Source organism: Oryzobacter faecalis (assembly GCF_046764005.1).
In the GTDB taxonomy this organism is placed as follows: Bacteria; Actinomycetota; Actinomycetes; order Actinomycetales; family Dermatophilaceae; genus Oryzobacter; species Oryzobacter faecalis.
In genome coordinates this window covers 280,135-327,039 of the sequence record NZ_JBKOFW010000005.1, presented here as the reverse complement: position 1 = coordinate 327,039, position 46,905 = coordinate 280,135, and the positions used below count along the sequence as shown (strand labels likewise).

General features: G+C 73.9%; 42 protein-coding genes (1 of these 42 only partly in view). 17 read left to right on the top strand and 25 right to left on the bottom strand.

Annotated features, from left to right (window positions below; genetic code table 11):
* A partial coding sequence (locus ACK8HX_RS12275) for a hypothetical protein (RefSeq protein ID WP_411940982.1) occupies positions 1–301 on the bottom strand: 301 nt, incomplete at its 3' end.
* Positions 302–551: 250 nt separating this feature from the next.
* Between ACK8HX_RS12275 and ACK8HX_RS12270 the strand changes: the two genes are divergently transcribed.
* Genes ACK8HX_RS12270 through ACK8HX_RS12260 form a run of 3 tightly spaced genes read left to right on the top strand, consistent with a single transcriptional unit; the run spans position 552 to position 4,913 of the window.
* On the top strand, positions 552–1,940 hold the full coding sequence (locus ACK8HX_RS12270) for a magnesium chelatase (protein WP_411940981.1): 1,389 nt from the start codon (positions 552–554) through the stop codon (positions 1,938–1,940).
* Positions 1,937–3,931 carry a VWA domain-containing protein gene (locus tag ACK8HX_RS12265; RefSeq protein ID WP_411940980.1) on the top strand — a complete coding sequence of 665 codons (1,995 nt, stop codon included), beginning with the start codon at positions 1,937–1,939 and terminating at the stop codon, positions 3,929–3,931. The genes ACK8HX_RS12270 and ACK8HX_RS12265 overlap by 4 nt, the downstream gene beginning before the upstream one ends.
* Before the next feature lie 25 nt (positions 3,932–3,956).
* Entirely contained in the window at positions 3,957–4,913 is a 957-nt protein-coding gene (locus tag ACK8HX_RS12260) for an NAD(P)-dependent alcohol dehydrogenase (RefSeq protein WP_411940979.1), read from the top strand.
* Positions 4,914–4,933: 20 nt separating this feature from the next.
* Here ACK8HX_RS12260 and ACK8HX_RS12255 read toward each other — a convergent pair whose 3' ends face one another.
* Together ACK8HX_RS12255 and pepN are read right to left on the bottom strand one after the other, a co-directional pair.
* Complete coding sequence (locus ACK8HX_RS12255; protein WP_411940978.1) at positions 4,934–5,389, bottom strand: hypothetical protein; 456 nt, start codon at positions 5,387–5,389, stop codon at positions 4,934–4,936.
* 5 nt (positions 5,390–5,394) lie between these two features.
* Entirely contained in the window at positions 5,395–7,875 is a 2,481-nt protein-coding gene (pepN, locus tag ACK8HX_RS12250; RefSeq protein WP_411940977.1) for an aminopeptidase N, read from the bottom strand.
* A 145-nt stretch (positions 7,876–8,020) separates the two neighbouring features.
* Between pepN and ACK8HX_RS12245 the strand changes: the two genes are divergently transcribed.
* From ACK8HX_RS12245 to ACK8HX_RS12215, 7 genes are all read left to right on the top strand, one after another.
* Positions 8,021–9,154: an ROK family protein gene (locus ACK8HX_RS12245; RefSeq protein ID WP_411940976.1), complete on the top strand. Its 1,134-nt coding sequence runs from the start codon at positions 8,021–8,023 to the stop codon at positions 9,152–9,154.
* A gap of 77 nt (positions 9,155–9,231) precedes the next feature.
* Positions 9,232–10,584, top strand: coding sequence for an extracellular solute-binding protein (locus tag ACK8HX_RS12240; protein WP_411940975.1), 1,353 nt, complete (start codon positions 9,232–9,234; stop codon positions 10,582–10,584).
* Positions 10,585–10,666: 82 nt separating this feature from the next.
* Positions 10,667–11,590, top strand: a complete 924-nt coding sequence (locus ACK8HX_RS12235; protein ID WP_411940974.1) for a carbohydrate ABC transporter permease — start codon at positions 10,667–10,669, stop codon at positions 11,588–11,590.
* A complete protein-coding gene (locus ACK8HX_RS12230) occupies positions 11,590–12,429 on the top strand; it encodes a carbohydrate ABC transporter permease (RefSeq protein WP_411940973.1) in 840 nt (279 codons plus the stop codon). Before ACK8HX_RS12235 ends, ACK8HX_RS12230 begins: the two co-directional genes overlap by 1 nt.
* Positions 12,426–13,850, top strand: coding sequence for a glycoside hydrolase family 3 protein (locus ACK8HX_RS12225; protein WP_411940972.1), 1,425 nt, complete (start codon positions 12,426–12,428; stop codon positions 13,848–13,850). The genes ACK8HX_RS12230 and ACK8HX_RS12225 overlap by 4 nt, the downstream gene beginning before the upstream one ends.
* Complete coding sequence (locus ACK8HX_RS12220; protein ID WP_411940971.1) at positions 13,847–14,755, top strand: ROK family protein; 909 nt, start codon at positions 13,847–13,849, stop codon at positions 14,753–14,755. The genes ACK8HX_RS12225 and ACK8HX_RS12220 overlap by 4 nt, the downstream gene beginning before the upstream one ends.
* Positions 14,755–15,543: a glucosamine-6-phosphate deaminase gene (locus ACK8HX_RS12215; protein WP_411940970.1), complete on the top strand. Its 789-nt coding sequence runs from the start codon at positions 14,755–14,757 to the stop codon at positions 15,541–15,543. The genes ACK8HX_RS12220 and ACK8HX_RS12215 overlap by 1 nt, the downstream gene beginning before the upstream one ends.
* On the opposite strand, the gene ACK8HX_RS12210 is transcribed toward ACK8HX_RS12215, so the two are convergent.
* Positions 15,507–16,844: a glycosyltransferase gene (locus tag ACK8HX_RS12210; protein ID WP_411940969.1), complete on the bottom strand. Its 1,338-nt coding sequence runs from the start codon at positions 16,842–16,844 to the stop codon at positions 15,507–15,509. The genes ACK8HX_RS12215 and ACK8HX_RS12210 overlap by 37 nt on opposite strands.
* Before the next feature lie 41 nt (positions 16,845–16,885).
* Between ACK8HX_RS12210 and ACK8HX_RS12205 the strand changes: the two genes are divergently transcribed.
* A complete protein-coding gene (locus ACK8HX_RS12205) occupies positions 16,886–17,371 on the top strand; it encodes a MarR family winged helix-turn-helix transcriptional regulator (protein ID WP_411940968.1) in 486 nt (161 codons plus the stop codon).
* Here the strand turns inward: ACK8HX_RS12205 and ACK8HX_RS12200 are convergent.
* Both ACK8HX_RS12200 and ACK8HX_RS12195 read right to left on the bottom strand, forming a co-directional pair.
* On the bottom strand, positions 17,349–19,001 hold the full coding sequence (locus ACK8HX_RS12200) for an ABC-F family ATP-binding cassette domain-containing protein (RefSeq protein ID WP_411940967.1): 1,653 nt from the start codon (positions 18,999–19,001) through the stop codon (positions 17,349–17,351). The two genes, ACK8HX_RS12205 and ACK8HX_RS12200, sit on opposite strands and share 23 nt — an antisense overlap.
* Positions 19,002–19,023: 22 nt before the next feature.
* Positions 19,024–19,464: a VOC family protein gene (locus ACK8HX_RS12195; protein WP_411940966.1), complete on the bottom strand. Its 441-nt coding sequence runs from the start codon at positions 19,462–19,464 to the stop codon at positions 19,024–19,026.
* Positions 19,465–19,562: 98 nt separating this feature from the next.
* On the opposite strand from ACK8HX_RS12195, the gene ACK8HX_RS12190 reads away from it, so the two are divergent.
* A complete protein-coding gene (locus tag ACK8HX_RS12190; RefSeq protein WP_411940965.1) occupies positions 19,563–19,958 on the top strand; it encodes an OsmC family protein in 396 nt (131 codons plus the stop codon).
* Between the two features lie 94 nt (positions 19,959–20,052).
* On the opposite strand, the gene htpX is transcribed toward ACK8HX_RS12190, so the two are convergent.
* Positions 20,053–20,943, bottom strand: a complete 891-nt coding sequence (htpX, locus tag ACK8HX_RS12185) for a zinc metalloprotease HtpX (RefSeq protein WP_411940964.1) — start codon at positions 20,941–20,943, stop codon at positions 20,053–20,055.
* A 56-nt stretch (positions 20,944–20,999) separates the two neighbouring features.
* Entirely contained in the window at positions 21,000–21,695 is a 696-nt protein-coding gene (locus ACK8HX_RS12180; RefSeq protein ID WP_411940963.1) for a winged helix-turn-helix transcriptional regulator, read from the bottom strand.
* A gap of 123 nt (positions 21,696–21,818) precedes the next feature.
* Between ACK8HX_RS12180 and ACK8HX_RS12175 the strand changes: the two genes are divergently transcribed.
* Positions 21,819–22,685, top strand: coding sequence for a class I SAM-dependent methyltransferase (locus tag ACK8HX_RS12175; protein WP_411940962.1), 867 nt, complete (start codon positions 21,819–21,821; stop codon positions 22,683–22,685).
* Positions 22,686–22,707: 22 nt separating this feature from the next.
* Here ACK8HX_RS12175 and ACK8HX_RS12170 read toward each other — a convergent pair whose 3' ends face one another.
* The 11 genes from ACK8HX_RS12170 to ACK8HX_RS12120 form a co-directional block, all read right to left on the bottom strand.
* On the bottom strand, positions 22,708–24,186 hold the full coding sequence (locus ACK8HX_RS12170; protein ID WP_411940961.1) for a proton-conducting transporter transmembrane domain-containing protein: 1,479 nt from the start codon (positions 24,184–24,186) through the stop codon (positions 22,708–22,710).
* Entirely contained in the window at positions 24,183–25,667 is a 1,485-nt protein-coding gene (locus ACK8HX_RS12165; RefSeq protein ID WP_411940960.1) for a complex I subunit 4 family protein, read from the bottom strand. Before ACK8HX_RS12165 ends, ACK8HX_RS12170 begins: the two co-directional genes overlap by 4 nt.
* On the bottom strand, positions 25,658–27,535 hold the full coding sequence (locus ACK8HX_RS12160; RefSeq protein WP_411940959.1) for an NADH-quinone oxidoreductase subunit 5 family protein: 1,878 nt from the start codon (positions 27,533–27,535) through the stop codon (positions 25,658–25,660). The genes ACK8HX_RS12165 and ACK8HX_RS12160 overlap by 10 nt, the downstream gene beginning before the upstream one ends.
* Positions 27,532–27,840 carry an NADH-quinone oxidoreductase subunit NuoK gene (gene nuoK / locus ACK8HX_RS12155; protein ID WP_411940958.1) on the bottom strand — a complete coding sequence of 103 codons (309 nt, stop codon included), beginning with the start codon at positions 27,838–27,840 and terminating at the stop codon, positions 27,532–27,534. The genes ACK8HX_RS12160 and nuoK overlap by 4 nt, the downstream gene beginning before the upstream one ends.
* On the bottom strand, positions 27,837–28,367 hold the full coding sequence (locus ACK8HX_RS12150) for an NADH-quinone oxidoreductase subunit J family protein (RefSeq protein WP_411940957.1): 531 nt from the start codon (positions 28,365–28,367) through the stop codon (positions 27,837–27,839). The genes nuoK and ACK8HX_RS12150 overlap by 4 nt, the downstream gene beginning before the upstream one ends.
* Positions 28,364–29,083 carry a 4Fe-4S binding protein gene (locus ACK8HX_RS12145; RefSeq protein WP_411940993.1) on the bottom strand — a complete coding sequence of 240 codons (720 nt, stop codon included), beginning with the start codon at positions 29,081–29,083 and terminating at the stop codon, positions 28,364–28,366. Before ACK8HX_RS12145 ends, ACK8HX_RS12150 begins: the two co-directional genes overlap by 4 nt.
* A 2-nt stretch (positions 29,084–29,085) precedes the next feature.
* The gene (locus tag ACK8HX_RS12140) at positions 29,086–30,042 is read right to left on the bottom strand and encodes a complex I subunit 1/NuoH family protein (protein ID WP_411940956.1); all 957 of its coding nucleotides are present in this window, start codon (positions 30,040–30,042) and stop codon (positions 29,086–29,088) included.
* A complete protein-coding gene (locus ACK8HX_RS12135) occupies positions 30,039–30,560 on the bottom strand; it encodes an NADH-quinone oxidoreductase subunit C (RefSeq protein ID WP_411940955.1) in 522 nt (173 codons plus the stop codon). The genes ACK8HX_RS12140 and ACK8HX_RS12135 overlap by 4 nt, the downstream gene beginning before the upstream one ends.
* Positions 30,561–30,616: 56 nt before the next feature.
* A complete protein-coding gene (locus ACK8HX_RS12130; RefSeq protein WP_411940954.1) occupies positions 30,617–32,692 on the bottom strand; it encodes a PhoX family protein in 2,076 nt (691 codons plus the stop codon).
* A gap of 383 nt (positions 32,693–33,075) precedes the next feature.
* Positions 33,076–33,672 (bottom strand): NADH-quinone oxidoreductase subunit B, encoded by a 597-nt coding sequence (locus ACK8HX_RS12125; protein ID WP_411940953.1) that lies wholly within the window; start codon positions 33,670–33,672, stop codon positions 33,076–33,078.
* The gene (locus ACK8HX_RS12120) at positions 33,669–34,034 is read right to left on the bottom strand and encodes an NADH-quinone oxidoreductase subunit A (protein WP_411940952.1); all 366 of its coding nucleotides are present in this window, start codon (positions 34,032–34,034) and stop codon (positions 33,669–33,671) included. The genes ACK8HX_RS12125 and ACK8HX_RS12120 overlap by 4 nt, the downstream gene beginning before the upstream one ends.
* 419 nt (positions 34,035–34,453) lie before the next feature.
* Here ACK8HX_RS12120 and ACK8HX_RS12115 point away from each other — a divergent pair, with 419 nt between their 5' ends.
* From ACK8HX_RS12115 to ACK8HX_RS12100, 4 genes are all read left to right on the top strand, one after another.
* Positions 34,454–36,319 carry a 2-oxoacid:acceptor oxidoreductase subunit alpha gene (locus tag ACK8HX_RS12115; RefSeq protein WP_411940951.1) on the top strand — a complete coding sequence of 622 codons (1,866 nt, stop codon included), beginning with the start codon at positions 34,454–34,456 and terminating at the stop codon, positions 36,317–36,319.
* A gap of 17 nt (positions 36,320–36,336) precedes the next feature.
* On the top strand, positions 36,337–37,413 hold the full coding sequence (locus tag ACK8HX_RS12110) for a 2-oxoacid:ferredoxin oxidoreductase subunit beta (protein WP_411940992.1): 1,077 nt from the start codon (positions 36,337–36,339) through the stop codon (positions 37,411–37,413).
* Entirely contained in the window at positions 37,410–38,387 is a 978-nt protein-coding gene (gene rarD, locus ACK8HX_RS12105; RefSeq protein ID WP_411940950.1) for an EamA family transporter RarD, read from the top strand. Before ACK8HX_RS12110 ends, rarD begins: the two co-directional genes overlap by 4 nt.
* Positions 38,388–38,518: 131 nt before the next feature.
* Positions 38,519–39,169 carry a hypothetical protein gene (locus ACK8HX_RS12100; protein WP_411940949.1) on the top strand — a complete coding sequence of 217 codons (651 nt, stop codon included), beginning with the start codon at positions 38,519–38,521 and terminating at the stop codon, positions 39,167–39,169.
* 34 nt (positions 39,170–39,203) lie between these two features.
* On the opposite strand, the gene mraY is transcribed toward ACK8HX_RS12100, so the two are convergent.
* The 6 genes from mraY to nuoL all read right to left on the bottom strand — a co-directional run.
* Positions 39,204–40,316, bottom strand: a complete 1,113-nt coding sequence (gene mraY / locus ACK8HX_RS12095; RefSeq protein WP_411940948.1) for a phospho-N-acetylmuramoyl-pentapeptide-transferase — start codon at positions 40,314–40,316, stop codon at positions 39,204–39,206.
* 101 nt (positions 40,317–40,417) lie between these two features.
* Entirely contained in the window at positions 40,418–40,876 is a 459-nt protein-coding gene (locus tag ACK8HX_RS12090) for a nitroreductase/quinone reductase family protein (RefSeq protein ID WP_411940947.1), read from the bottom strand.
* A gap of 196 nt (positions 40,877–41,072) precedes the next feature.
* Positions 41,073–42,089: a polyprenyl synthetase family protein gene (locus ACK8HX_RS12085; RefSeq protein WP_411940946.1), complete on the bottom strand. Its 1,017-nt coding sequence runs from the start codon at positions 42,087–42,089 to the stop codon at positions 41,073–41,075.
* 5 nt (positions 42,090–42,094) lie between these two features.
* Positions 42,095–43,630 (bottom strand): NADH-quinone oxidoreductase subunit NuoN, encoded by a 1,536-nt coding sequence (gene nuoN / locus ACK8HX_RS12080; RefSeq protein ID WP_411940991.1) that lies wholly within the window; start codon positions 43,628–43,630, stop codon positions 42,095–42,097.
* Between the two features lie 11 nt (positions 43,631–43,641).
* Complete coding sequence (locus tag ACK8HX_RS12075) at positions 43,642–45,180, bottom strand: NADH-quinone oxidoreductase subunit M (RefSeq protein WP_411940945.1); 1,539 nt, start codon at positions 45,178–45,180, stop codon at positions 43,642–43,644.
* Positions 45,177–46,905 carry the 3' portion of an NADH-quinone oxidoreductase subunit L gene (gene nuoL / locus ACK8HX_RS12070; protein ID WP_411940944.1) on the bottom strand. 206 nt of this gene lie beyond the right edge of the window, so only the last 1,729 of its 1,935 coding nucleotides appear in the window; the start codon falls outside the window, past its right edge; its stop codon occupies positions 45,177–45,179. Before nuoL ends, ACK8HX_RS12075 begins: the two co-directional genes overlap by 4 nt.

Here is a 46,905-nt window from a genome sequence, read left to right as displayed (position 1 = left end):
GAGGAGGTCGGCGGCGTCGATCGCGACGTGACCCGGGGCGCGGACGACCTCGGTGATCGTGCCGTCCTCGGCCCACTGCGCCCTCGACCGCCGCCAACGCCGCGATCGCGCCGTCCTGCACCGCGGCCGCGGCGTTGGCCACCGCCTGCGCGGCCGCGACGACACCGGTGAGCTCCTCACGGCCGCTCGGGAGGGCGGCGACCGCAGCGAGTCGGCTGGACATCGAGGCGAGGAGCGCGACCACGTCATCGCCGCCGGCTGCGCCCATGACGTCGGCGCCCTGCCCGTGCTGGCTGTTCATGGCTCCCCCTTCCCCCGTGGGTCGAGCCTACCCGCTCAGGCGCGTTCGCACAAGTGTTCGAGGGCGTGAATGTGGAAGAACCGCAACCGTTTTCGGCGTACCACGGGTGCTGGCAGGCATCGCCTCGGAAGGTTGGGCATCGCACCGGAAAGGTTCCGGTGCGATGCCCAACGTTCCGGTAGCTGGCGGGAAAGTTGGGAGGGGGGACACGGAGCTTCCGAGCACCTGGACGCTGACGTAGCGTGAGGCGATGAGCGACCGTCCCCTGGCCACCACCGTCGCCGACCTGCGTGCCTCGGGCCACCGGCTTCGTCCGGTCCGGGCCGAGATCCGCGCCAACCTCCTCGCCGCCCTCGGGCACGGACGCGACCCCTGGCCGGGGCTGCACGGGTTCGGCAACACGGTGGTCCCGCAGCTCGAGCGGGCGCTGCTCGCGGGGCACGACGTCGTCCTCCTCGGCGAGCGCGGCCAGGGCAAGACCCGCCTGCTGCGCAGCCTCGTCGGCCTCCTCGACGAGTGGTCGCCCGTCATCGCCGGCTCCGAGCTCGGCGAGCACCCCTACGAGCCCATCACCGTCGAGTCCCGACGGCGCGCAGCGGAGCTGGGGGACGACCTCCCCGTCGAGTGGCGGCACCGCGAGGAGCGCTATGCCGAGAAGCTCGCCACCCCCGACACGAGCGTGGCCGACCTCATCGGCGACGTCGACCCGATGCGCGTGGCCGAGGGCCGGCGGCTCGGCGACCCCGAGACCATCCACTTCGGGCTGATCCCGCGCAGCCACCGCGGCATCGTCGCCATCAACGAGCTGCCCGACCTCGCCGAGCGCATCCAGGTCGCGATGCTCAACGTCATGGAGGAGCGCGACATCCAGATCCGCGGGTACGTCCTGCGCCTCCCCCTCGACGTCCTCGTCGTCGCGAGCGCGAACCCCGAGGACTACACGAACCGCGGCCGCATCATCACCCCGCTCAAGGACCGCTTCGGTGCCGAGATCCGCACCCACTACCCGCGCGAGCTCTCCGACGAGGTCGCCGTCGTGCGCCAGGAGGCCGGTCTCGTCGCGGAGGTGCCCGACGCCCTCCTCGAGGTCGTCGCCCGCTTCACCCGGGCCCTGCGCACCTCCCCCGCCGTCGACCAGCGCTCGGGGGTCTCGGCCCGGTTCGCCATCGCGGCGGCCGAGACGGTCGCCGCCGCGGCGCTGCACCGCGCCACCGTCGTCGGGGAGGACGAGGCGGTCGCCCGCGTCGTCGACCTCGAGGCGGCGCTCGACGTCCTGCGCGGCAAGGTCGAGTTCGAGTCGGGCGAGGAGGGGCGCGAGCGCGAGGTCCTCGGCCACCTCCTGCGCACCGCCACCGCCGAGACGTGCCGCAGCCGGCTCGGCGGCATCGACCTGGGCCTGATCGTCGAGGCCATCGAGGACGGCGCGCTCGTCACGACCGGCGAGCGGGTGTCGGCGCGGGAGTTCCTCGACGGCCTGCCCGTGCTCGGCGAGTCCGACGTCTACGAGAAGGTCGCCGACCGCGTCGGCGCCACGACCGACGGGCAGCGGGCCAGCGCGGTCGAGCTGGCGCTCGAGGGGCTCTACCTCGCCCGCCGGATCGGCAAGGACAGCGCCGGCGGGGAGACGGTGTACGGATGAGCCGGTACCGCAGGTACGACGGCGGCGACCCCCTCGCGCCGCCCGTCGACCTGCGCGAGGCCCTCGACACCATCGGCCAGGACGTGATGGCCGGCACCTCCCCCGAGCGGGCCCTGCGCGAGCTGCTCCGCCAGGGCACCCGCAGCCGTGTCGGCCTCGACGAGCTCGCCCGTCGGGTCGCCGAGCGGCGCCGCGACCTGCTCCAGCGGCACTCCCTCGGCGGCACCCTCGAGGAGGTGCGCCGCCTGCTCGACGAGGCCGTGCTCGCCGAGCGCAAGCAGCTCGCCCGCGACCTCGACGACGACGCCCGGTTCGGCGAGGTGCGGATGGAGAACCTGCCGGCCTCGACGGCGCAGGCGGTCAACGAGCTGGCCGACTACGAGTGGCGCAGCGGCGACGCCCGCGAACGCTACGAGCGGATCAAGGACCTCCTCGGCCGCGAGCTGCTCGACCAGCGCTTCGCGGGGATGAAGCAGGCGCTCGAGAACGCGACCGACGAGGACCGCGAGCGGGTCGAGGCGATGCTCCGCGACCTCAACGACCTCCTCGCGGCCCACGCGCGGGGCGAGGACACCGCCGAGCAGTTCGAGCGGTTCATGGCCGAGCACGGCGACTTCTTCCCCGAGGACCCCCAGTCGGTCGACGAGCTCGTCGACGCCCTCGCGGCCCGCGCCGCCGCGGCCCAGCGGATGCTCGCGTCGATGACGCCCGAGCAGCGCGCCGAGCTCGCCGAGCTGTCGGCCCAGGCGTTCGGGTCGCCCGAGCTCATGGACCAGCTCTCGCGGATGGACGACCTCCTGCGCGGGCTGCGCCCCGGCGAGGACTGGGACGGCTCGGAGCGGTTCTCCGGCGAGCAGGGGCTCGGACTCGGCGATGGCACGGGGGTGCTGCAGGACCTCGCCCAGCTCGACGCCCTGTCCGACCAGCTGGCCCAGGCGCACCCCGGCGCCCGGATGGACGACGTGGACCTCGACGCGCTGGCGCGCCAGCTCGACGACGAGGCCGCGGTCGACGCGCGTGCGCTCGCCGAGCTCGAGCGCGCGCTGCGCGACAGCGGCTACCTGACCCGCGCCGCCGACGGCACCCTGCGCCTCTCCCCCCGCGCCATGCGTGAGCTGGGCCGGTCGCTCCTCCGGGACGTCGCCGGACGGCTCTCGTCCCGGCAGGGCGCCCGTGACGTCCGGGCCGCCGGCGCCGCGGGCGAGCAGAGCGGCGCGACCCGGCCGTGGGAGTTCGGCGACACCGAGCCGTGGGACGTCACCCGGACGATGACGAACGCGCTGACCCGCACCGCCGCCGAGGGGCCGCACGACGGCATCCGCCTCGACATCCGCGACGTCGAGGTCGTCGAGACCGAGGCCCGCACCCGGGCCGCGGTCGCGCTGCTCGTCGACACCTCGTTCTCGATGGCGATGGACGGCCGCTGGGTCCCGATGAAGCGCACCGCCCTCGCCCTCCACCAGCTCATCCGCAGCCGCTTCCGCGGCGACCAGCTCGAGCTCATCGGCTTCGGTCGTCACGCCGCGGTCATGGAGATCGAGCAGCTCACGGGCCTGGATGCGGTCTGGGAGAAGGGAACCAACCTCCACCACGCGCTCCTCCTCGCGAACCGGCACTTCCGGCGGCACCCCCACGAGCAGCCCGTCCTGCTCGTCGTCACCGACGGCGAGCCGACGTCGCACCTGGAGCCGGGCGGCGAGGTCTTCTTCGACTACCCGCCGCACCCGCGGACGATCGCGCTCGCCGTGCGCGAGCTCGACAACGCCGCCCGGCTCGGCGCCCGCACGACGTTCTTCCGCCTGGGCGACGACCCCGGCCTCGCCCGGTTCGTCGACGGGATGGCGCGCCGCGTCGGCGGCACGGTCGTCTCCCCGGAGCTCGGCGACCTCGGAGCGGCCGTCGTGGGCTCCTACCTCGGATCTCGTTCCCGCGCATCGGAGTACGGCAGCTACCGCGACCTCTTCGGCGGTCGCGGCTTCTGGGCCGGATGAGGGCGCGCACCATGAGGGCCCGACCGTGAGGGCCGTCGTGTACGACCGCTACGGCCCACCCGGCGTCCTGCGGGTCGAGGAGGTCCCCGACCCCGCCCCGGGCCCGGGCCAGGTGCTCGTGCGGGTCGTCGCCACGTCGGTCAACCTCTCCGACTGGGAGTCGCTCGTCGGCTCCCCTGCCTACGCCCGGCTCGGCGGGCTGCGCCGCCCGACGCGCCACGTCCTCGGGTCCGACCTCGCCGGCGTCGTCGAGGCGGTCGGCCCGGGCGTCAACGCTTTCGCCCCCGGCGACGAGGTCTACGGCGACAACCTCGCCCTCATGGGCGGCTTCGCCGAGCTGGCGGTCGCGAAGGAGTCGGCCCTCGCCCCCAAGCCCTCCGCCCTCGGCTTCGTCGAGGCCAGCACCCTGCCCCAGTCGGGGGCGATCGCCCTCCAGGGCACCGAGCGCGTCGGTCCGGGGAGCCGCGTCCTCGTCAACGGCGCCGGCGGTGGCACCGGTCCGCTCGCGGTCCAGCTCGCGAGGGCGGCCGGCGCCCACGTCACGGCCGTCGACAACGCGGGCAAGCTCGACTTCATGCGCGCCGTCGGGGCCGACGAGGTCGTCGACTTCCGTGCCGAGGACTGGACCCGTCGAGGCCCTTTCGACCACGTCCTCGACCTCGTGGCGCACCGGTCGGTGTTCGCCTACCGAAGGGCCCTCGCGCCGGGGGGCAGCTACCGGTGTGTCGGCGGACCGGTGCGCAGCCTCCTCCGCGTGGTCACCGTCGGTGCGGTGGCCGGGGCCGCCACCGGCCGCAGCCTCGGTGTCCTCGTGGTCCGCCAGGGGCCGGAGCACTTCGCGCCGGCGGCCGAGCGGGTCCTCGCCGGCGACCTCACCGTGCACGTCGACCGCGTCCTCCCGCTCGACGAGACCGCGGCGGCCCTCGCCCGCGTCGGCGAGGGACGTGCGTGCGGCAAGGTCGTCGTCCTCGTCAGCCCCTGAGGCGGGGCCGCGCGGCTGAGTCAGGGCTTGGGCGACGGCCTCGTCGGGGGCGTCGTCGCACCCCGGGGCTTCTGCGTGGGGGTGGGCGCGGGGGGCGCGGCGGTGGGTCGCGAGGTCGGCCCCGGGTTCGGCGCGGGCTGCGGGCTCGAGGACGTGGGGGTCGGTGACCCGCTCGGCGAGGCGGAGGGCGAGGTCACGGTCACGGACGGGGTGGGCGTGGCCGTCGCCGACGAGGTCCCCGGCCTCGTCGGGGCCACGGGGTCGCCGGTCGGCTGCGGACCGGGGGTGCCGATGACCCACGGGACGACGATCGCCGCAGCCACGAGGAACGGCAGCACGGCCAGCACGGCCCGCTTCCACACCGGGGTCACCGCCGCGTGCCGGCCGCCGTCACCGCCCGGCGGGGCGGTCATCCTCACGACGAGCATGCTGACCACCGCGGCGAGCGCGAGGACGACGACGGCGAACCCGAGCACGACCGCTACCCGAAGCGCCGTCGGCTGGCCAGGGCCTCGCGGAGGACGTGGTCGGCGTCGACGAACGACCGCCGCGCCCCGGGGGTGAGGTCGGTCCGGGCGAGGACGGCCGCGGACGCCGCGGCGGTGGCGTCCTCGACGACCGTCGTCGGGTGGATCGCCTCGACGACGCGGGAGAGGGCGTCGTCGCTCATCCGCGCGGACATGCCGACGACGAGGTCGCCGACCTGCTCGACATAGGGCCGCACGAGGTCGCGGTCGGGCGCCGCCCAGAAGGCCCCTGCCAGCGCGAGGGCCCCGTGGTTCGACAGGCCCACGTCGTCGCGCAGCCTCTCCCAGGCCCGGGCCTTGGCCTCGGCCGTCGGTCGGACGGCGCGCACGCCCATCGCGGCCAGCGAGCCGGCGAGCGAGGGGTCGGCGGCCTCGGCCGCCTCGACCTCGCCGTCCGACAGCGCATCCAGCGACGACAGCCGCCGCAGGACGAGCCAGCGGAAGTCGTCGTCCCCGACGAGCACCGGGGGCAGCCCGTCCCCCGCTGCCCACCGGCGCAGCCGCGCCACGTCGTCGGAGGTCCTGGCCCAGACCCGGGCGGCCAGCACCACGCTCGCGGCGGCCGCGGGGTCGTCGTGCCCGCCCGACCGCTCGAGCAGCTCGTCGGCCGCGACCGCGAGCCTCGACAGCGCCCCCGCCTGCTCGTCGGCGGGGAGGAATACCGGGACGACCAGCGAGGTCGTGACGAGGGCGACCCGCGCCAGCACCGCGGCGTTCGTCTCGCGGGGCCATGCCGCCGCGACGACGTCGACGACGGTGCGCGGGTCGACCTCGCCGCGGCTCACGGCACCGAGGAGGGAGACCCAGACGACGGCGCGGGCCGAGGCGTCCGGGACGTCGGCCAGCCCGGAGGCGAGCCCCGCGACGGTCGCCCCGTCGAGCGCGACCTCGGCCCACGTGAGGTCGGAGGCGTTCGGGACGACGAGGGCGCCGGCCGGCAGGTCGGCCAGCTGCGGCACGGGCGTGTGGTCGCCCGTGGCGACGACCCCGACCCTGGCCGCCTCGGCGCCACCGGCGAAGGCCGCGACGTCGAGGGTGTGCGGCCGGTCGGCGGGGTGCGCGGCCGGCGGCGTCCGGGTGAGGACTCCGCCCTCGATCGCCAGCCGGTCGGCGCCGGCCGTCTGGAGCCAGGCCCGGCTCCACGCCGCCAGCGACGTGCCGTGCGCGGCCTCCATCGCGGCGAGGAACTCGGCGAGCTCGCCGTTGCCGTACTCGTGGTCGCGCAGGTACGCGGTGACGCCGCGCACGAACGCGTCGTCGCCGATGTGGGCGATGAGCTGCCGGATGACGGACGCGCCCTTGGCGTAGGAGATGCCGTCGAAGTTCCCGAGCGCCGAGAGGGCGTCCGGCGCAGGCGAACCCGCGACCGGGTGGGTGCTCGGCGACCGCTCGGCCGCGTAGCCCCACTGCTTGCGGACCACGCCGAACTCGACCCACGCGTCGGTGTACTCGGTGACGGCGGCGCACACCCGGTAGGCCATGTACTCGGCGAACGACTCGTTGAGCCAGAGGTCGTCCCACCAGCGCATCGTCACGAGGTCGCCGAACCACATGTGGGCCATCTCGTGGGCGATGGTGTTCGTGCGCTGCAGCAGCTGGTCCGGGGTGGCCGCTCCGCGGTGGATCATGGTGTCGCGGAACGTGACACAGCCCGGGTTCTCCATCGCCCCGGCGTTGAACTCGGGGACGAACACCTGGTGGTACTCCCCGAACGGGTAGCGGATGCCGAAGAGCCGGTGGTACTCGTCGAAGCAGGCCCGGGTTCCCGCCAGCATGTGCGCGGCCTGTTCGCGCAGGTGCGGCTCGAGCGAACGACGCGCGTGCACGCCGAGCGGGATGTCGTCGTGCTCGTCCCGCACGCTGGCCCAGGGGCCCGCGCAGACGGTGACGAAGTAGGTCGCGAGCGGGGGCGTCGTGGCCAGCCGCGTGCGCCCGGGCACCTCGACGGAGGCGGCGCCGTTGCCGAGGACGGTCCACTCCTCGGGGGCCGTGACCGCCACGGCGTACGGCGCCTTGAGGTCGGGCTGGTCGAAGCAGGCGAACACGGTCGGCGCGGCATCGAGGAAGAGGTGTCCGTAGACGTAGTCCTCGCCGTCGGCCGGGTCGGTGCTGCGGTGCAGTCCCTGGCCGTCGTGGCTGTAGGCCATCGTCGCCTCGACCTCGAGGACGTTCTCGGCCGCGAGCGCGGTCAGGGGCAGGCGGCCGTCCTCGAGCGCTCTGACGTCGAGGTCGGCGCCGTTGAGTCGGACCGCGTGCAGCTCGCGCGGGCGCACCTCGACGAAGGTCGACGCCCCGGGCTCGCGGCAGGAGAAGCGCACCGTCGTCCGCGAGCCGAAGGTCTCCGGACCACGGTCGAGGTCGAGGTCGACCTCCATCGCCTCGACGGTGAGGAGGGCGGCGCGGGCAGAGGCCTCCGCGCGGGTCAGCGACGGCATGGGACACACCCAACCAGATCCACCACCCATTTCCCTCGACGTCGTGTGCCCGGGTGGCTGCCCGGGCGGCCGCCTGAGCACACGACTCGGAAAGCGGGGCGGACAGGGTTGACGGGAATTGGTTAGTAAAGTTTACTAACGCTCCATGAGCCCCCAGCCGCGCCGCGTCCGGACCTCGGTCGCCGTCCTCCCGACCGACGGCCGGCGGCAGAACCTCTCCCTCGTCCTGCAGACCCTGCGGCGTCTCGGGCCGACCTCCCGGGCCCAGCTCGCCCGCGAGGTCGGGGTCACCAAGGTGACGATGAGCGACCTCGTCACCCAGCTGATGGAGGACGGCCGCGTCCGCGACGTCGGCCCCGCCGAGGCCGCCGGCGCGGGTCGGCGCGGCACGCTCGTCGACCTCGACCGGGCCCGCCTGCTGACCCTCGCCGTCGACCTCTCGGTGCCGGCGCGCCTCCAGGCCGCGGTCCTCGACATCACCGGCGCCGTCCTCGTCCTCGAGGAGCGGGCGGCGGCCGTCGACGCGGCCTCCGGGCGCGGCGTCGACCCCGCCGAGGTGCTCGACCTCGTCCGCACGACGATCGAGCGCTCGCCGGCCCCCGTCCTCGGCATCGGCATCGGCACCCCGGGCCTCGTCGACCGGGGCGGCACGGTCCGCAGCGCCCCCAACCTCGGCTGGACCGACGTCCCGCTGCGCGACCTCGTCGCCGAGGCCACCGGCCTCCCGGTCCTCGTCCGCAACGACTCCGACGCGGCCACCCAGGCCGAGCTGTCGGCCTCCCCCGGCAGCGAGGACATGGTCCTCGTCCTCGTCGGCCGCGGCGTCGGCTGCGGGATCGTCACCGGAGGACGTCGCGTCGCCGGCGGTCACCACGCGGCGGGCGAGATCGGCCACGTCACCGTCGGCACCGACGGTGGCGAGGAGTGCCCCTGCGGGAAGCGGGGCTGCCTCGAGACCTGGCTCTCGGTGCCGCGGCTGCGCGCCGCCCTGGAGGCGAGCGACCCCGCCGAGGGTCGCGCGGTCGTCGAGGCCGGGGGCGAGCGCCTCGGCGTCGCCCTCGCCCCGCTCGTCGCCGCCCTCGACCTCTCCGAGGTCGTCCTCGCCGGTCCCGAGGAGCTCCTCGCCCCGGTCGTCCCCGTCCTCGAGCGCACGCTGTCGGCGCGCCTCCTCGAGGACCCCGAGCACCCGCTGTCCGTCCGGCTCGCCGGGAACCCGCAGGACATCGTCCTGCGGGGGGCAGCGGCGCTGGTCCTCTGGGACCGGCTCGGGGTCGTCTGACCCCGCCACCCCACCCCTCACCCCTCACCCCTCACCCCTCACCCCACCGCAGCCCCACCGGTCGAAAGGACACCGACATGACTCGGCGCCTCCCCCTCGTCGCGCTCACCGGCGCGGCCCTCGTCCTCAGCGCGTGCGCGTCCGGGGGCTCGTCGCAGACCCCGGCCGCGACCGACCCCTCCGCCAACGCCGGCAAGACCGTCACCCTCTGGCTCGCCGGCGGGGACACCCCCGACGAGCTGCGCACCTACCTCAAGGACACGTTCACCGCGAAGACCGGCGCGACGCTGGCGATCGAGGAGCAGTCGTGGGGCGACCTCGTCACCAAGCTGACGACCTCCCTCCCGGACGCCGAGAACACCCCCGACGTCGTCGAGCTGGGCAACACCCAGAGCCCGACCTTCACCAACGTCGGCGCCTTCCTCGACATCTCCGACCAGTACGAGGCGCTCGGCGGCTCCAAGCTGCTGCAGAGCTTCGTCGACGCCGGGTCGGTCGACGGCAGGAAGTACGCCCTCCCCTACTACTTCGGCTCGCGCTACGTCTTCGCCCGCGCCGACGTCTGGAAGGAGGCCGGCGTCGAGAAGCCCACGACGCTCGAGGAGTTCAACGCGGCCGTGAAGACCATCGCCGAGAAGAACCCGCGCAAGATCAAGAACTTCTCCGGCTTCTTCATCGGCGGGCAGGACTGGCGCAACGGCATCTCGTGGGTGTTCGCGAACGGCGGCGAGCTCGCGAGGAAGGAGAACGGGCAGTGGGTCTCGACCCTCTCGGACCCGAACACCCTCAAGGGCCTGGCCCAGCTCCAGGAGATCCAGCGCTCGGCGAGCAAGGCCCCGGCCGACGCCAAGGACCAGTCGCCGTGGCTGTACATCAACGACACCGACGTCATCCTCGACGAGAACCAGAAGCCGGCGGGTGACACCTCGCTCTCGGCGGCGACGATCATGGCGCCGGGCTGGGCCCACTGGTCGATCGGCAACCTCGAGAAGAAGGACGGCAAGGACGTCCGGACCTGGGACCCGAAGAAGTTCACGACCTTCGTCCTCCCCGGCACCGACGGCAAGCCCGCGCCCGTCTTCGCAGGTGGGTCGAACATCGCGATCTCCGCGAAGTCGAAGAACCCCGCCCTCGCCAAGGAGCTGCTGAAGATCGTCTTCTCCCCCGAGTACCAGCAGAAGCTCGGTGCTGCCGGCCTCGGCCCGGCCAACAGTGACCACGTCTCCGCGCTCGGCGACGACGAGTTCGCCAAGGCCCTCGTCGACTCCGCCTCGAACTCCAAGCTGACCCCGGCCGCCCCAGGCTGGGCGGCGGTCGAGTCCTCGATGGTCATGGAGGAGTTCTTCGGCAAGCTGCGTGACGCGTCCGACCTCGCCGCCCTGGCGAAGGAGTACGACGCGAAGATCACGCCCATGCTCAACCTCAAGTGAGCACGACGTGACCACGACCCCGGCGGCCGGAGCCGTCTCGACCCGGCCGCCGGGGCCGCCCCGCGTCCGCGATGATCGCGGGATGACGTCGCCACCGGCCGCCGCCCCGGGGCACCCGCGTCGGCGCGGGGGCGGGCTCCCGCTGCTCCTCGTCCTCCCGACCCTCGTGCTCCTCGTCGTCGCGCTCGGCTACCCGGTGGGGTGGCAGCTGGCGACGAGCCTGCGGGAGTTCGGGCTCCTGCAGCAGTTCGGCGCCCCCGCGGAGTGGGTCGGCCTCGACAACTACGTCGCCCTGGTGTCCGACCCGGCGCTGTGGTCGGTCGTCCTCCGGTCCGTGGCGTTCTGCCTCGCCACCTCCGTCGTGACCGTCACCATCGGCGGCGCGCTCGCCGTGCTGATGAACGCGCTCGACCGCTGGGCCCGCCTCGTCCTCCAGGTCTCCCTCCTCCTCGCCTGGGCCATGCCGGTCGTCGCCGCGATGACGGTGTGGATCTGGATCGTCGACTGGCGGCGCGGCCTGCTCAACTGGTTCCTCGTCCGCCTCGGTGACGCCGACGCCGCCGGCCACAACTGGCTCGCCGAACCGGCGTCGTTCTTCGCCGTCGCGGGTGCGGTCGTCGTCTGGATGAGCGTCCCGTTCGTCGCGCTGTCCATCTACGCCGGACTCACCCAGGTCAGCACCGAGGTGGTCGAGGCCGCGACGATCGACGGCGCGAGCGGGTGGCAGCGGCTGCGGTACATCGTCGCCCCGCTCGTGCGGCCGGTGCTGTCGATCGTCTTCCTGCTCCAGCTCATCTGGAACCTGCGGGTGTTCACCCAGGTCAAGCTGCTCCAGGACGCCGGCTCCGTCGCCAGCGAGACCGACCTGCTCGGCACCTTCGTCTACCGGCTCGGCACCGGGCAGGGCGACTTCGGCACCGCGAGTGCCGTGAGCGTCCTCATGCTCCTGCTCACCCTCGCCCTCTCGTGGCCCTACGTCCGGTCGCTCCTCAAGGAGGACTCCTGATGCGTCGCTCGCGCACCTCGCGGGTGCTGCTCTCCGCCCTCGCGGTCGTCATCGCCCTCGTCTGGGCGTTCCCCGTCTACTGGATGCTCAACTCGGCGTTCCTGCCGAACGTCGTGCTCCAGTCCACGACACCGACGTTCGTGCCGTTCGGTGGGTCGCTCGACAACCTCCGGGCCGTCGTGTCGGACGCCGCCTTCGGCCGTGCGCTCGGCATCTCGCTCGTCGTCACCCTCACCACCGTGGCGGCCGCGCTGTGCGTGGCCTTCCTCGGCGCGCTGGCGATCAGCCGGTTCCGGTTCCGGGGGAGGACCTCGTTCGTGCTCGCGCTGCTCCTGATCCAGATGCTGCCGGCCGAGGGGCTGTTCATCGCCCAGTACAAGATGATGAGCGAGCTCGGCCTGCTCAACCGGTCGCTGGCCCTGGCGGTCCTCTACACGGCCGCCGTCGTGCCCTTCACCATCTGGATGCTCCGCGGGTTCGTCGCCGGGGTCCCGGCCGAGCTCGAGGAGGCCGCGATGGTCGACGGGCTGTCCCGGACCAGGGCGTTCCTGCGGATCACGTTCCCGCTGTTGGCTCCAGGGCTCGTCGCGTCGGGGGTCTACGCCTTCCTCCAGGCGTGGAACGAGTTCACCGTCGCGCTGGTCGTCATGACCGAGGAGCAGTCGCGGACCCTGCCCCTCTGGCTGCGCGGGTTCGTCCAGGCGAGCGCGAGCCGCGAGACCGACTGGGGCCAGGTCATGGCCGCGTCGACGCTCGTCGCGCTCCCCGTCATCGTGTTCTTCCTGCTCGTGCAGGGCCGGATGAGCAGCGGCCTCGTCGGCGGGGCGGTGAAGGGATGACGGCTGCCGACCGCGGCCTGCTGGCGGACGTCTCGGCGACCCTGCAGCCCGGGTTCGCCGGGGCGGAGGTGCCCGGGTGGGTGGAGCGCGCCCACGCGGACGGGCTGGCCTCCCTGTGCCTCTACGGCGACAACGTCGGACCGGACGGCTCCGGGATGCGGCCGGTGGCGTCGGCCCTCCACGCGCGGCTGCCGGGAGTCCTCCTCGCGACCGACGAGGAGGGCGGCGACGTCACGCGCGTGCACTACCCGGCAGGGTCCACCGTCCCGGGCAACGCCGTCCTCGGGCGGCTCGACGACACCGCGCTGACGCGGGCCGTCGCGGCCCACGTGGGCACCGAGCTCGCGTCCCTCGGAATCGGGCTCGACCTCGCGCCGAGCGTCGACGTCAACTCGACCCCGTCGAACCCGGTCATCGGGGTGCGGTCGTTCGGGGCCACACCCGAGCTCGTCGCCCGGCACTCGGCGGCCTTCGTCGAGGGCCTGCAGTCGGCCGGTGTCGCCGCCTGTGCCAAGCACTTCCCCGGCCACGGCGACACCGTCGCCGACTCCCACCACGACCTCCCGCGGGTCGACGCCCCCGTCGAGCTGCTGCGCGAGCGTGAGCTGGTGCCGTTCCGGGCCGCCGTGGAGGCCGGGGTGCGCGCGGTGATGACGTCGCACGTCCTCGTGCCCGCCCTCGACGCCGACCGACCGGCGACGTTCTCCCCCACCGTGATCGGCGTCCTGCGGCACGAGCTGGGCTTTGACGGCGTCCTCGTCAGCGACGCGCTGGACATGGCCGGCGCGTCGGCCGAGTCCGGCATCCCGGAGGCCGCGGTGCGGGCCCTGCTCGCCGGTGTCGACCTGCTCTGCCTCGGCTCGAACACCGGGGAGGCCAGGTTCAGCGCGACGCGGGACGCCGTCGTCGAGGCCGTCGTCTCGGGACGCCTTCCGCGCGAGCGGGTCGCCGAGGCCGCGGGTCGGGTCCGCGCCCTCGCCGGGGACCTCGCGCGGCCGCCCTCGGGCACGGGGGCAGCCGCGTCGCCACCGCCGCTCCCCCTCGCGACGATCGCCAGGGCCTTCCGGCTGTCCGACACCGCAGCTCGCTGGCTGGCAGGGTCGGCACCCGTGGCCGTGGTCCAGGTCGGCTCGGTGGCGAACCTCGCCGTCGGCGACGTCTCGTGGGGGCCCGCAGGCCTCGGGGCCACCGTGGCGGAGGACGACGTGGCGCCCGGCGCTCGCGTCGCCGTCGTGGGCCGCGGCCTCGGCCCGGACCACCCGGCGCACGAGGTCGTGGCCCGGCTGCGGTCGGCCGGGCACGAGGTCGTCCTCGTCGAGTGCGGCTGGCCCCGCGGGGGTGCCGACGTCGAGGTGTTCGGCGGCTCGCCGCCCGTGACGCGCGCGCTCCTCGGCCTGCTCCACGGCGAGGTCTCGCCGTGAGGGTCGGCATCGACATCGGCGGGACCAAGACCGCCGCCCTCGTCCTCGATGACGCCGGCTCGACCGTCGCGCACGTGTCGGTCCCCTCGGGGCGCGGTGCGACGCAGGTGCTCTCGACCGCCGTCGACGTGGCCGACCGGGCCGCGGCCGCCGTCGGCGGGTGGGGCGAGGTCGAGCACCTCGGCGCGTGCATGCCCGGTCTCGTCGACCCCGTCACCGGCTGGGCCCGCCACGCGGTTCACCTCGGCGTCGGGTCGCTCGACCTCGCGGGCGGGCTGGAGGCGGCGACGGGTCGCCGTCCGCACGTGGACAACGACGTCAAGGCGGCCGCCCTCGGCGCGCACCACTCCCTGGGGGCCGGCGCGGCGACCGGGACGACGGCCTACCTCAACGTCGGCACCGGGCTCGCCGCGGCCATCGTCCACCGGGGCGAGGTCGTGCGCGGCGCGAGCGGGGCCGCCGGTGAGATCGGGCACCTGCCGGTCGGCTCGGGGGTCCCCTGCTCGTGCGGTCAGCTCGGCTGCCTCGAGACCGTCGCGTCCGGGGCCGCCCTCCACCGGATGTGGCCGCGCCCCGCCCACGACCTGTTCCCTGCGGCCGCCTCCGGGGACGCCCGTGCCAGGGAGGTCGTCGCGACCCTCGCCCACGGCATCGGCGTCGCCGTCCAGGTCCTCGTCGTCACCGGCGCCGAGCTCGTCGTCATCGGCGGTGGCGTCGCCCGCGACCGGGCCGCCCTCGAGGCCGCCCTCGCCGCCGAGGTCGCCGCCCGCTCCGCGACCTCGCCCTTCCTCCGTAGGCTGGACCTCGTGTCCCGAACCCGAGTCCTCGACGGCGACGTCCCGGTGGCCGCCATCGGCGCCGCCCTGCTCCCCGGCCGCACCGAGCCCGTGATGGCGGCCGGCTGATGGAGGTCGTCGTCGGCACGACGCCCGGGGACGCCGCCCGCCGCGCGGCGGAGGCCGTCCTCGCCGGGCTGCCCACGGACGGCGACCGCGACCCCGTGCTGGGGCTCGCGACCGGCTCCTCGCCGCTCGGCCTGTACCGCGAGCTCGGACGGGCGGTCGCCGAGGGACGGGTCGACTTCTCCCGCACCCACGGCATCGCCCTCGACGAGTACGTCGGGCTCCCGCCCGGGCACCCCGAGGGCTACCGGCAGGTGCTGCTGCGCGAGGTGTGCGGCGTCATCGGGCTGGCCCCGGAGCGGCTCGCGGTGCCCGACGGGTCGGCCACCGACCTGCCCTCGCTCGTCGCCGCCGCTCGCGCCTACGAGGAGCGGATCCGCCAGCTCGGCGGTGTCGACGTGCAGATCCTCGGCATCGGCGCCAACGGCCACCTCGGCTTCAACGAGCCCGGGTCGGCCCTCACCTCACGCACGCGGGTGAAGCGGCTGTCCGAGCGCACCCGCCGCGACAACGCGCGCTTCTTCACCGGCCTCGACGACGTGCCGACCCACTGCGTCACCCAGGGGCTCGGCACCATCCTCGCCGCCCGCCGCCTCGTCCTCGTCGCGACCGGCGACGCCAAGGCCGAGGCCGTGGCCGCCGCGCTGGAGGGCCCGCTCAGCGCGTCGGTCCCGGCGTCCGTCCTCCAGTGGCACCCGGACACCGTCGTCTGCCTCGACGAGGCCGCCGCGTCCGCCCTGCGCAACCGGCAGTACTACGACGACGCCGCAGCTGGCCTCCCCGAGCGCTGAGCGCCGGTGGGCTCGACAGTGGTCCCGCGGGTCCGCAACCAGTCGACGATGACGTCGGCAGCGGTGGCCCCGCCGTCCACCCCGGCGTAGGTGGCGGCCACGGAGGTCGCGGCAGCGGCGAACCCCGGCTCCCCCACCAGACGCGCGAGCGCCTCACCGAGGGAGGCCGTGCCTGCCTCGTCCGGTGACATCCGGAGGGCGGTGCCGAGTCGCTCGGCCTCGGCGACGTTGAGCTCCTGTTCCCCGTGGTACGGCAGGCCCACGAAGGGGGTTCCCGAGGCGAGTGCCGTCTGCACGCTTCCCTGCCCGCCCATGACGACGGCGGCCGCGGCCCTGGGCATCACCAGGTGGCTCGGGAGGACCCCCGCGACGACCGTCCTGTCGTCGGCGAGGTCGCCGACGTCGTGACCACCCGCCGCGACGACGAGCCGGTACCGGCCGCTCCTGGCGCTGGTCACGACCGTGCGGAGGAACGCCTCGGAGACGGAGGTCAGCGCCACGTACACGACCGGCTCGTCGCCGCCGAGTGCGGCGTCGACCTCGGGCGGGACCGGGAGGTCGAGGCGCGCGTAGAGCGGTCCGGTGTACCGGAACGTCGTGCCCCGCCGGACCCGGAACGGCCGGCGCGGCCGCCACCGCTCGAGGTCGCGGGCGCTCAGCCCCAGTGTCTCGGGGAGGTCGGTGACGAGCGTGAGGTCTCCGCACATCAGGCCGAGCATCCCGGGCAGGGGCTCGACGCCGCGTTCGCGCGCGTGCCGGTTGAGCTGTTCGACGGGTCCGGTGACGAGCGCCGGGGCCCGGTTGGCGACCCAGCGGCGCACCCGCAGGGGCAGCCGGGCGAGGTTGGGATCCGGCGGGTTCACGGGCGCCGGGCACAGGCGGTGCGCCAGGACCGGCGGCACGAAGGAACCACCGTGGTCCGTGGCGAGGGGGACGCCAGCCACGCGGGTCGAGAGGTACGCCGACAGGCAGAAGCCGGTGACGACGAGGTGGGCCCCGAGACGCTCGATGAGGGCGACCTCGGCGTCGACCGCGGTGCGCAGCTCGTCGTCGGTGAAGAAGTCCCGGCTGGTGCGTGGCCCCATCGACAGGATCGCGTCGAGGAAGGCCGACTCGGTCTCCGGCGTCACCGCCGGGTCGAGCGGGGTGGCCGTGAAGCCGGCCGCCTCGACGAGGTGGGCGTACCGGCCTCCGCGGGTCCCGAACGCCACCGGGACGCCACGCGCCCTGAGGGCTCGGGCGATCTCGACAGCGCGGGAGACCTCGGAGAGGAACTGCGCGTTGGGCAGGAACAGGATCACGGCACCCACCTCCTCCAGAGGATTTATGTAAGGTATTACCTATGTTTGGTGACGTCAACCGCTTCCTCGGCGAGGACCTACCCGTCCAGCTGTTCCGCCTGGTGCTCACCCTCGCGACCCACCTGCGTACCCGGATGGACCAACGGCTCGCGGCGGTCGGCCTGACGACCTCCCAGGCGGGCGTCCTCACCTTCGTCGGTGCGAGCGAGCACCCGCCGACGCTCAGCGACACCGCGCGGGCCCTCGGCACCTCGCACCAGAACGCGCGCCAGGTCGTGGCGGCGCTCGAGCGCAAGGGCCTGGTCACCGTCCTCCCCGACCCCGCGGACGGACGCGTCCGGCGCCTCGCCGTGACCGGACGGGTCGCCGAGGTGTTCGAGGACCGCGACCTGGAGGACCGCGAGGAGGTCACGCGATGGCTCTCCACGCTGAGCGAGGACGAGCAGCGGCAGGCCGTGGTCCTGCTCGGCCGCGTCCTCAGGCGCCTCGCCGACGAGCGAGAGGTCAGCCCGCCAGCTCGACCGTGACGCGCCCAGCCTCGACGTGCCAGCGCTGGTCGAGGCGCACGACGTCGAGCAGCCGCCGGTCGTGCGAGACGAGGAGGAGGGCGCCGTCGTAGGACCCCAGCGCCTGCTCGAGCTGCTCGATGGCGGGCAGGTCGAGGTGGTTCGTCGGCTCGTCGAGGACGAGGAGGTTGACCCCGCGCGCCTGGAGCAGCGCCATCGCGGCGCGCGTCCGCTCCCCCGGGGAGAGCCGCCCGACGGGGCTGGTCACCTGGTCGGCCCTGAGCCCGAACTTCGCGAGCAGGGTGCGCACGTCGGCCGGGGCCATCGACGGCAGGGCCACCTCGACGGCGTCCCCCAGTGACAGCGCGTCGTCGAGCCCGGTGCGGGCCTGGTCGATCTCGCCGACGGCGACGCTCGCGCCCAGGCCGGTGCGGCCGGCATCGGGCGTGAACCGTCCGGTGAGCAGGCGCAGCAGCGTCGTCTTGCCGGCGCCGTTGGGTCCGGTGACGCCGATGCGGTCACCCGCGCCGACCTGGAGCGACGCCGGGCCGAAGGTGAACGCGCCGAGGTGGGCCACGGCCTCGTCGAGCGTCGCGACCACCGAGCTCGAGCGCGGCGCCGCCCCGACGGTGAACCGCAGGGTCCACTCCTTGCGCGGCTCCTCGACCTCCTCGAGCCGCGCGATCCGCGACTCCATCTGACGCACCTTCTGCGCCTGCTTCTCCGACGACTCCGCCTGCGCGCGGCGGCGGATCTTGTCGTTGTCGGGCGACTTCCGCATCGCGTTCCGGACGCCCTGGCTGCTCCACTGGCGCTGGGTGCGGGCCCGCGCGACGAGGTCGTCCCTCGTCGCCGCGAACTCCTCGTACGCCTCACGGGCGTGCCGCCGGGCGACGTCCCGTTCCTCGAGGAAGGCGTCGTAGCCACCGTCGTACACGGCCACCCGCCGCTGGGCGAGGTCGAGCTCGACGACGCGGGTGACGACGCGGGAGAGGAACTCGCGGTCGTGCGACACGAGCACGATCCCGGCGCGCAGGCCCTGCACGAACTCCTCGAGCCGCTCGAGCCCGGCGAGGTCGAGGTCGTTGGTCGGCTCGTCGAGCAGGACGACGTCGAACCGGCTGAGGAGGAGGGCGGCGAGAGCGGCCCGCGCCGCCTGGCCGCCGGACAGGGTCGTCATCGCGGTGGCCGGGTCGACGTCGAGCCCGAGGTCGGCGAGCGTCGGGGCGAGCCGCTCGTCGAGGTCGGGCGCGCCGGTCGCCAGCCAGTGGTCGAGGGCGTGGGCATAGGCGTCCTCGGCCGCGCGGGAGTGGTCGCCCGCAGCGAGGGCTGCCGCCGCGTCCTCCATCGCGGTGGTCGCCGCGGTCACGCCGGTGCGCCGGGCGACGTAGCCGGCGACGCTCTCGCCGGGGACACGCTCGTGCTCCTGCGGCAGCCACCCGACGAACGCGTCTGCCGGCGCGGTCGAGACCCGGCCCTCGAGGGGGTCGAGGTCGCCGGCGAGGATGCGCAGCAGGGTCGTCTTGCCGGCTCCGTTGGCCCCGACCACCCCGACGACGTCGCCGGGCGCGACCGCGAGGTCGAGGGAGTCGAAGACGGTGCGGTGGGCGTGCCCGCCGGCGAGGTCCTTCGCGACGAGGTGGGCACTCACCCGGCGATCGTAGTGACCGGCGTCAGCCCACGCGCTGGGAGAGGGAGACGATGATGCCGTCCGGCCCGCGCACGTAGGCCATCCGCCACGTGCCCTCGTACTCACCGATGCCGCCGACGAGCCCGTATCCGCCCTCGGCCACCGCGTCGACGGCCGCGCGGAGGTCGTCGACCTCGAAGCACACGTTGCGCAGCCCGACCTCGTTCGCCATCGCCGCAGGGTTCCCCGGCGCATGCTCGGGCCGGACGAAGCGCGCGACCTCCAGGCCCGTTCCACCACGGCGGGGGCGGAGCATGACGATCTCGCACCGCGAGCCGGGGATGCCGCAGACGGTGTCGACGAACTCGCCCTCGACGGTGGTGCGGCCCTCGACCTCGAGACCGAGCACGGTGAAGAACGCCGTCGCCGCCTCGAGGTCGGACACGGTGACGCCGACGTGGTCGAAGCGCTGGACGTGGGTCATGTGGTGCTCCTCGGGTGGTGGGTCCCTGGTGACCGGAGGACGGAGCCGGCCGCCGCTCCTCGACGTCGCGGGCCCACCTCGGCGGGCACAATCGGGCCATGGACCTGTCGCCGCTGGGCGTCCGCGCCACCTCGGGATCGCTCCGCCTCGGTGAGGGCGTCGTGCTCGACCACGCGTGGACCGACGAGGGCGTCGTCGCCGCCCCGGTGACCAACGGCGCCCAGGTCCTGCACCTGTCGGTGGCCCTCTGCGTCCTCAACGACACCCACCGCGAGGCGGCCCGCCTCGGTGTCCACGTCGCCGGGGTCGCGGTCGACGCCGACGGCGGGTTCGACGACGAGTGGCGCTCGACCGGCATCGCCTACGAGGTGACGGTGGACCCACGGACGGCGCCCGAGGACGTGGCGCGGCTCCTGGCGGCCGTCGACGCGGTCGCGGAGATCCCGCGCGCGATCCGCGCCGGCGGGCCCGTCACCCGGGTGGACGGACCCTGACCCGGCGCGACGACCGGCCCGCGCCGGAGCCGAGGGGGCATGACCGCGACGCCGGCCGGCCGGGAGAGGGGGTTCGGCGGCCGGCGCCACGGCGTCAGGGGTTGATGCGGTGGCCGTACGCCATCTGCTCGAGGCGCGCGATCCGCTCGGCCATGGGCGGGTGGGTGGACATCAGGCGCGAGACGTCCTGGGCGCGGAACGGGTTCGCGATCATCATGTGGCTCGCGTTGACGACCTGCTGGGTCGGGGCGAGCGGCGCCCGCGCGACCCCGATCTCGAGCTTGCGCAGCGCGGACGCGAGGGCGAGCGGGTCGCCGGTGAGGCGAGCACCGTCCTCGTCGGCGTCGTACTCACGGGTGCGCGAGATGGCGAGCTGGACGACCATCGCCGCGAACGGGGCGAGGATGGCGAGGGCGAGGCCCGCGAGCGGGTTGCCGCGGTCCTCGTCGCTGCTGCCCCCGAACAGCGCTCCCCACGTGAGGAACTGGCCGATCGTCGAGATGATGCCCGCGATGGCGGCCGCCACGGATGCCGTGAGGATGTCGCGGTTGTAGACGTGCATGAGCTCGTGGCCGAGGACGCCGCGCAGCTCGCGCTCGTCGAGCAGCCCCAGGATGCCCTCGGTGCAGCAGACGGCGGCGTTCTCGGGGTTGCGGCCGGTGGCGAACGCGTTCGGTGCCTGGGTCGGTGAGATGTAGAGGCGGGGCATCGGCTTGCCGGCGGCCGTCGACAGCTCGCGGACGATGCGGTACATCGCGGGCGCCTCGGCCTCGCTCACCGGCACCGCGTGCATGGCGCGGATCGCGAGCTTGTCGGAGTTCCAGTACCCGTAGAACGTCGTGCCCAGGCCGATGAGCGCGAAGACGAGCAGGAAGATGCTGCTCCCGGTCGACCGCGCGACCATCCAGCCGATGCCGAGCAGGATGGCCCACATGCCGCCGAAGAGGGCGGCGGTCTTCAGGCCGTTGAAGTGGTTGTGCTGCATGACTCCTCCAACGCAACGGGGGCCCTGGGCGTTCCGGCACCCGGGAGGGGGCCGGGTCAGGCGCGGCGGGACCCCGCCGCCATCCGCGTGGGGGCGAAACCGCTGGTCCCGAGCCAGGTCCAGACGCGACCGACGTCGGCCGGCGCCCCGAACAGGCGCACCTCGCCGGACCGCACGACCTGGTCGGGTGTGCGGTCTCCGGTCCACACCTCGGTGAGGGCGAGGACGCTGGAGCGCACGACGACGTCGAGCTCGTGGCCCGGGTCGTCGCGGCACAGGTCGGCGACCCCGTCCTCGACCACGAGCCACCACGCGCGCTCCCGCTCGCCGGCGTCGGGCAGCTCGAAGTGGACCACCACGCGCCGGCCGCCCGGGAACTCGGCGACACGGGCAAAGCGGCGGATGTCCCACATGAGGAAGCCGGCGTCGAGCTGGTTCGGGGTGAGGCGGCTGCCGATCCAGCGGGCGCCCCAGTGCCCGAGGGCGAGGACGACCGGGCGCAGTTCCTCCCCCGCGTCCGTCAGCTCGTAGGTCGTCGACCTGCCGTCCTCGGTGCGACGGACGACGCCGAACTCCTCGAGGGTGCGCAGCCGCCGCGCCAGCAGGGTCGGCGACATCCGGGGGACACCGCGCCTGATCTCGTTGAAGTGCGTACTCCCGCAGAGCAGCTCGCGCAGCACGAGCGGCGTCCAGCGGTCGCACAGGACCTCGGCGCCGCGTGCCACGGTGCAGAACTGGCCGTAGTCGATCACCCCCTCACGGTAGGGAGCCCGACCCCTCGCGGCTAGTACAGGACGTGGACTAGTCGGCATCGACGGACGGCCCGACGATGGCGGTCGGGCGGACGAGGGGTCCGCCCCCGAGAGGAGAGCACCATGACCACCACGACCTTCGACCCCGACACGTTCAAGGCCACCACCCGCGACCAGTGGCAGGACGCCGCGGACGCCTGGCACCGGTGGGGCGGCTTCGTCGGCGACTGGCTCCACGAGGCCACCGAGGAGATGTTCGACCAGGCCCGCCTCGCCACCGGCTCGCACGTCCTCGACATCGCGGCGGGCGCGGGCGAGCAGTCCCTGCGCGCGGCGCGGCGCGTCGGCCCGACCGGCCGGGTGCTCGCGACGGACATCGCCCCCGAGCTGCTCCACCGCTGCGCCGAGGACGCGCGCCGCGAGGGGCTGGCCCAGGTCGAGGTCCTCGAGCTCGACGGCGAGGCCGCCGCCTCGCTCCCGCCGGCCTCCTTCGACGCCGCGGTGTCGCGGGTGGGCCTCATCTACTTCCCGGACCGCGCCGGAGCGCTGCGCGGCATCCGCTCGGCGCTGCGCACCGGCGGCCGGTTCGCGGCCGTCGTCTACTCCACGCCGGAGGCGAACGAGTTCTTCTCGGTGCCCGTCCGCATCATCCGGGCACGCGCCGGACTGCCCGCGCCGGGCCCGGGCCTGCCCGGCCCGTTCTCGCTCGGCGGCCCCGGCGTCCTCGAGGCGGCCCTCGAGGACGCGGGCTACGACGACGTCGAGGTCCGTGCCGTCGCCTCGCCCGTGCGGCTCGCGTCCGCGACGGAGTGCGTCCGGTTCCAGCAGGAGTCCTTCGGGGCCCTCCACCAGATGATGCGTGGCCTCGAGCCCGCCGCCCGCGAGGACGTGTGGGCCGAGGTCACGGAGGCGCTGCGGGAGTTCGAGGGCCCGTCGGGCTTCGTCGGTCCGTGCGAGATGCTCGTCGGCTCGGGAGCGGCCGGGGCCTGAGGACGCACCGCGAGGGCGAAGGTCAGGCGAGGATGCCGAGCAGCAGGGCCGGGACCGCGCTGAACAGGGCGAGGACGGCCGTGCCGGCCACGAGGACGGCCCGGCTGAGGCGGCGCGGGGTCAGGGGGGCGGTCGGGACCACGCGCGACGCCGCGAGCGGTCCGGCCTCCCCCGCCTCGGTGAGGAGGACCGCGAACCAGCGCAGGTAGACGGCGATCCCGAGGACCACCGCGACGACCGCCACCCCGACGAGCGGCCACTGCGCGGCGTCGACCGCCGGCCGGAGCGCCACCACCTTCGCGACGAGCCCGACGACCCCCGGCGGGAGCCCGGCGAGGACGAGCAGGGCCAGGGCCAGCGCCCCGCCGGTGAGCCGGTCGGTGCGCAGCAGCCCCCGGAACCGGTCGAGCGACCCCGCACCGACGACACCGACCGCGGCGAAGGCGACGACCGTCGCGACGGCGTAGACGAGGACGTAGTTCGCCGACGCCCGCGCCCCGTCGGCAGAGAAGGCGGCGAGGGGCAGGACGACCCACCCGGCCTGGGCGACCGTGGACCAGGCGAGCAGCCGGGTCACGTCGTCCTGGCGCAGGGCCATGACGTTGCCGAGGAGCATCGAGCCGACGGCGAGCACCCCCAGCGTGACCGTGAGTGCCCGGCCCGTGACGACCGGGGTGACGAGGGCCTGGAGGAGGACGAGCAGCGCGGCGGCCGCCGACACCTTCGAGGCGGCGGCGAGCGCGACGGTCGTGCCGAGGTCGGCGGTCGAGTAGGCCTGCGGGGTCCACGCGTGGAACGGCACGAGCGAGAGCTTGAACCCGAGCCCCGCGAGCAGCGCGACGACCGCGACGACGAGCACGGCCCGGCGCTGCGGGTCGCCCCACGCGGCGGCGGCCGACGTCGACGCGAAGGCCGCGTCGCCCGTGGCCGTGAGCCACAGGGCCGCACCGAGGGCGAGGAGGGCGAACGAGGTGAGGGAGGTGACGAGCAGCGTCAGCGCGCCGTGACCGGCGGCCCGGGTGCCGCGCAGCGCGACGAGGGCGACGAGCGGCACCGTCGCGAGCTCGAGGGTGACGAGCCAGGTGCCGAGGTCGCGGGAGGCCGCCACGCCCGCGCCACCGGTGGCCGCGGTGAGGAGGAGGGCGGTCGTGACGGCGGGGTCGCGCGGGCCTCGTCCCCCGTCGTGGAGGAGCGCGAGCGCCGCAGCGGCCGAGAGCAGAACGCCGGCCTGGAGCGCTCCCGTCGGACCGGAGGACGTCCACAGGCAGGCGCCGTCGGGCGCCGGGAGGCAGAGGGTCCGGACGGCGTCGGACGCCGGGCGCAGCGCGGCCACGAGCGCCGACCCCGCTGCCGCCCCGAGCAGGACGATGCCGAGCACCGGCCACGACCGGCGCCGCGGCACGAGCGCGTCGCCGACGAGCACGAGGACGGCGCCGAGGGCGGGGAGCAGCGCGGGCAGCAGCGCGACGGCATCGAGGGTCACGAGGCGGGGGTCGGTCACGGCCCGGCCCCGATCGCGGCGACGGCGGCGGCGGTGACCCCGAGCAGTGGCCCGGGCAGCACGCCGAGGACGACGACGGCCGTCGCGAGGACCCCGAGCACCCCGGCCTCCATGCCGGCGGTGTCGGGGGTGACGGTCGCGGCCTCCGGATCCGGCTCGTCGCCGACCCACACGAGCCGGGCCACGCGCAGCGAGTACGCGGCCGCCAGGGCCGCCCCGACGGCGGCGACGACGGCGGCGACGACGAAGACGCCCCGGGGACGGTCCCCGGCCGGGGCCCACGCCGCGTACAGCGCGAGCCACTCGCCCCAGAACGTCGCGAGGCCCGGCAGGCCCAGGGATGCCGCGAGCCCGATGACGAGGAGGAAACCGAGCCGCGGCGAGGTCTCCCGCAGCGCCGGCCGGGCCACGGCGAGGTCGGCCGAGCCCCACCGCTGCTTGAGCCCGCCGACGAGGACGAAGAGCAGGGCCGACACGACGCCGTGGGCGATGTTCGCGAACAGCGCGGCCTGCAGGCCGGTCTCGGAGCCGGTCGCGAGCGCGAGGACGACGAAGCCCATGTGCGCCACCGACGAGTACGCGATGAGCCGCTTGAGGTCGCGCTCGACGAGGCAGACGAGACCGCCCCAGACGATGCCGACGACCCCGGCCACGGCGAGCACCGGGCTGATCGCCGTGAACCCGTCGGGCACGGTCGCGACCGGGAGGCGCACGAGCCCGTAGGTCCCCATCTTCAGCAGCACCGCGGCGAGCAGCACCGACCCGGCCGTCGGCGCGGTCGTGTGCGCGGGCGGCAGCCACGTGTGGACGGGGAAGACCGGCACCTTGACCGCGAGGCCGAGGGTGAGCAGCAGGGCGACGAGGAGCTGCCGGTCGGCGGGCAGCGCGCCCCCCGCACCGGAGGCGAGCGCCCTCAGGTCCGACGTGCCCGCCGAGGTGACGAGCGCGAGGATGCCGACGAGCATGAGGGTCGACCCGACGGCGGTGTACAGGACGAAGCGCTGGCTCGCGTCGGTGCGGGCGCGCGGGTCGTGCCGGTCGCCGTACCGGCCGATGAGCAGCCACATCGGGACGAGGACGAGCTCGAACGCGAGGAAGAACAGGACGGCGTCGCGGGCGGTGAACGTCGCGAGCGCGCCGGCCTCGACGAGGAGGAGGCAGCCGAGGAAGGTCGCGGGCGTGCCGCCCTCGGGCACGTCGACCCAGGCGTGCGCCGCGACGAGCACCCCGATCGCCGCCGTGAGCAGCACGAGCGGGACGGCGATGCCGTCGACGCCGAACGCCATCCGCACCCCGAGCTCGGGCACCCACGGCCGGTCGACCTCCGACCCCGACACGGCGGTCGACACCGCGAGCACGAGCGTCAGGCCGGCGGCGGCGGCGGTGAGGACCCGGGCGGGGCCGACGGCGAGCGCGCGTCCTCCGGTGACGAGCCAGAGCCCGACGGCGGCGGGGACGGCGAGGAGCAGGGTCACGACCACAGGAGCACCCCTCCGAGGCCGAGGACGACGACGGCCCCGACGACGAGGGCCACGGCCGACGCGGGCCGCTCGCCGCGGTGGGCCCGCCCCCCGGCCCAGCCGGCGACGCGGGTCGCGACGGCCGAGCCGCGCACGTACGCGTCGACGACCTCGGTGTCGAGGAAGGCGACGACCCGTGCCAGGCGGACGACGGGGTCGGCGACGAGCCGGCGGTAGAGGGCGTCCGCCCCGAGCCCGCGGTCGGCGAGCGGGATGAAGCGGCGCGCCATCACCTCCGCCGGGTCGCGGTCGAAGCCGCCCCGGACGGCGGCGACGACGCCGACGGCGACGACGAGCGCGGTGAGGACGAGCCAGACGAAGGACACGGCGTCGACCGCGAAGGCGTCGGTGAGGACGAGGACGAGGCCACCGACGACCGACAGGACGGCGAGGGTCCACAGCGCGCCGCGCACCGCCGAGGTCACCGGCACCCGTTCGGGCAGCCGCCGGACGTGCGCGGTGAGGATGAGGTAGGCCCGGGTGCAGTACGCCGCCGTGACGGCCGCCGTGACGAGGAGGGCCACGAGGACGACGATGCCCGGTCCACCCTCGACCGCGCCCTCCCAGGCCACCGCGACGACGTGCTCCTTGGAGATGCCGCCGACGACGAGGGGCACCCCGGCGAGGGACGCGAGCCCCACGACGAACGAGATCCGCAGCAGCGGCGCGGCCGCCGCGGTGCCCCGCAGGGCCGTGGCGGCCGTCCCGCCGGCGAGGAGGCCGGCCCAGCCGATGGCGAGGAAGAGCAGGGCCTTGAACAGGGCGTGCGACCAGAGGTGGAACAGCCCGGCGCCCCCGCCGACCTCCGGCGGTGCCGCCGCGAGCGCCGAAAGCATGATCCCGACCTGGCTGACGGTCGACCACGCGAGCAGCCGCTTGAGGTCGCTCTGCGCGAACGCGAGCACGGCGGCGAGGAGCATCGTCACCGACACCGACAGGCCGAGCACCCAGCGAGGCGTCTGGCTCACCGCGAGGAGCGGGAACACCCCCGCGAGGACGACGGTGCCGGCGGCCACCATCGTGGCGGCGTGGATGAGGGCGCTCGCGGGCGTCGGGCCCTCCATGGCGTCGGCGAGCCAGTCCTGGAACGGGACCTGGGCCGACTTGCCGAGGACGCCGACGACGAGCAGCGTGAGGAGGACGGCCCGCGCGGTGGCGTCCGGCGCCGCGCACGCGGTCAGGGCCTCGCCGACGCTGAACCCCTGCACCACCTGGGCGTCGATGCACTCGGTGGGCCGGGACCAGACGGTGACGACGTCGGAGAGCCGGGTCGAGCCCGCGCCGGCGGCCAGGCCGACGACCCCGAGGACGAACCCGATGTCCGCGACGCGCGTGACGATGAACGCCTTGTGCGCCGCGCGCCGGGCGCTCGGCCGGCGCGACCAGTGGCCGATGAGGAGGTAGGAGCACCACCCCATGACCTCCCACCCGACGAGCGTGAGGACGAGGTCGCCGGACACGACGACGAGCAGCATCGCCGTCGTGAACAGCGACACGGTGGCGGCGAAGGTGCCGTAGCGGTCGTCGTCGTCCAGGTACCAGGAGGCGTGCACCTGGACGGCGAGCGCGACGAGCGCGACGACGGTGACGAGGGCCCAGCGGGTCGGGTCGCCGACGAGGTCCAGGGGGATCTCGAGCCCACCGGCGGCCAGGCCCGGCCCGGGCTGCGCGTAGGCGCCGCCGGCCGTCGCCCACCCCACGACGCCGGCAAGGAGCGCGAGGGCCGTGCCGCAGACACCGACCGCCCGCGCCAGGCCGTACTCCCCGCGGACGAAGAGCCCGAGGAGCGCGGCGACGGCCGGCATCGCGAGGACGAGCCACGGGTTCACGGCGCCACCCCGCTGCGCTGCGCGAGGTCGATGCTCGCCCGGTGGCGGAACGCGGTGAGGACCACGGCCAGCGCCACGACCACCTCGGCCGCGGCGATGGTGATGACGAAGAGCGGCAGGACGCTGCCCGCGGCCCAGCGGTCCCCGCCGCCGGCCTGGGTCGCGACGAGGAGGACGAGCGAGCCGCTGAGGACGAGCTCGACGCCGACGAGCACGAGGACCGCGTTGCGCCGCACGACGACTCCGAAGACGCCCAGCCCGACGAGGACGGCGGCGAGGACGTACGGACCGGCGAGGTGGATCACGGCGAGCCCTCCGTCGTCGAGGGTGCGCCGGAGCCGTCGCGCGGGATGCGCGACACCGCGAGCGCCGCGACGAGGGCGACGAGGAGCAGGAGCGAGAGGAGCTCGAAGGGCCAGACCCACGTGCCGAACAGCTGCCCCGCGACCTGGGTGCTCGTCACGTCCGCCCGCTCGACCGGCTCGGCCACCGGCAGCAGGACCGACCCGAGGAGGACGGCCGTCGCCCCGCCGAGCAGCGCAGCGCCCACGGTGCGCCACGGCCCCGGCCGGTGGGCCTCGTCGGGCCCGATCGGCGCCCGCGTCAGCATCAGCGCGAAGAGGACGAGGACGACGACCGCGCCGACGTACACGAGGACGAGGACGAGCGCGACGAGCTCGGCGCCCAGGACGAGGAGCGAGCCGGCCACGCCGACCAGGGCGACGACGAGCCACAGGGCGGCCCGCACGACGTGTCGCGTCGTCACGGCGAGCAGCCCGCCGCCGACGGCGAGCGCCGCGGTGGCCGCGAACGCCGTGTCGAGGGCGGTCACGTCTCGTCCGGGTCGGCCGGGCCGGCCGGGTCGGCCGGGTCGGCCGCGGGAGGGGTCGGGGGCGTCGCATCGTCCGGGACCGACTCGGGCGTCCCGGTGAGCGGCTCGCGGCGCGGGGGCGGGACCGTTCCGGTGCCCTCGGCGCGAGCGACCCGCGGCCGGACGGTGCGAGGCGCCCGGGGACCGGAACCACCGGCGGCGCCACCGACGAGGCCGGTCCCGCGCGCGGGGCGGTGGGCAGCCGCGACCTCGGCGGGCTCGGCCGCGCGCTCGTCGAGGGGCGGCGGGGCCGGCACGGTCGCCATCCACGTGCCGAGGCGGTCCTTCTCGTGGAGCAGGTCGAGGATCGAGACCTCGGCGTACTCGAACTGCGGGCTCCAGAACAGGGCGTCGAACGGGCAGACCTCGATGCAGATGCCGCAGTACATGCACAGGCTGAAGTCGATGGCGAACCGGTCGAGGACGTTGCGCTGCCGGTCGCGCCCGCCCTCCGTCGTCGCCGGGATCGTCTCCTTGTGCGAGTCGATGTAGATGCACCAGTCAGGGCACTCGCGGGCGCAGAGCATGCAGCTCGTGCAGTTCTCCTCGAGCAGCGCGATGACGCCGCGGCTGCGCGGCGGGAGGTCGGGCGCGACGTCGGGGTACTCGGCGGTGTGGGTGCGGCGCAGCGCCGTCCGGGCCGTCGTGACGAGCCCCTTGAGGAGCCCGGGAACCATGCTCACCAGCCCATCACCACCCCGACGCCCGTGAGGAGGAGCTGGGCCAGGGCCAGGGGGACGAGCCACACCCAGGCCAGGCGCTGGAGCTGGTCCTCGCGCAACCGCGGCCACGCGACCCGCAGCCACACGACGACGAGGGCGACGGCGAACCCCTTGAGCAGCGTCCACAGCCAGCCGAGGGCGTCCTCGAACGGCCCGTGCCAGCCGCCGAGCCAGAGCGCGGCGAAGAGCAGCGACATCACGACGATGCCGGCGTACTCGGCGAGGAGGAAGAAGGCGAACCGCAGGCCGGTGTACTCGGTCCAGGCACCCATGACGAGCTCGGCGTCGGCGACGGGCATGTCGAACGGCGGGCGCTGCAGCTCGGCGACGGCGGCCACGAGGAAGACCACGGCGCCGGGCAGCTGCCACAGCAGCCACATCGGCTGCCAGCGGTCGGTCAGCGTCGCGAGCGAGAGGCTGCCTCCCGCCAGGGCCACCGAGGCGACGGCGAGGACGATCGGCAGCTCGTACGACACGAGCTGGGCCGCGGCCCGCAGGCCGCCGAGGAGGGCGTACTTGTTGGCGCTCGCCCAGCCGGCCATGAGGGTCCCGAGGGCGCCGACCGACGTGGCGGCGAGGACGAGCACGACCGACCCCGGCACGTCCACGGCCGCCACCCCCGGGTGCACGGGCACGACCGCGAGGGCGAGGAGGTAGGGCACGAGCGCGACGCCGGGGGCGAGCCGGAAGACCCACCGGTCGGCGGCGCGGGGGGTGATGTCCTCCTTCTGGACGAACTTCACCCCGTCGGCGACGAGCTGGGCCCAGCCGTGGAACCCGCCGGCGTACATCGGGCCGAGCCGGCCCTGCATGTGGGCCATGACCTTGTGCTCGGCCTGCCCGACGAGGAGCGGGAGGACGAGGAAGGCGGCGAGCACCGAGGCGGCGCGCAGGACGACGTCGAGGAGCGTCATCGCGGCCCCCACTCCGGCGGGGGCACACCCGGGGCCTGGACGCGGCGCCGGCTCGGGCTGCGCGCGGAGTCGTGGCCCTCCCCCGGCTCCTTGCCCCCCGGCCACGGCTTGCTGGCCCGGGCCGCGAGCTGGAAGGACTTGCGCAGCGGCGTGCCCTCGAACCCGTCGGGGAGGAGGAGCGGGCGCACGCCGAGGTCGGTGCCGTCGTCGAAGCCCTCGAACGCCAGCCCGAACATCTCGGCCGTCTCGCGCTCGTGCCACGCGGCGCCGGGGAAGATCCCCGTCACGGAGGCGAGGGCGTCGCCCTCCGGCACGCGGGTGAGGAGGAGGAGGCCGCGCAGCGCCCGCGGCTCGCGCAGGTCGAGGAGGTGGCAGACGACGTCGAGGCCCGGGGCGGCCTCGTCGTCGGCGCGGTCGACGGCGCTGAGCCAGTCGAAGAACGCGAACCCCTCGTCGCGGGCTCCGGTGACGGCCACGCGCCATCCACCCGGCTCGACCGCACGCGTCTCGTCCGCCACGTCCGGCAGCCTAGCGAGCGGGCGGCCGGACGCGGCGGACGAGTGGTCGGAGCGGGTCAGCGCTCCCGGTAGACCTGCACGACGCTGGGCCGCGGTCCCCCCCAGTTGCCGCCGGCGAGGGCGCCGGGGGCGACGTAGTCGGGGAAGAAGGATCGCTGCGCCGCCCACGAGCCGTCCTCGCCCGGGTGCTGGACGCAGACGAACACCAGCCCGTCCTGGTCGTGGATGACCGGTCCGCACGTCTCGGCGTCGCGCGGCACCGCGAGGAACTGCTCGACCTTGCCGCGGTCGGGACCCTCGAGGGTGACCCGGTGGAGGGCGTCGTCGAGCCCGATGCTGCCGGGCTGGCCGTCGGTCGAGATCCACAGCGCCCCGGTGGAGTCGAAGGCGACGTTGTCGGGGCACGAGATCGGGCTGACCGGGCCCTCGTAGCCACCGAAGTACGTGCCGGTCCGGCCGGGGGTGCCGCACACGAGGAGCAGGTTCCAGCCGAAGGTCAGGGCCGTCGGGTCGTTGCCCGCCTCGGTGAGCTCGAGGACGTGCCCCTCGCGGTTCGTGATGCGCGGGTTCGCCTCGTCGGCCCCGGCGTTGGTCCCGACGCCGCGGTTGGTGTTGTTCGTCAGGGCGACGTAGACCTTGCCGGTGACCGGGTTCGGCTCGACGTCCTCCGGGCGGTCCATCTTCGTGGCCCCGACCTTGTCCGCCGCGAGGCGGGTGAGGACGAGGACCTCGGCGACGCTCATCCCCGGGACCTTCGACTCACCACCGACGACCAGGGGCAACCACTCGCCGCCACCGTCGAACGCCCCGTCGGTGGGGAGCTTCCCGGTGCCGTCGATCTCGGCCGCCGGGCTGTCACCGGTGAACTTCGCGACGTAGAGGTCGCCCTCGGACAGCAGGGTCTTGTTGTGGGCGCGGGCGCCCGGGCCCTCGTCATCGCGGTAGGTCCTCGCCGAGACGAACTTGTAGATGTACTCGAAGCGCTCGTCGTCACCGGAGTAGGCGACGACGCGGCCGCCCCTGCCGACGCGGATCGTCGCGCCCTCGTGCTTGAAGCGGCCGAGCGCGGTGTGCTTGACGGGGGTGCTCGTCGGGTCCTCGGGGTCGACCTCGACGATCCAGCCGAAGCGGTTGACCTCGTTCTCGTAGCCGGGCTGGCGGGCGTCGAACCGCGGGTCGACGGTCCACCAGTTGCGCCCGCTCGAGCTGACGGTCGAGGGGATGCCGTAGCGCCGGGTCTCGGCCGTCGAGGTGGCGACGAAGTACTGGTTGAAGTTCTCCTCGCCGGACAGGACGGTGCCCCAGGGCGTCGTGCCGCCGGCGCAGTTGTTGAGCGTGCCGAGGACGGTCCGGCCCACGGGGTCGGCCGCCGTCCGCAGGAGCGGGTGGCCGGCGGCGGGGCCGTCGACGGCGAACGGGGTCTGCGCGGTGATGCGGCGGTTGCGCTCGGCGCCGCGGACGTACTCCCACGGCTGCCCCGGCGCCTGACGGCGCAGCTCGAGGACGGTGAGGCCGTGGGCCGCCATCGCGACCCGCTTGTTCTCCTCGATCCGGGCCGGGTCGGTCGTCGGCGGGAACATGATGTTCTCGTTCGTGTACTCGTGGTTGACGACGCCGAGGGCCGTGCGGCCCCGCTGGCCGCCGATCGCGATGATGTCGAGGTAGTCGCAGTTGTAGCCGAACTGCGCCTCCTGGCTTGCCCGCGTCTGGTTCGCCGGGTCGAACTCGGGGGAGTCGTCGAACAGCGGGTCGCCCCAGCGGATGACGGCCTTCCACGTGTAGCCGTCCGGAACCGTGACGGCGTCGACCGTCGCGGGCACGGGCGCGATCGGGCTGAACCGCAGCCCGTTGCCACGGCCTGCCGGAGCGGCGGCCACCGTGCCGGCGGCGGCCGGGGTGGCCGGCGCGATCGCGAGCGCGAGCGCGCCCGCGCCGACCCCACCGAGGACCCCGCGCCGGCTCAGGGCCCGGGTGGCGACGTCGGGGAAGTACTCGTTCGCGGTCGTGTTGGGCGCGTCGTGGGCGCACTGGTTCCCGCACTTGAGCAGGCAGGTGGTGGGGCTGCGCTTGCCGCGTGCGTGCGACTGCGGCGCGAGGCCGAGGAGGCGGCGGTTCTCGGGGGCGATCGTCACTGGGGGGTCTCCGGGTCCGTGAGGTCGGGCGTGGGGGGCACCGGCCGGTCGGGCAGGAGTGGCCGGGTTCGCTCGCGACGCTAGGTCGCGCGCACGGACCGGAGGGGGACGAGAAGGCGAACGTCAGGTGATGCTTGGGCGACCAGACGGTCAGCGGACGGTCAGGGCTTGGCGACGAGGTCGCGCCACTCGCCCCAGCCGATGTCCACGACACCCGCAGGAGCCAATGTGAGCGCTCGAGCCCAAAGGGGTGCAGAACGCGCGCCATGTCGCGCGTTCTGCACCACCACAGGCCAAGTCCGGGTCACGAAGGATGGCCAACTGCCCTCAACTCGTCCTCGACAGGGCCGTTTCCCATCCTTCGGGCCCGGTGCGTTCCCCTGTCAGGGCTTGGCGACGAGGTCGCGCCCGACCTCTGCGGCGGTGGCCGTGCGGTGCCCCGCGTACCGCTGCGCCGGGCGGCCCGGCTGCCGGGCCGCGATGGCGTGGCCGCTGACCCGCTCCTCGGCGATCTTCTCCTGGAGCTTGATGATCCCCTGGAGCAGCGCCTCGGGACGCGGCGGGCAGCCGGGGACGTAGACGTCGACGGGGATCAGCTGGTCGACGCCCTTGGTGACCGAGTACGAGTCCCAGTACGGCCCGCCCGAGTTCGAGCAGGCACCGAAGCTGATGACGTACTTCGGCTCGGGCATCTGGTCGTAGAGGCGGCGGATGGCCGGCGCCATCTTGTCGGTGACCGTGCCGCTGACGACCATGAGGTCGGCCTGGCGCGGGCCGGGGGCGAACGGGATGACGCCGAGGCGGATGAAGTCGTGCCGCCCCATCGACGTCGCGATGAACTCGATGGCGCAGCAGGCGAGCCCGAAGTTGAACACCCACAGGCTGTAGCGGCGACCCCAGTTGAGGACGACGCGGATCGGCTTCGGCGCGTGCTCGGCGAGGGGTCCGACCCGCGGCATGGGGAGGTCGACGGTGCTCATGTGAGGTCCCACCGCAGGAGGCCGCGCCGGGCGGCGTGGAGCAGCCCGACGAGGATGACGCCGACGAAGACGACGACCTCGACCAGGCTCGCGGCCCCGAGGCCGGGGTCGCGGATGACGAGTGCCCAGGGGAAGAGGTAGACGGCGTCGACGGCGAAGACGACGTAGAGGAACGCGAACGCGATGTAGCGGATCTGGCTCTGCGCCCAGCCGGTCCCGACCGGGTCGACGCCCGACTCGTACGTGGTGAGGCCCGCCGGGGTGACCGCGCGGGGGGCGATGAGCCGGCGCGCCACCATCGCGGCGGTGACGAGGAGGACGCCCGCGAGGACGACCCCCGCCGCTGCCGCGTAGCCCTCCATGCCCGCCAGCCTACCCACGCCCGCCCCGGGCCGGTTCGAGGTGAAGGGAGACCGGCATCGGGTGGTGTCCCACCTCGACCCGCCGGGCGGCGACGCGGTTCGAGGTGATACCCGACCGCCACCGGGTCGGATACCACCTCGAACGGTTCCCTCCCCGGAGCCGGCCGTGGCACCACTGTGGCCCGGTCCGCGCGCCGGCACCATGGGGAGGACTCCCCCTCTGGGAGGGGTGCGCCCACCCGCCCGCTGCCTCGCCACGACCGTTCGCCGAACGGGTCTCCCTCCTTCCGGGACGGCCGTATGCGCAGCGGCGCGCCCACGTAGGATGGATGGCGGTGCGCAGCCCCGGACTCCGACCGGACCCCACCCGGCCACCTGGGCGCGACCGCGAGATCTTCTCCCGATGACCAGGTGACCAAGTGAGCAGCAAGACTGTCAAGACCCTCGACCGCGTGGTCATCAGGTTCGCCGGCGACTCCGGCGACGGCATGCAGCTCACCGGCGACCGGTTCACGTCCGAGACGGCCAGCCTGGGCAACGACCTGTCGACCCTGCCGAACTTCCCGGCCGAGATCCGCGCCCCGCAGGGCACCCTGCCCGGCGTCAGCAGCTTCCAGCTGCACTTCGCCGACCACGACGTCCTCACCCCCGGCGACGCCCCCGACGTCCTCGTCGCGATGAACCCGGCGGCCCTCAAGGCCAACCTCGCCGACGTCCCCCGCGGCGCGACGATCATCGTCAACACCGACGAGTTCACCACCCGCAACCTCGCCAAGGTCGGGTACGCGACGAACCCGGTCGACGACGGCAGTCTCGAGTCCTTCCACGTGCACCCGGTGGCCCTGACGAGCATCACCGTCGAGGCGCTCGCCGGCTTCGACGGCCTGACCCGCAAGGAGAAGGAGCGGGCGAAGAACATGTTCGCCCTCGGCCTGCTGTCGTGGATGTACACGCGGCCGACCGCCGGCACCGAGGCGTTCCTCACCAAGAAGTTCGGCTCACGCCGCGAGATCCTCGAGGCCAACCTCGCCGCCCTGCGCGCCGGGTGGAACTACGGCGAGACCACCGAGGACTTCGCGTCCTCGTTCGTCGTCGCCCCCGCCGTCATGCCGCCGGGCACGTACCGCAACGTCACCGGCAACACCGCGCTCGCCCTGGGGCTGGTCGCCGCGGCGCACCGCGCCGGCCTGCCCCTCGTCCTCGGCTCGTACCCGATCACGCCGGCGTCGGACATCCTCCACGCGCTGGCCGCCCTCAAGCGCCACGACGTCACGACCCTCCAGGCCGAGGACGAGATCGCCGGCATCGGCATCGCCCTCGGCGCGAGCTTCGGCGGCGCCATCGGCGTCACGACGACGAGCGGGCCCGGCGTCGCGCTGAAGTCGGAGACGATCGGGCTCGCCGTCTCCCTCGAGCTGCCCCTCGTCATCGTCGACGTCCAGCGCGGTGGACCCTCCACCGGCCTGCCGACGAAGACCGAGCAGGCCGACCTGCTCCAGGCGATGTACGGCCGCAACGGCGAGAGCCCGGTGCCGATCGTCGCGCCGAACACCCCGGCCGACTGCTTCCGCGCCGCGATGGACGCGGTCCGGATCGCGACGACCTACCGCACGCCGGTCTTCCTCCTGTCCGACGGCTACCTCGCGAACGGGTCCGAGCCGTGGAGCGTCCCCGAGGTCGCCGACCTGCCCGACCTCGCGGTCGAGTTCGCGAGCGCGCCGAACGGCACCGACGCCAAGGGCAACGAGGTGTTCCACCCCTACCTGCGCGACGACGACACCCTGGCCCGTCCCTGGGCGGTCCCGGGCACCCCCGGCCTCGAGCACCGCGTCGGCGGCATCGAGAAGGCCGACGTCACCGGCAACATCAGCTACGACCCCGACAACCACGACCGGATGACGCGCCTGCGCCAGGCGAAGGTCGACGGCATCACCGTCCCCGACCTCGAGGTCGACGACCCCTCGGGCAGCGCGCGCGTCCTCGTCCTCGGCTGGGGCTCGACGTACGGACCGGTGGCCGCGGCCACGCGGGTCGTGCGCAACTCCGGCCGCGCCGTCGCCCGGGCCCACCTGCGCCACCTCAACCCGTTCCCCAAGAACCTCGGGGAGGTGCTGCGCGCCTACGACCGGGTCATCGTCCCCGAGATGAACCTCGGCCAGCTCGCGCTCCTGCTGCGCGGCACGTTCCTCGTCGACGTCCGCTCGCACACCTCCGTCCGCGGCCTGCCGTTCTCCACGGTCGAGCTCGCCGACGTCATCTCGTCCACCCTGGAGGACCTCCCGTGACCGCCACCGAGCTGGGCATGCCCACCACAGGGCTCCAGCACGTCCCGCACCTGCCCGACGACGCGCCGACGCAGACCAAGCGCGACTTCACCTCGGACCAGGAGGTCCGCTGGTGTCCCGGCTGCGGCGACTACGTCATCCTCGCCGCGGTGCAGTCCTTCCTCCCCGAGCTCGGCCTCAGGCGCGAGAACATCGTCTTCGTCTCCGGCATCGGCTGCTCCTCGCGGTTCCCGTACTACCTCGACACCTACGGGATGCACTCGATCCACGGGCGCGCCCCGGCCATCGCCACCGGCCTGGCGACCTCCCGCCCCGACCTGTCCGTGTGGGTCGTCACCGGTGACGGCGACGCGCTCTCGATCGGTGGCAACCACCTGATCCACGCGCTGCGCCGCAACGTCAACATGACGATCCTGCTGTTCAACAACCAGATCTACGGGCTCACCAAGGGCCAGTACTCGCCGACCTCGCGCGTCGGCCAGGTGACGAAGTCGAGCCCGGTCGGATCGGTCGACAGCCCGTTCAACCCGGTGTCGCTGGCCCTCGGCGCCGAGGCGACGTTCGTCGCGCGGGCCATGGAGTCCGACCGCGCCGAGCTGACGACCGTCCTCAAGGCGGCGGCCGAGCACCGCGGGACCGCCCTCGTCGAGATCTACCAGAACTGCCCGATCTTCAACGACGGCGCGTTCGAGGTCCTCAAGGACCGCACCCAGCAGGAGGCGCGCATCGTGCGGCTGCGTGAGGGCGAGGCCGTCACGGTCGGCCCGGAGGGCGACCGCAAGGTCCTCGTGCGCCAGGGCTCGGGCGTCATGAAGTTCATCGCGGAGGACGAGGCCGCCACGGGCGAGAAGGGCGCGGTCGTCGTGCACGACCCGACGCTCGACGACCCGTCGCAGGCGTTCCAGCTCTCGCGCCTCGACTCCCCCGAGATGACGCACGTGCCGATGGGCATCTTCCGCCAGGTCTCGCGGCCGTCCTACGACCACCTCGTCCGCGCCCAGGTGGACGCCGCGCGCGACTCCGCCGGCGGTCCGGCGACCGACGCCGACCTCGCCGACCTGCTCCGTGGTCGCGACACCTGGACCGTGGAGTGACGGCGACGCGCTCACCGGTCTCGACCTCGGTGGGCGCCGACGACGAGCTGCGGCGGGGGACCCTCTTCGGGTTCCTCGCGTACGGCATCTGGGGCCTGTTCCCGCTGTACTTCGCGGCCCTCGCGCCCGCGGGGGCGTGGGAGATCCTCGCCCACCGGATCCTGTGGACCCTCGCCTTCTGCGCCGTCGTGCTCGTCGCCGTGCGCGACCTGTCGTGGGTGCGCCCCCTCGTGCGCAACCGGCGGCTCGCCGCCGGCATCACGGTCGCCGCGGTCCTCATCGCGGCGAACTGGGTCATCTACGTCCTCGCGGTCCTCACCGGGCGCACCTACGAGGCCGCGCTCGGCTACTTCCTCAACCCCGTCGTCACCGTGGCGCTCGGTGTGTTCGTCCTCGGCGAGCGGCTGCGGCCGCTGCAGTGGGCGGCCGTGGGGGTCGGCGCGGTCGCGTCGGTGTACCTGGCCGTCGGCGGCGGCGTCGTACCGTGGATCCCGCTGGCCCTGGCGTTCTCCTTCGGGCTCTACGGCCTGACGAAGAAGAAGGTCGGCGCGAGCCTGCAGGCGATGCACTCGCTCGCGGCCGAGACGGCGGTGCTGGCGCCCGTCGCCGTGGTCGTGCTGCTCGTGCTCTCCTCGCGCGGCGCGATGACGTTCAGCGGGCACGGCGGCTGGCACACCGCGCTGCTGGTGCTGGCCGGGGTCGTGACGGCGGTCCCGCTGCTGCTCTTCGCCGCCGCGGCGCGGCGCATCCCGCTCGTGACCGTCGGGCTCATCCAGTTCATCACCCCGGTGCTGCAGCTCGTCGTCGGCGTCGTGGTGCTGGGCGAGCACGTGTCGGCAGCCCTGTGGGTCGGGTTCGGGATCGTGTGGGTCGCCCTCGTGCTGTTGACGGTCGACTCGGTGCGCCACGCGCGCCGACGCCGCCCCGCCGTGGCCGACCTCGACGACCCCGAGGCGACCGAGCCCTGCCCCTGACCCCGCTCGGCGACGTCGGACGCGGCACCCCTCGGCATCCCCATGACAACCCGCGACGAGCCGCGGCGACGGGCCGGCTCTGGTACCACTGGAGGGTGCCAGGGGAGACGGCGGTGGGGCCAGGGGCCGGGGTGCGCGCGAGCCTGGCGTGGTACGAGGACGTCTTCGCCGTGCACGGGATCCCCACGCGGTCCGACGGCGCGCTGTGGTGGGCGCTCGCCGAGCCGCCCCCCTGGCACTCCGCCGCCAAGACGCTGCAGCACGACGTCACGGCTGACCGGGTGCTCCACGCCGTCGAGCCGTTCGAGCACTGCTCCGTCGCCGACTCGTACGGCAGCCTCGACCTCGCACCGGCCGGGTTCGAGCGGCTCTTCGAGGCCCGCTGGCTGCACCGGGAGGCGCCGCCGCCCGCGGACACCCTGCCCGAGGGGTGGGGCGTCGTCACCGAGCCCGGCGAGCTGGCGAGGTGGAACGAGCGGCACGACTACGCCGGCGTCCTCCTCCCGGCCTTCCTCGAGCACCCGCGCTTCGCGGTCCTCGCCCGGCACGGACCGGACGGTCCGGTCGGCGGCGCCGTGCTGCACGAGGCGGGCGCCACCGTGGAGCTGTCCAACGCCTGGGCGGCCGGCGGCCGGGACGAGGACGTCGCCGCCATGGTCGCGTGCGCGGCCGTCCTCCACCCGGGACGGGCACTGGTCGGCTACGCCCACGGGGACGAGCTGGGCCGGTGGCTCGCGGCCGGCTTCCGCACCACCGGGACGCACGTCGTGTGGGTGCGCTGAGACCGCCGGTCCCCGCGGGAGGAGGCATGACGGGCTACGGGGTGGCGACCCACTCGCCGTAGAACAGGGCGAGACCGGCGAGGACGCAGATCCCGGCGATGATCCAGAAGCGCGCGACGATCGTCACCTCCGACCACCCGACGAGCTCGAAATGGTGGTGCAGCGGCGCCATCCGGAACACCCGCTTGCGCCTCGTGCGGAAGCTGACGACCTGGATGATCACCGACGCGGTGATGATGACGAACAGCCCACCGAGGACGACGAGCAGCAGCTGCGTGCGGGTGAGGATCGCCAGCCCGGCGAGGGCCGCACCGAGGGACAGCGAGCCGGTGTCACCCATGATGATCTCGGCGGGTGAGGTGTTCCACCACAGGAACCCGAAGCAGGCCCCGGCGATCGAGCAGGAGACGACGGCGAGGTCGAGCGCGTCGCCCACCTCGTAGCAGCTCGCGGTCGCCGCGACGTCACAGGCCTGACCCGACTGGAACAGGCCGATCAGCGTGTAGGCGCCGAAGACCATCGCCGACGCCCCGGTGGCGAGGCCGTCGAGGCCGTCGGTGATGTTCACCCCGTTCGAGGCGCCCGCGATGAGGATGCTCGCCCACACGATGAACAGGACCACACCCAGCGCGGGGCCGGCGAAGGCGAGGTCGACGCCCGTGTCCCTCACGAAGGAGACCGCCGTCGAGGCCGGGGAGTGCCCGTCCTCGCCTTCGAGCAGCAGCGCGAGCAGGGCGAAGACGACGGTGACGAGCGTCTGGCCGGCGAGCTTCTGGCGCGAGGTGAGGCCGAGGCTGCGCTCCCTGCGGATCTTCGTCCAGTCGTCGAGGAACCCGACGAGGCCGAGCCCGACGAGGAGGAAGAGGACGAGCAGGGCGCCCAGCGAGAACCCGCTGTTCGCCGCGCCCAGCGCCCCGAGGGGTCCGACGGCCATGACGACGAGGTGCGAGGCGACGTAGCCGCTGACCGCCGCCGCGATGATGACCACCCCGCCCATCGTGGGCTTGCCGCGCTTGACGTGGTGGTGGGTGAGGTCGTCGTGGATGAACTGTCCGTAGCGGCGCCGCACGAGCAGGCCGATGAACGGGCGCGTGCCCAGCAGGGCGACGGCCATCGAGATCCCTCCGGCCAGCATCACGTTGACCATGAGTTCCTGGGGTGCCCTTCCGGTGTCGATCGCTCGCGCGGCCCGTCCACGGTAGGCGATGCCGCGGGGTCGACCTCGCAGGTGTCGCCGGGTGTCGTCGACTAGAGCGGTTCGAGGACGACGACCGCCGTCCGCGTCGAGCGCAGCGCGGCGAGCTCGTCGAGCTGGGTGTCGATCTCGCGCCAGCGGGCCCACAGCCGCTCCCGCTCCTCGCCCTCGGCCGCTCGTCCCCGGACCCGTCGGGTGCCGCCCCTGACCTCGACCTCGGCCTCCGGGTTCGCGAGGAGGTTGAGCCACCACGCCGGCTCGCCCTCGCCCCAGCCGTTCATCGCCATCGTCACGAGGTTCCGGCCGTCCTCGTAGTACCCGAGGAGGACGCTGCGCGGCTGCCCGGACCGTCGGCCCGTCGTCGTCAGGCGCAGCGTGCCCCACCTGCCCGGCTTCGGACGCCAGAGGCCGACTCGACCGCCGCTGACGCGGTAGATCGCGCGGTGGACTCGCCACGCGCCGGTGACGACCCACCGCGGCGGGACCCTCGCCGGACGCTCACGACGGGCCATCGGCCTCACCTCCGCTCGTTTCGATCCAACACCCCTCCACCTCGCCTGGGAAGCCCTCTCGGGCTCGTGTGCTCAACTGGTCGCCCTGGCAGCCACCTGAGCACACGACGCGGGTTCAGGGGCCGAGGACGTGGCGGAGGTGGTCGTCGGTGGGGCGTACCGAGATCGACCTGTTGGTCGATTCTCGGACGACGGGTCAGCCGACGCGGTGGACGACGCCCGTCGCGAGAGCGTGCAGCGCCGACCTCGCGTCGCTCTCGGGCAGCGAGGCGAGGACGTCCTGCGCCTGCCGCGCGACGGCCTCGGTGTGCTCGCGGGCACGTTCCATCGCCGGGTGGGCCCGCAGCAGGGTCAGCGCCTCGGACAGCCGCTCGTCGGACGACAGGTCGCCCGTGAGGAGCGCCTGCAGCCGCGCATCGGCGGGGTCGGTCGACGCGAGGACGTGGAGGACGGGCAGGGTCCGCTTGCCCTCGCGCAGGTCGGTGCCGGGGGTCTTGCCGGTCTCGTCGGCCTCCGACCCGATGTCGATGAGGTCGTCGGCCAGCTGGAACGCCATCCCGAGCCGCTCGCCGTACTCGCGCATCACCTCGACCGTGGCCGCGTCGCAGCCGCCGAACATCGCCCCGTAGCGCGCGGCCGTGGCGATGAGGACGCCGGTCTTGTCGGCGAGGACGCCGAGGTGGTGCTCGACGGGGTCGACCCCGGGCGGGGTGGGTCGGTCGTCGCGGATCTGTCCCGAGCACAGCCGCACGAAGGTCTGCGCCTGGATCTTCACGGCCTCGGGGCCGAGGTCGGCGACGATGTCGGAGGCGGTGCCGAAGAGCAGGTCACCGACGAGGATCGCCGTGGAGTTGCCGTAGAGGGCGTTCGCCGACGGTGCACCGCGCCGCACGTCGGCCTCGTCCATGACGTCGTCGTGGTAGAGCGAGGCGAGGTGGGTCAGCTCGACGCCGGCCGCCGCGGCGACCACCTGGGTGGACGCCCCCGACCCCAGCTCGGACGCGAGCAGGGTCAGCAGCGGCCGGAACCGCTTGCCGCCCGCGGCCGTGAGGTGCGCCCCGGCCTCGGCGATGAACGGGTCGTCGTGGTCGACCCGTTCCTCGATGAGCGCGTTGACCGCGGCCAGCCCGTCGGCGAGGCGGGTGCGCAGCTCCTCGGACGCCCCGGGGAGCTCGAGCACCGAGGGGGTGCCCCGCTGCGCGCCCGTCGCCACGCCCGTCACAGGAGGAAGTGCGAGGCCGAGCCGGCGGCCTCGAGGGCGAGCCCGGGGAGGACCCCGGCGAGGACGGTCACGAGGACACCGACCGTGATGGCGATCGTCGACGGCACCGAGGGCGTCAGCGCGACGACGGCGTCGCCCTCGGGGGCGTCGGTGAAGTACATGAGGACGATGAGCCGGACGTAGACGAACGCGGTGACCGCGGAGGCGAGGACACCGATGACGACGAGGACCACCCCGGAGGTGCCGGACTCGACGGCCGGGGCGAAGGCCGCGTACTTGGCGGTGAAGCCCGAGGTGAGCGGGATGCCGGCGAACGCGAGGAGGAGGAACGCGAACACGCCTGCAACGACGGGGTGCCGGCGGCCGAGACCGGCCCACTGCGACAGGTGCGACGCCTCGGACCCGCCCTGGCGCACCATCGCGACGATGCCGAAGGCGGCGATCGTCGTGAAGCCGTAGGCGAGCAGGTAGAACAGCACGCCGCCGATGGCCGCCTCGGAGAACGCGAGGACACCGACGAGGATGAAGCCGGCGTGCGCCACCGACGAGTACGCGAGGAGCCGCTTGACGTCGGTCTGGGTGACCGACAGGACGGCACCGACGACCATCGTCAGGGCCGCGATGACGGCGACGCCGATCTCCCAGTCCCACCGGTTCGCGCCGACACCGACGTAGACGAGGCGCAGGATCGCGCCGAACGCGGCGAGCTTGGTGCAGGCGGCCATGAAGCCGGTGACCGGGGTGGGCGCCCCCTGGTAGGCGTCGGGCGTCCACGAGTGGAACGGCACCGCCCCGACCTTGAACAGCAGGCCGATGAGGGTGAGGACGACGCCGGGCAGGAGCAGGCCGTCGAGGTCGCCCGAGGCCGTGGAGATCGCCTGTGAGATGAGCTTGAGGTCGCTGGACCCGGCGTAGCCGTAGAGCAGTGCCGCGCCGAAGAGGAAGAACGCGCTGGAGAACGCCCCGAGGAGGAAGTACTTGAGCGCGGCCTCCTGCGACAGCAGGCGGCGACGGCGCGCGAGGCCGGTCATGACGTACAGCGGCAGCGAGAGGACCTCGAGCCCGACGAACATCGTGATGAGGTCGTTGGCGCTGACGAAGACCATCATCCCGAGCACCGCGAACAGGGTGAGCGGGAAGACCTCGGAGGTCGCGTACCCGGCGCGGGTGGCGGCGTCCTCCTGCGAGGACCCGGGGGTCGAGGCGCCCATCGGGGTGAAGGCGTCGGCGCCGACCCCGCCGAAGCGCTCGGCCATGACGAGCACGCCGGTCGCCGCCAGGAGCAGGAGCGAGGCCTGGAGGAAGAGCGCGACGCCGTCGATGGCGACCGAGCCGCCGAGGGTGACGGCCTGGTCCTCCCGCGACCACACGACGAGGGCCGCCAGCGCGACGAGGAGGGTGGCGACGGTCAGCCACACCTGGACGCCGTGGCGGACCGCGCGCGGGGCGAAGGCCTCGACGAGCACGCCGACGATCGCGCCCGCGGCGACGATGAACATCGGCAGGACCGCCGCGTAGGCGACGTCGACCATCTGGAAGTCGGTCACTGGGCGCTCCCGGAGGCGTTGGCGGGCGCGGGGTCGGTGACGCCGACGATCTGCAGCGTCCGGTCCACGGCCGGGTTGACGAGGTCGAGCACGGGCTTGGGGTAGAAGCCGAGCAGCACGAACGAGGCGATGATCGGCGCGACGACGACCTTCTCGCGCAGCGAGAGGTCATGGGGCGCCTCGCCCTCGGCGAAGCTCGGCTTCGGCCCGGTCATGACGCGCTGGTACATCAGCAGGATGTACAGCGCCGCGAGGACGATGCCGACCGCCGCGATGACGGCCGCCACCGGGTAGCGCATGAAGGTGCCCTGGAGGACGAGGAACTCGGAGACGAAGCTCGACAGCCCGGGCAGCGCCAGCGACGACAGGCCGGCGACGAGGAAGGTTCCCGCGAGGACGGGGGTGACCCGCTGCCAGCCGCCGTAGTCGGGGATCCGCTTCGACCCGCGCCGGGCCACGAGGAACCCGGCGAGGAGGAACAGCCCGGCCGTGGAGAAGCCGTGGTTGACCATGTAGAGGGTCGACCCGGCGCCGCCGACGCTCGTCAGGGCGAAGATGCCCAGGACGATGAAGCCGAAGTGGCTGATCGAGGTGAACGCGATGAGCCGCATCATGTCGGTCTGGCCGATCGCGAGCAGCGCGCCGTAGACAACCGACACGACCGCGAGGGTGATGACGACCGGTGTCGCCCACTGCGAGGCCTCCGGGAACAGCTGGAGGCAGAAGCGGATCATCCCGTAGGTGCCGACCTTGTCGAGGACACCGACGAGGAGCACCGCGGTGGCCGGGCGCGACTCGGCCGCGGCATCCGGCAGCCAGGTGTGCACCGGCCACATCGGCGCCTTGACCGCGAACGCGACGAAGAAGCCGACGAACATCCAGCGCAGCGCACCGGTGCTCGCCTCGAGGTTGTCGGTCAGCGACTCGACGAGGAAGCCCTGCTCGCCGCCCGGGCCCGCGACGTAGACGCCGATGACCGCGACGAGCATGACGAGCCCGCCGGCGAGGGAGAACAGCAGGAACTTCACCGCCGCGTACTGGCGACGCGGACCGCCGAACAGCCCGATGAGGAAGTACACCGGGATGAGCATCGCCTCGAAGAAGACGTAGAAGAGGAAGACGTCGGTGGCGGCGAAGACACCGACCATGAACGCCTCGAGGACGAGCATGAGCGCGAAGTAGCGCTTGGTGCGACCGAGGTCGTCGGCGTCGACGTCCTTCCACGCCGCGAGCAGGCAGACCGGGGTGAGGATCGTCGCCATGACGATGAGCGACAGGGCGATGCCGTCGACCCCGAGCGCGTAGGACACCCCGAACTGCGGGATCCACGCGTACACCTCCGAGAGCTGGAACATCTCGGTGCTGCCGGTGTCGAACCGCGCCCAGGCGGCGAGCGCGAGGCCGAGGGTGACGAGGGAGAACCCGAGGGCGACCGGCCGGGCGTTGCGCGCCGACCCACCGGGCAGCGCCGCCACGACGACCGCGCCGACGAGCGGCACGACCAGCATGAGGGTCAGCAGGGGCAGGGAGTTCACTGGATCACCCACAGAGCACCGAGGACGGCGACGACACCGGTGAGCATCGTCAGGGCATACGACCGGGCGTACCCGGTCTGGACACGGCGCAGCCTCGAGGAGAGGCCGCCGACGAGCGCCGCGAGACCTCCGGCGGCGCCGTCGATGCCCCGGGCGTCGGCGAAGACGAGGCCGCGGGTCAGGTGGATGCCGGGGCGCATGAACAGGCCCTCGTTGACGGCGTCCTGGTAGAGGTCGACGCGGGCGGCGCGCGTGAGGACCGAGCCACGCGGCGCGACCTCCGGCACGTCGTCGCGGCCGTAGCGCATCCACGCCAGCCCGGCGCCGGCGGCGACGAGGACGAGGGTCAGGACGATGAGCAGGGCCGGCGCGATGACCGGGTGCTCCTCGCCGTGCGCGCCCACGACCGGCTCGAGCCAGTGCGTGAAGACCCCGGTCGGGCCGAGGACCAGGCCGAGGAAGGCCGAGCCGCCGGCGAGCACCATCATCGGCACCGTCATCGTCAGTGGTGACTCGTGCGGGTGGTACTCCTCGTCGTCCCAGCGCCTCTCGCCGTGGAAGGTCATGAAGAACAGGCGCGACATGTAGAACGCGGTGATGCCCGCGCCGACGAGGGCGGCTCCGCCGAGGACCCAGGGCTGCCAGCCCTCGCCGACGAACGCGGCCTCGATGACCTTGTCCTTGGACCAGAAGCCGGAGAACGGCGGGACGCCGAGGATGGCGAGCCAGCCGAGCCCGAAGGTCACCCAGGTGATCTTCATGAAGGTCGACAGCCCGCCGTAGCGGCGCATGTTCACCTCGTCCTTCATGCCGTGCATGACCGAGCCGGCGCCGAGGAACATGCCGGCCTTGAAGAAGCCGTGGGTCAGCAGGTGGAAGATCGCGAAGGCGTAGCCGACCGGGCCGAGGCCGGCCGCGAGCATCATGTAGCCGATCTGGCTCATCGTCGAGGCCGCGAGGGCCTTCTTGATGTCGTCCTTGGCGCAGCCGACGACCGCCCCGAAGAGCAGGGTCACGGCGCCGACGAGGGCGACGGCCAGCTGGGCGTCGGGGGCGGCGTCGTAGATGACGTTGGAGCGCACGACGAGGTAGACGCCGGCGGTGACCATCGTCGCCGCGTGGATGAGCGCTGACACCGGCGTGGGGCCGGCCATCGCGTCGCCGAGCCAGCTCTGGAGCGGGAACTGCGCCGACTTGCCGCAGGCCCCGACGAGGAGGAGCAGGCCGATGGCGGTGAGGGCACCCTGGTTGGCGCCCGCGACGCCCTCGTTGACGGTGGCGTAGTCGACCCCGCCGAAGGTCACGAACATCACCATGATGGCGATGGACAGGCCGAGGTCGCCGACCCGGTTGACGAAGAACGCCTTGTTCGCGGCGGTCGCGTACGCCGGGTTGTGGTTCCAGAACCCGATGAGCAGGTAGGAGGCCAGGCCCACGCCCTCCCAGCCGACGAAGAGCAGCAGGTAGCTGTCGGAGAGGACGAGGAGCAGCATCGCCGCGACGAAGAGGTTGAGGTAGGCGAAGAAGCGCCGCTTGTCGGGGTCGTGCTCCATGTACCCGAGCGAGTACACGTGGATGAGCGACCCGACGAAGGTGATGAGCATGACGAACGCCATCGACAGCGGGTCGACGAGCAGCCCGACGTCGAGCTGGAAGGCGCCCGCCGGTACCCAGCTCCACAGACCGATGTGCTGCGCCCGTTGGGCCTCGTCGAGGCCGACGAGC

Bases quoted from the DNA above. Each gene is read 5' to 3' on its own strand.
- ACK8HX_RS12270 (WP_411940981.1), top strand. From the start codon at position 552: ATGAGCGACCGTCCCCTGGCCACCACCGTCGCCGACCTGCGTGCCTCG.
- ACK8HX_RS12265 (WP_411940980.1), top strand. From the start codon at position 1,937: ATGAGCCGGTACCGCAGGTACGACGGCGGCGACCCCCTCGCGCCGCCC.
- pepN (WP_411940977.1), bottom strand. From the start codon at position 7,875: ATGCCGTCGCTGACCCGCGCGGAGGCCTCTGCCCGCGCCGCCCTCCTC.
- ACK8HX_RS12245 (WP_411940976.1), top strand. From the start codon at position 8,021: ATGAGCCCCCAGCCGCGCCGCGTCCGGACCTCGGTCGCCGTCCTCCCG.
- ACK8HX_RS12240 (WP_411940975.1), top strand. From the start codon at position 9,232: ATGACTCGGCGCCTCCCCCTCGTCGCGCTCACCGGCGCGGCCCTCGTC.
- ACK8HX_RS12235 (WP_411940974.1), top strand. From the start codon at position 10,667: ATGACGTCGCCACCGGCCGCCGCCCCGGGGCACCCGCGTCGGCGCGGG.
- ACK8HX_RS12230 (WP_411940973.1), top strand. From the start codon at position 11,590: ATGCGTCGCTCGCGCACCTCGCGGGTGCTGCTCTCCGCCCTCGCGGTC.
- ACK8HX_RS12225 (WP_411940972.1), top strand. From the start codon at position 12,426: ATGACGGCTGCCGACCGCGGCCTGCTGGCGGACGTCTCGGCGACCCTG.
- ACK8HX_RS12215 (WP_411940970.1), top strand. From the start codon at position 14,755: ATGGAGGTCGTCGTCGGCACGACGCCCGGGGACGCCGCCCGCCGCGCG.
- ACK8HX_RS12205 (WP_411940968.1), top strand. From the start codon at position 16,886: ATGTTTGGTGACGTCAACCGCTTCCTCGGCGAGGACCTACCCGTCCAG.
- ACK8HX_RS12195 (WP_411940966.1), bottom strand. From the start codon at position 19,464: ATGACCCACGTCCAGCGCTTCGACCACGTCGGCGTCACCGTGTCCGAC.
- ACK8HX_RS12190 (WP_411940965.1), top strand. From the start codon at position 19,563: ATGGACCTGTCGCCGCTGGGCGTCCGCGCCACCTCGGGATCGCTCCGC.
- htpX (WP_411940964.1), bottom strand. From the start codon at position 20,943: ATGCAGCACAACCACTTCAACGGCCTGAAGACCGCCGCCCTCTTCGGC.
- ACK8HX_RS12175 (WP_411940962.1), top strand. From the start codon at position 21,819: ATGACCACCACGACCTTCGACCCCGACACGTTCAAGGCCACCACCCGC.
- ACK8HX_RS12145 (WP_411940993.1), bottom strand. From the start codon at position 29,083: ATGGTTCCCGGGCTCCTCAAGGGGCTCGTCACGACGGCCCGGACGGCG.
- ACK8HX_RS12140 (WP_411940956.1), bottom strand. From the start codon at position 30,042: ATGACGCTCCTCGACGTCGTCCTGCGCGCCGCCTCGGTGCTCGCCGCC.
- ACK8HX_RS12125 (WP_411940953.1), bottom strand. From the start codon at position 33,672: ATGAGCACCGTCGACCTCCCCATGCCGCGGGTCGGACCCCTCGCCGAG.
- ACK8HX_RS12120 (WP_411940952.1), bottom strand. From the start codon at position 34,034: ATGGAGGGCTACGCGGCAGCGGCGGGGGTCGTCCTCGCGGGCGTCCTC.
- ACK8HX_RS12110 (WP_411940992.1), top strand. From the start codon at position 36,337: ATGCCCACCACAGGGCTCCAGCACGTCCCGCACCTGCCCGACGACGCG.
- mraY (WP_411940948.1), bottom strand. From the start codon at position 40,316: ATGGTCAACGTGATGCTGGCCGGAGGGATCTCGATGGCCGTCGCCCTG.
- ACK8HX_RS12090 (WP_411940947.1), bottom strand. From the start codon at position 40,876: ATGGCCCGTCGTGAGCGTCCGGCGAGGGTCCCGCCGCGGTGGGTCGTC.
- nuoN (WP_411940991.1), bottom strand. From the start codon at position 43,630: ATGGTCGACGTCGCCTACGCGGCGGTCCTGCCGATGTTCATCGTCGCC.